This window comes from Methylobacterium terricola, assembly GCF_006151805.1.
GTDB lineage: Bacteria > Pseudomonadota > Alphaproteobacteria > Rhizobiales > Beijerinckiaceae > Methylobacterium > Methylobacterium terricola.
This window is the reverse complement of sequence record NZ_VDDA01000033.1, coordinates 3,967-49,810: the sequence shown is the minus strand read 5'-3', so window position 1 is coordinate 49,810 and position 45,844 is coordinate 3,967. Positions and strand designations below refer to the sequence as shown.

Sequence of the window (45,844 nt, the reverse complement as noted above, 5' to 3'; positions counted from 1 at the left end):
CGAGGCGGGTGTGGTGGCAGAAGCGGGGCGATCGCAGCCCAGAGATCGTCGGGGAGAAGCGGGCGAGCCATACCAGCACAACGCCCAACCGACCTAATCGTGCCGTTCTGTTAGGCGCTCTTAGTTCTCCGGGACTAGTTCTCTGGGACCCGGTCCTTGCCCCGACCCGGATTCGACGCGTTGACGAGCGGGGGCGAGGCGACCGCCGGCAGGGCCTGTGCCTGGGCCCTCGGTTCGATCCGCCTCTCGCGGCGGAAGGGTTCGAGGGTCACCGAGCCGCCGGTCTCGAGCGCCCGCACGATGCCGTCGAGCACCCGCACGTCGGCATAGCCCTCCTCGCCGTCGGGCTCGGGGTCGCGCTCCTCCAGGATGCACTCCGAAAAATATTTCAGCTCGCCGCCGAAATGGTCGGTGTTCTTGAATCGCGCATGCGATTGTTCCTCGCCCAGCACCGTGAACAGCTCGAGCGGCTTGCCGTACAGGTAGGCGGGGTCGGCGGTGACGCTGCCTGTCGTGCCGAGCACCGTGTAGGTGTCGAGGCCGTTGCCGACATAGGACACGACGAACTGCGCCAGGCGGCCGCCGGGGAAGCGCAGGGTCGCCGCCACGGTGTCGTCGAAGTCGCCGAGGCCGGAATCGGGATGGCGCGAGCCCACGGCCGACACCACCTCGGTCGGCTCCGCGCCGAAGACTGCGCGGGCGGCGTTGACCGGGTAAGGCCCCATGTCGAAGACCGGGCCGGCGGCGACGCCGTTGCGCGCCCGATGATTCTCCGGCGAGACCCGCTGCGAGAAGGTCGAGGTGAAGGCCAGGATCTCGCCGAGCTCGCCGGAGCGCACCCGGTCGAGGACGGCCAGCGTCGCCGGCTCGAAGTGCAGGCGGTAGGCCACCATCAGCCGGGCGCGGGAGGCCCGGGCGGCGTCGAGGATCGCCCGGCACTGGGCCGGAGAGACCTCCAGCGGCTTCTCGACCAGCACGTGGATCCCCGCGCGCAGGGCCGGGACCGCGAATTCGGCGTGGCGCCAGTTCGGCGTCGCGAGGTAGAGCGCATCGACCGTGCCGGAGCGCAGCATCATGCCGAACTGCTCGTAGCAATAGGTGGCGGACACGCCGTAGCGCGCGCCGAGCGCCCGCGCCTTCTCCGGGTCGCTCGTCACCAGGGCGGCGATCTCGGAATTGCCGGTATGGGCGACGCCCGGCAGCATCGCCTCCTGGGCGATGTCGCCGAGGCCCACGAAGGCGTAGCGGACCTTGCGGGACGGGGTCAGACCGAGGGCGCCGGCGATGCTCCCGGTGATGCTCATGGCGCGGTATCCTCGATCGGCAAGAAGCGGCGGGCAGGACCGGCGGGCCAGGGCCGGCCGGAGTCGGGCCGGCAAGCGGTCTCGCCCCACCAAGCGCCCGGCTGCCCGGCGGTTCCGCCGAATCGGCGCGGGTCCATTCCTTCGTGCCCGAGACGTTCATGTCCGAGACCTTCATGTCCGAGGCGATCGCGTGGGAACGCGCCCGGGCCTGGGCCGTTGCCGGTGACGCAGCGGCGCATCCGGCGTCGTCCCGAAAGGAGGACCCGGCCGATGCCGTCACCGATCCGCTTCGATCCGTCCCTGGAGGCCGTGCAGCCGGACGAGGACGAGGTGCATGCCGAGATGATCCGGGTCTTCCGAGCGATCCAGGAGACGACGCTGAAGGATTACGGCCACGCGGTGCGCGGCGTCCACGCCAAGAGCCACGGCCTGCTCACCGGCCGGCTCACCGTGCTGCCCGACCTGCCGGGGCCGCTGGCCCAGGGAATCTTCGCGACACCCGGCACCTACGACGCCGTACTGCGCCTCTCGACCAACCCGGGCGACATCCTCGACGACAGCGTGTCGACCCCGCGCGGCCTCGCCGTGAAGGTGATCGGCGTCCCGGGCGAGCGTCTGCCGGGCGCCGGCGGCGACACCCAGGACTTCGTGATGGCGAATGCCCCGTCCTTCACGGTGCCGGACGCCAAGGCGTTCCTCCGGAGCCTGACGCTGCTCGCCGCCACCACCGACACGCCGCAGGTGTTCAAGAAGGTCTTCTCCGCCGCCCTGCGCGGCCTCGAGAGCGCGGTCGAGGCGGTGGGGGGCAAGAGCCCGACGCTGATCAGCCTCGGCGGGCACCCGGAGACGCACATCCTGGGCGAGACCTTCTACAGCCAGGCACCCCTGCGCTGGGGCGACTACGTCGCGAAGGTCGCGCTCGCCCCGGTCTCGCCGGCGCTCACCGCCCTGACGAACGCTCCGCTCGCCGTCAACGGCAAGCCGAACGGCCTGCGCGATGCGGTGTCGGAGTTCTTCGCCGCCCATGAGGGCGTCTGGGAGCTGCGCGCCCAGCTGCTCACGAACCGCGAGTCGATGCCGATCGAGGATGCCGCGACGCCCTGGCCGGAGGAGGAGAGTCCCTACCTCCCGGTCGCCCGGATCACGGTCGCGCCGCAGGCGAGCTGGAGCGACGAGAAGGTCCGCACCCTCGACGACGGCCTCGCCTTCAGCCCGTGGCACGGGATCCGGGCGCACCAGCCCCTCGGCTCGGTGATGCGGGCGCGCCGCGCGGTCTATCCGCGCTCGGCCGGCTTCCGGGCCGAGCACAATGGCTGCCCGGTCCGCGAACCCACGCGACGCCTGCCGACCCACGCCTGAAGGAGCCGCCCGCCATGGTGTTCCCGTCCCTCACCGCCGCCTACGGCGCCGTTCTGGCACTGCTGTTCGCCGGCCTCTCGGGCTGGGTGATGGCCCGGCGGCTCTCCGCCAACGTGCTGCACGGCGACGGCGGCGACGCCGTGCTGCTGCACCGCGCCCGCTCCCAGGCGAACTTCGCCGAGTACGTGCCGTTCATCCTGCTCCTCGTCGGCTTGCTCGAGGCCCACGGCGCGAGCCGGATCCTGGTCCAGGGCCTGCTGATCGTGCTGCTGGTCGGCCGGATCCTGCACCCGTTCGGCATGACGGCGCCGGCCAACTCCCCCCGTCAGTTCGCCTGCCGCGGCGGCGGCATCCTGGCGACCTTCGCGGTGCTGCTCGTCGCGGCTCTGGCGCTGCTGCTGCGGCTTGCCTGATCCCGTCAGGGCGCCGGGGCGGCGAAGTCGAGCCGGGCCACCGTCCCGGCCCCGCTCGCATAGGTGAGGGTGCCGTCGAGCTGGGCCGCGAGCCCCTGCGCGATACGCATCCCCAGGCTGCGGCTCGCCGCCGGATCGAACCCGGCCGGGATGCCTCGCCCGTCATCCGCGATGGTGAGCGCCATCCGCTCCGCCCCGATCGCCTCCAGGCGAATCGTGATCGTGCCGCGGGCGCCGTCCGGGAAGGCGTGCTTGAGGGCATTGGTCACGACCTCGACCACCAGCAGCGACAGCGTCGTGAGGCGCGTCAGGTCGAACCTCACCGGCGGCACGTCGACGAGGCAGACGATGTTGCGCGCGCCCGTCGCGTCGAGGAGGTCGGCGCAGAGCTCCTGCAGGTACTGGCCGACCGGCAGGTTGATCCGGTCCGGGTCGTAGAGCCGGCGGTGGATGCGTGAGATCGTCTCGAGCCGCACCCGCGCCTCGTCGAGGGCGGCGAGGGCGGCCTGCGGGTCGTTGCCGACGCGGCGCTTCTGCAGCGTCAGGAGCGCGGCGACGAACTGCATGTTGTTCGCCACCCGGTGCTGCAATTCCTGGAACAGGGTCCGCTGCTGCTCATAGAGCCCGGCCGTCACGATGCGCTCGTGGCGCAGCCGCGCACTCGCCACGTGCATGATGTGGATCAGCGCGATGTCCACCGTGACGATGAAGACGTAGAAGGCCAGCGCCAGCCCGGATTGCCGCGAGAGGAGGAAACCCTCGCTCGGCGGCAGGAAGAAGTACCAGGCCGACAGCCCGCTCAAGGTCGCGCAGGTGATGCCGGCGCGAACGCCGCAGAAGAACGTGGTGAGGATGACCGCCGGGAAGAACGTCAGGTAGGGGAAACCCGGCGGCAGCACGTCGTCGACCGCGAGCCGCACGGCCAGCGCGATGGCCGTGGCCCCGAGCGCCACCAGGTCGCCGAGCCAGAGATGGGCACGCAGTCGCTCGGTCGCCTGGATGGCGGCCCAGAACCGGTTGCGCCGCGCCGTCGGGACGGGGGACAGGGCGGCAGACGGTTCGACACTTGACAGTGGAAAAACTCCTCGTTCCAGACGGCCAGCTTAATCCGATTCGGCCATTCCGGTCCACGAAACACCGCAGCTGGGCTTAGCAAATGAGTATTTGGCGCCTCACCGTGACCGTGCCGCCGCGGTCCCGGCGAGGAGCAGCGCCCCGGCCGCGAGGGCGAGCGGGCCGGCATCGATGCGCCGGCCCGAGACGTCGGCGCCGTGGCCGAGCCCGGGCGTGTCGACCATCGCCGGGAAGACCGAGCAGACATGGACGTGCCGGCGCAGCTCCTGGCGCAAGGCGGCGGTGAAGCCGCGCAGGCCGCACCTGCTCGCCGTGTAGGCCGCCGAGAAGGGTCACCGCCACCGTCAGGCGGTGGAGGTCGAGGGGGGCGTCCCGGTAGGGCCCGAACACGCCGGTCCCGTCACTGTCGATGCGGCTCTCCCCGTCCCGGATGGCGGGACCGAAACCGCCCCGCACCCCGAACTTCCTGCCCTTGAGGCAGTTGACCCCGGGCTTCGAGCCGGAGATCCCCGATGCCCGTCCGCCAGACCTGCGCCGTCCTGCTGCTGCTTGCCGGCGTCCTGCCGCTCACGCCCGCGCAGGCCGGGCCGGCGCAGGATTACCAGTACCAGCGCCGGCAGCTCGGCCGGGGGCAGGTCTGCCCGCCGCCGCTGAAATTCGCGGCCGGCGCCTGCGTGCGGCGCTGCCCGGCGGGCTACCAGGACAATGGCGGCTATTGCCGCCTGCGCACCATGCAGCGCTGACCCGCTACTGTCCGGCCGTCACCAGCGGGCACCCGCCCTCCTTGAGCGGCCGGAAGGCCTGGTCGCCCGGCACGGTGGCGACCAGCTTGTAGAGGTCCCACTCGCCGGTGGATTCCTTGGGGGTCTTCACCTGCATCAGGTACATGTCGTGGACCATACGGCCGTCCTCGCGGATCCGGCCGTTCGTCGCGAACATGTCGTTGACCGGTGTCTCGCGCATCTTGGCGATCACGGTCTTGGCGTCGTCGGTCCCGGCCGCCTGCACCGCCTTGAGGTAGTGCAGCACCGAGGAATAGACGCCGGCCTGGTGCATCGTCGGCATCAGCCCGGCCTTCTCCTTGAAGCGGGTGGCGAAGGCGCGGGTCTCGGGCGTGCGGTCCCAGTAGAAGGCGGTGGTGAGCAGCAGGCCCTGCGCCACCTCGATGCCGAGGCTGTGGACGTCGTCGATGTTGACCAGCAGCGCCAGCAGGGTCTGGCCGCCCTGGACGAGGCCGAATTCGTGCGCCTGCTTGATCGCGTTGACGGTGTCGCCGCCGGCATTGGCGAAGGCGATCAGCTTGGCGCCCGAGCCTTGCGCCTGGAGCAGGAACGACGAGAAATCGGCGGTGGCGAAGGGCGCCCGCACGGTGGAGAGCACCTTGCCGCCCGAGCGCTTCACCTCGGCGACGGCATCGCGCTCGAGCGCGTGGCCGAAGGCGTAGTCGGCGGTGACGAAGGCCCAGGTGTCGAGGCCGCGCTTGACCGCGGCGCTGCCGGAGACGTGCGACAGCGCGTAGGTGTCGTAGGTCCAGTGGAGGCCGGTCGGCGAGCATTGCGGCCCGGTGAGGTCCGAGGTGCCGCCGCCCGAGACGATCAGCAGCTTGCCCTTCTCCTTGGCGATCTGCTGCACGGCGAGCGCCACCGAGGAGGTCGGCACGTCGAGGATCACGTCGACGCCGTCGCGGTCATACCATTGCCGGGCGATGTTGGAGCCGACATCCGGCTTGTTCTGGTGGTCGGCGAAGACGACCTCGATCGGCTTGCCGTCGAGGGTGCCGCCAAAGTCCTTCACCGCCATCTCGGCGGCGATCACCGAGCCGCGGCCGGTGGAATCGGCGTAGACGCTCGACATGTCGTTGAGGACCGCGAGCTTGACCTTGCCGTCGCTCAAGCGCGGCTCGGCGGCGTAGGCGGGGGCGGCGTGGGCGCAGAGGGACGCGGCGGCGAGCAGCGCGGTGCGCAAGCGGCTGAGCATGGACGTTCTCCCGGGGCGCCTTCCGCTTCTGGTCGAGCGGATCGTGGCGCCGTGCGACCCATCAGAGAGGGTGCAGCGGTTGAGCGCAAGCCCGGGGGAGGCCGCTGCCATCGCGCATCGCCAAAGCCGGTCGGGCCGGCCGCATCACCCGACCTCGAGCGGGGCGCCATACCGCCGCGCCGTCGAACGGATCCGTTCGACGGCGCAAGGCAAGCCCGAACAGCAGGCGCCGGCGCCGATGCACCGGACGCCTTGGCATCGCCGTGTCGATGCCAAGGCGCGAGGGTGTCAGAGGCCGTGAGGGGCAAGGCGCTTGCGCATGACCCAGAAGTCGCGCTGCTCACCCCCCATGTCGCCTCGGACCGCCGCCGCCATGATCTCGCTCACGTGCCAGCCCCCGCGCTCGTAGAACCGCTTCGCACGCTCATTGCCGACGAGGCAGTGCAGCTCGGCTTCCGCGACGCCCTGGGCCCGCAGCCCACTTTCGGCGGCCTCGATGAGGCTTCGCGCAGAGCCGGAACCGCGGGCGTGCGCATCGAGGAAGAGCTGACCGAGCAGCGAGCCCGTCCACGCAACGAACCCGACGATCGTGCCCGCATCCTCGCAGACGACGACGTTCGGCATCAGGCTCGCCATGCGGTTCAGGAAGAAGCGCTCGTCCCGCGCGTCCCGCTCGGCCCGCGGCATGTGTGAACCGTGAGTCTCGTGCCAGACCCGATGGTAGAGCGCGGCCAGCGAGACGAGGTCCGGAGCGCCTGCTGGACGGATCACGGGCACACTCTCGTTCGAATGCGCACCATAGATGGGCGCAGAATTCGTCCCCGGCAACAATGGCGGCCGGCTGCAATCCGACCGAGATCGAAGCGATCGGGCTGAATTCTTACGTCGGCACAGGATATGGGCGTGCGGATCCCGCTCCCGCGGCGGCGCGGAAACCGTCTTGCCCATCCGCATCCCGAAGGCGAGGCCGCGGATGGGGCGATATTCCGTCCCGGATCAGGGTGACCCTCACCGCAACGCGATCGCCAGCAGCGACCCGGCGATCACCCAGAGCGCCAGGGTCGACCACACCATTCGCCTGGTCTCGATGCGGATCCGGCGCTCGACGCGGGACACCTCGCGCAGGCCCTCCTCGTCGAGGCGCACCAGCACGCGCTTGGCCCGCTGGGCGAGGTCCGGCACGTCGGCGACGACGTCGGCCAGCGTCAGCACCGCGCGCCGCGCCTGGTCGGCCCGGCCGATCGGGCCGAGGTTGCGGGCGAGCCAGGACCGCACCACCGGCTCGGCGCTCGTCCACATGTCGAGGCGCGGATCGAGCGAGCGGGCGACGCCCTCGACCACAACCATGGTCTTCTGGAGCATCACCAGCTCCGTCCGGGTGCTCATGTCGAAGAGCGCCGTGATGTCGAAGAGCAGCGTCAGCACCTTGGCCATCGAGATCTCGTCGGCCCGGCGCTGGTGGATCGGCTCGCCGATCGCCCGGATGGCCTGCGCGAAATCGTCGACGGAATGGTGCGAGGGGACGTAGCCGGCCTCGAAATGCACCTCCGCCACCCGGCGGTAGTCGCGCAGGATGAAGCCGAGGAGGATTTCCGCCAGAAAGCGGCGCTCCTTGAGGCCGAGCCGGCCCATGATGCCGAAATCGACCGCGACCAGCCGCCCGGCCGGATCGACGAACAGGTTCCCGGGATGCATGTCGGCATGGAAGAAGCCGTCCCGGATCGCGTGGCGCAGGAAGGACTGGATCACGGTCTGGCCCAGGGCCGCCACGTCGTGGCCGGCCGCCACGATCGCCTCGCGGTCGTTGAGGCGGATGCCGTCGATCCACTCGCTCGCCAGCACGTCGCGGCCGGTCAGTTCCCAGACGGGCTGGGGCACCCGGAACTCGGGATCGTCCTTGATGTTCTCGGCGAGCTCCGAGAGGGCGGCGGCCTCGAGCCGCAGGTCCATCTCCATCGCGACGGAGCGGGCCAGCGTCTCCACCACCTCCCGCGGGCGCAGGCGCTCGGCCTCGGGGCGCAGGGCCTCGACCACCCGGGCCATGAAGCGCATCGCCTGGATGTCGCGGGCGAAGCGCTCGCGCACGCCGGGCCGCATGATCTTGACCGCGACCACCCGCTCGGTGCCGTCCGGCTCGCGCAGATGCGCCTTGTGGACCTGGGCGATCGAGGCGGCGGCGATCGGCTCGCTGAACGAGGTGAACAGCGCGGAGACCGGGCGGCCGAGGGTCGATTCCAGGATCGAGACGGCCACCGCCTGCGGGAAGGGCGGCACCCGGTCCTGCAGCCGCTCCAGGTCGCGGGCCGCGGCCATTCCGACGATGTCGGGCCGTGTCGCCAGGAACTGGCCGAACTTGACGTAGGACGGCCCGAGCCGGGTCAGCGCCGCGGGCAGCCGGCCGGGGCCGAGGCCCGGCCGCTCCAGCTTGCGGCCGAGGCGCAGGACGAGGCGCAGGTGTGGCGGCAGCTCGGCGGCGTCGACGAAGGCCAGCGCGCCCTCGCGCGCCATGACCCAGCCGACATGGATGCCCCGCGCGAGGTGGGCGACGAGGCTCAGCACGGGCGGCGCCTCACGCGAGCTTCCAGCCGGAATGGATGGCGCAGATGCCGCCGGAGAGCGGCCGGTGGGTGACGTGGCCGAATCCGGCCTCCTCGATCATCCGGGCAAAGCTGCCGGGCGTCGGGAAGCGGCGGATCGACTCGACGAGGTACTGGTAGGATTCCTTGTCGCCAGCGACCATCGCGCCCAGCCGCGGGATGACGTTGAACGAGTAGGCCTCGTAGATCTTGTCGAGCCCCGGCACGTCGACGTGGGAGAATTCGAGGCACAGGAAGCGCCCGCCGACCTTGAGCACCCGGTGGGCCTCCGCCAGGGCGTGCTCGATCCGCGGCACGTTCCGGATGCCGAAGGCGATGGTGTAGGCGTCGAAGGTGTCGCCCGGCACCGGCAGCGCCTCGGCGTTGCCGGCCACGAAGTCGATGCGCGAGCCGTACCGGTGGCCGGCCCGCTCGCGGCCGACGCCGAGCATCGCCTCGTTGATGTCGAGCACCGTGACCTTGGTGTCGGGCCCGCCGGCCTCCAGCGTCCGGAACGCGATGTCGCCGGTGCCACCGGCAACGTCGAGCAGCCGGAACGGCCGGGTGCGCGAGGGCCGCAAGGTGGAGACGAAGGCGCTCTTCCAGGCCCGGTGCAGGCCGCCCGACATCAGGTCGTTCATCAGGTCGTAGCGCTTGGCCACCGAGCGGAAGACCTCGTTGACGCGCCCCTGCTTCTCCGCGAGCCGGACGCGCTCGAAGCCGAAATCGGTGCTGGTCTCGTCGCCGGCCATGCGTTCAGGTCCCCTGTCGTGGCGGCCTGCATAGCGAAGCTGGTGAGAAATCACCATCTTGGCCTGCATCGCGACGGGGTACGCTTCGTCGCGCCCATCGTGCGGGAAGGGGCGACCGGCCCGGCATCAGCCTCTCGTCCCGCCTCCCACGCGGTACAGCCCCGCCTCGTCCTGGGTGACGGTAATGGGCGTCCGGCCGGCCCTGTCCTTTGCCGACAGGCTGCGCTCGTCGAGGAGAACCTCGATGATCCGATCGGCGTCGTCGCCCTGCAGGTCCTCGGCGGCGGTGACGAGGCTGGTGAGCGACACCCCGATCTGGTCCAGTTCGAGAGCGTGCTCGATATGGCGGAACAGCAGGTCGGGCGCCTTCTGCGTCTTGAGCAGCGCGATCGTCTCGGGGGCGAGCTTGAGCCGGGCGCCGATCGCGTCGATCAGCTTCTCGTCGTCCGGATTCGCCGTCAGCTTGACCATGACCGCCCTGGTGGCGGCGGCGAATTCGGCGAACGTGTCGTAACTCGACCGCTCGAGGCCGAACAGGTCGCCCAGCTGCTCGGCCCGCCGCATCAGCAGCGTCTCGCCGGTCATGCGGTTCACGCTGAACAGCGAGTCGTTCAGCGTGGCCCGGTCCGCGGCACCGGGGCCCTGCGACACGGCCCCGAGAAGGGCCGCCGCTCCGGGATGCCGCGGGTCGATGCTCCGCGGCGTGAGGGCCGGCGTCGCCTGGGGCCGTGGCGGGGCCTCACGGGCGGCGGTCTGCCGCAGCATGAGCAGGGCGGCATCAGCAAGGGTGGGGACAATCTTCATCGCACGCTCCGCCCTCCGGCAGCCGGCCGTGGCAGGACCGGGAAACCCCGCCGCCACAGGCCAGCAACATGCCTGCAATGACCTAAGGTCATGTGAACGGAGGCGATCGGACGCAGCGAAATCTTCGCGCCGCCCCGGCAAGGCCGTCCCGGCGACCACGACGCCTCGGCGCCAGCGGCCGCCTTGGCGAAACCTCGCCGCCACCCCCATCTCTCACAGGATCAGGGCCCGCCGGCCCGCCTCCAGGATGCCATGCCCGAACTGCCCGAAGTCGAGACCGTGCGCCGCGGATTGGAGCCCGCACTGGTCGGCGCCCGCTTCACCGAGGTCGTGCTGAACCGGCCGAACCTGCGCTTTCCCTTCCCGCCGCGCTTCGCCGAGCGGGTGCGGGGCCACGAGGTCACCGCCCTGTCGCGGCGCGCCAAGTACCTCGTCGCCGCGTTGTCCTCCGGGGAGGCCCTGATCATGCATCTCGGCATGAGCGGGCGCTTCGACGTGCAACTCCCCGACGGCCGGCACGTCTCGCCCGGCGACTTCTACCTGGAGGGCGCGCAGGGGCAGGCGAAGCACGACCACGTCCGCTTCGGCCTCTCGAACGGCGCCCGGGTCGTCTACAACGACGCCCGCCGCTTCGGCTTCATGGATCTGGTGCCGTCGGCCGACCTCTCGACCTGCCGCCACTTCGCCGGGATGGGCATCGAGCCGCTCGGCAACGAGCTGTCCGGCGAGACGATCGCGCAGCTCTTCGCGGGCAAGCGCACGCCGCTCAAGGCCGCGCTCCTCGACCAGCGCCTCATCGCGGGCCTCGGCAACATCTACGTCTGCGAGGCCTTGCACCGGGCCAAGCTCCACCCGGAGGCCGCGGCCGGCACGCTCGCGGATGCCGCCGGCCGCCCGACCGCGAAGGCCAAGCGCCTCGCCACCGTGATCCGCGACGTGCTGACCGAGGCGGTGGCGGCGGGCGGCTCCACCCTGCGCGACTACGTCCACACGGATGGGAGCCAGGGCGCGTTCCAGCACGCCTTCCGGGTCTACGACCGCGAGGGGCTGGCCTGCACGGCGCGGGGCTGCCGCGGGGTGGTGCGGCGGCTGGTGCAGTCGGGCCGCTCGACCTTCTTCTGCGAGACGTGCCAGCCAGGGTGAGGGGGGGCGACGTCGGGCTCAGGCGCCCCCGGCGATCACGGCCTCCTCGCGGTCGCGGCCGGCGTCCGGATCTACTGGGAGACCTCCGGAAATCCGGGCGGCATCCCGGGCGTCCTGATCCATGGCCGGCGCGACATCAGCGGACCCGCCGTAACGGCGCGGCACCTGCACCGGCTTTGGCCGGGGAGCCGGCTCTGAATCGTGGACACGGAAGGGCATGGCGGGCCGGAGATGGCCGCGCGGATGCGGCACGCGACGGACGGGTCGCGCAGGCGGAGCGAGGGCGGCACCCACGGGGGGCCGAGACCCTGCTTGATGGGGCCCGATGCCAGCGACGCCCTCCGGGTCAGCCCGGGTTCTCGCCGGCGGCGAGCCCCGGGTTGACGGGGAGGGGTGCGGCATCGCCGTGCGCGTTCGACGTGGTGCGTCGGTCGCCCGGATCGTCGGGCGGGCCCTGCCGGACGGGCAGGGTTCCGCCCTCACCCCTCCGCCGGCTTCGCCTCGGCCTTCGGGCCGCCCTTGGCAACGCCGACGAGCGCCGGGCGCAACACGCGGTCGCCGATGACGTAGCCGGTCTGCACCACCTGGACCACGGTGCCGGAGGTCACGTCGGGGTTGGGCACCTCGAACATCGCCTGGTGCAGGTTGGGATCGAAGCGCTGGCCGTGCGGCTCGACCTTCTTCACGCCGTGGCGCTCGAGAGTCTTGAGCAGGTCGCGCTCGGTCAGCTCGATCCCGTCGATCAGCGCCTTGAGGGGGCCGTCGGTGCCGGCGCGGGCCTCGGCCGGGACGGCGTCGAGGGCGCGGCGGACGTTGTCAGCGGCGTTGAGCATGTCGCGGGCGAAGTTCGTCACGGCGTAGGTGCGGGCATCCGCCACCTCGCGCTCGGTGCGCCGGCGCAGGTTCTCCATGTCGGCCAGCGTGCGCAGCAGCTTGTCCTTGAGGTCGAGCTTCTCGGCCTCGAGGGCGGCCAGCGCGTCGCCGTGCGGCGTGGCCTCCGGCGCGGAGGCGGGAGCGCCCTCGGCAGCCGCGGGCTCGTAAGCCCGCGCGGCGTTCTCCGTGTCGTTCGGCGTCATTGTCATTCCGGAAAAGGATCGGGGAGTGACCCCGATATCAGGTGGGAGGCCGGCGAAATCAAGCTTCGCCGGCGGTCGGCGGCGCCTCGCTCCGCGCGTCCTTAAGGCCGTGCTTCGTCCTTGACAGGGTCCTTGGCCGGCCCGCGCCGGTTGCGGTCGGGGCGCGGCAGGTCGGCCTCGAACACCGCCATCACCGCCCGGCGGATGGTGGCCTGCCGGTCGGGCTGGGTCACCTTGGTGCCGGTGAGGTCGGTGACGTAGAACACGTCGACCGCCCGCTCGCCGAAGGTCGCGACATGCGCCGAGGTGATGTTGAGGTTGAGCCGGCCGAGCGCCGAGGTGAGATCGAACAGCAGGCCTGGCCGGTCGAGGCCGGAGATCTCCAGCACCGTCTCGCGGGCCGAGAGCGCGTTGTCGATCGACAGGTCGGGGGCGACCTGGAAGGTGCGCGGCCGGTCCTTGACCGGGTGCTTGTCGGCGACGAGGTCGGCGATGCGGATCTCGCCCTTCAGCGCCCGCTCGATCGCGGTGGCGATGCGGCCGGCCCGGCGCAGCTCGTCCTCGTCGCGCTCGAAGGCCCGCGACAGGGTGATGGTGTCGAGGACGAAGCCGTCGGCGGTGGTGAAGATCTGCGCGTCGACGATGTTGCCGCCCGACGCCGCGCAGGCCCCGGTGAGGATCGCGAGCAGGCGTGGGTGGTCGGGCGAGTAGACGCAGAGCTCGGTCACGCCGCGCGAGAGGTCGGTCTCGAAGGCCGTGGCGACGGTGTTGCCGGCCTCGGCCGCCGCCCGGATGAAGCGGGCGTTCTCGAGCTGGCGCCCGGCATCGACCTTGAGCCAGTAATGCGGGTAGTGCCGGGCGGCGTAGGTGTCGAACTCCTCGGCCGACCAGTCGGTCAGCTGCTCGCGCAGGCGCATCTGGATCAGCCGCACCCGGTCGGTGCGCGGGATCTCGGAGCGCCCGCCCGACAGCACCATCTCGGTCTCGTAGTAGAGGGTGCGCAGGAGCGTCGCCTTCCAGGCGGTCCAGGTGCCCGGTCCCACCGCCTTGATGTCGGCGATGGTGAGCACGAGGAGGAGCTTCAGCCGCTCCAGGCTCTGCACCACGCCCGCGAAGGTCTCGATCGTCTTCGGGTCCGAGAGGTCGCGGCTCTGCGCCGTCATCGACATCAGGAGATGATGCTCGATGAGCCAGGCGACGGTGCTGGTCTCGGCGGCATCCAGCCCGAAGCGCGGTCCGAGCTTGCGGGCGACGGCGGCGCCGGCGATCGAGTGGTCCTCCTTCCGGCCCTTGGCGATGTCGTGCAGGAACATCGCGACGTAGAGGGCGCGGCGGTTCTGGATCGTGCCGACGATGCGGTGGGCCAGCGGATGCTCGCCTTCGAGCTCGCCGGCCTCGATCTTGCCCAGGATCCCGAGCGAGCGGATCAGGTGCTCGTCCACCGTGAAGTGGTGGTACATGTTGAACTGCATCATCGCGACGATGCGGCCGAAATCCGGCACGAAGCGCCCGAGCACCCCGGTCTCGTTCATGTGCCGGAGCACCGTCTCGGGGGCGTTCTGCGAGATCAGCAATTCCAGGAACAGGCGGTTGGCCTCCGGATCGACCCGCACCATCGGGCCGATCAGGGCAAGCGAGCGGGTCGCGAGCCGGCTCGCATCGGGGTGGATCGCGAGGTCGTGGCGGTCGGAGAGCCAGAACAGCCGGATCAGGTTGATCGGATCGCGCTCGAAGGCGGCGTCGTCGCGCAGGTCGAGCCGGCCGGTATGGATGCGGAAATCGTCCGCCTCGAGGTCGGGGGCGCGGAAGTGCTGCTTGAAGCGGCGCAGCCAGCGGTCGAGCACCGGCGGGCGCTTGGCGTGGCGCGCCTCCATCTCGGCGCAGACGATCGCGGTGAGGTCGCCGACATCCTTGGCGATCAGGAAGTAGGCCTTCATGAACCGCTCGACCGCGGCGAGGCCGCCCCGGGCGCCGTAGCCCAGGCGCTCGGCGATGCGCGGCTGCAGCCCGAAGGACAGGCGCTCCTCGGACCGCCCGGTGACGAAGTGCATGTGGCAGCGCACCCGCCACAGGAACTCGTCGCAGCGCTCGAACAGCCGCAATTCGTCGGGGGTGAACAGCCCGGCCTCGACGAGGTCGGCCGCCTCCTTCACCCGGAACGTGTACTTGGCGATCCAGAACAGGGTGTTGAGGTCGCGAAGACCGCCCTTGCCGTCCTTGACGTTGGGCTCGACGAGGTAGCGCGAGGCGCCGCTCTTCTGGACCCGCGCGTCGCGCTCCTTCAGCTTGGCCTCGACGAACTCCGCCGCCGTGCCCTGCACCACCTCGCGGTCGAAGCGGGTCTCGAGTTCGGTAAACAGCGCGCGGTCGCCGAACAGGAAGCGCGATTCGAGCAGCGCGGTGCGGATCGTCATGTCGCCGCGGCCCTCGCGCAGGCAATCGGCGACCGAGCGGGTGGCGTGGCCGACCTTCAGCTTGAGGTCCCACAGCACGTAGAGCATCGCCTCGACGACGCTCTCGCTCCAGGCGGTCTGCTTGTAGGGCAGGAGGAACAGGAGATCGATGTCCGAGCCCGGGGCCAGCAGGCCGCGGCCGTAGCCGCCGGTCGCCACCACGGCGATCTGCTCGGCGGCCGTCGGGTTGTCGGCCCGGTAGAGGCGCTTGACCACCGCGTCGTAGATCGCCCGGATCACCGCATCCATCTGGGCGCAGATCAGCCCGGCGCAGGCATGGCCGTCGCGGTCGCCGAGCAGGCGCCGCTCGGCCTCGGCGCGGCCCGCCTCGATGATGCGGCGCAGCTCCGGCACCAGCCGCTCGCGCAGGCGGGTCGGGTCGCTGAGCGACTGGTCGATGCCGGCAAGCAGCGCCCGCAGGGCGGCGTCGGTGTCGGACGGGTCGATGGAAATATCGGACATGGCAGCCGGGATCGGGCCTGGAGCGTGGGGTCAAGCGCGCGGCCTGGTTCCGTCGCGTCGCCCCCTGTTTCGCATTGCGGCCAGCGGAAAGCCAACGCTTCCGCGCGGGCGCACAGGTGCCCACAGGGCCGGGCGTTCGATCCGAAAGGCTAATCCGCTTCACCGGCCGGATCGTTTGACACTCCGAACGGCCCGCCCTAGCTATGACGCCGGTCCGCCCGCCCCCAGAGCGCCGGCGGCCGTCAGGGGAGAGACGATGCGCATCCTTCGCCGCGCGCTCATCGGCGCCGCCCTCGGGGCTGTGTGCCTCGCCGCCGCCCATCCGGCGCTGGCTCAATCGGCCAAGGAGGTACGCCTCGACTGGGCGACCTACAACCCGGTCAGCCTCGTCCTGAAGGACAAGGGCCTGATCGAGAAAGCGCTCGCCCCCGAGGGGATCACCGTGCGCTGGGTCCAGTCGCTGGGCTCGAACAAGGCGCTCGAATTCCTCAATGCCGGCTCGATCGATTTCGGCTCGACCGCCGGTGCGGCTGCCCTGCTGGCGCGGATCAACGGCAACCCGATCAAGGCGGTCTACGCCTTCTCGCGGCCGGAATGGACCGCGCTCGTCACCCGGCCGAATACCGACATCGCGGCCGTCAAGGACCTGAAGGGCCGCCGCGTCGCCGTCACCCGCGGCACCGACCCGCACATCTTCCTGATCCGGGCCTTGCGCGGCGCCGGGCTGACCGAGCGCGACGTGAAGCTGGTGCTGCTCCAGCATCCCGACGGCCGCACGGCCCTCGACCGCGGCGACGTCGATGCCTGGGCCGGCCTCGACCCGATCATGGCGGCGGCCGAGATCGAGAACGGCGACGTGCTGTTCCATCGCGACCCCGCGGCCAACACCTGGGGCGTGCTCAACGTCCGCGAGGACTTCGCCAAGCAGAATCCCGACCTGACCCGCAAGGTGCTGGCGGCCTACGAGGAGGCGCGCAAGATCGCGCTCGCCGACCCGCAGGAGCTGAAGCGGATCCTCGTTGCGGCGACGAAGCTCCCCGAGCCGGTGGTGGCGCGCCAGCTCGAGCGCACCGACCTGTCGCAGCCGGTGATCGGCAAGCTCCAGGCCGAGACGATCCTGGATGCCGGCACCGCGCTCCTCGATGCCGGGGTGATCCCGGCCGGCACCGATGTCGGCGCGGTGGTCCAGGCGCTGATCGACCCGCGCTTCGGGCCCTCGGTTCCGTGAGGTCGGAGGCCGGGCCGCTTCCCCTCGCGGCCGCAGCGTCGGAGACGCCGCGGCGGACGTCCCTGCGCTTGCCCGGCGGGCGGGCGCTCGCCGGGCTCGTCCTGCCGCTGGCGCTGGCGCTTGCCTGGGAGGCGGCGGTGCGGGCGGGCCTGGCGCAGGGGCGGCTGGTGCCGCCGCCGAGCCGGGTGCTCGCCACCCTGTGGGGCCTCTTCGCCAGCGGCGAGCTCTGGACCCACGTGCTGGCGAGCCTGACCCGGGTCGCGGCCGGCTTCGGCTTCGGCGCGCTCGCCGGCATCCTGGTCGGGGCGCTCACCGGGACCCTGCCGCTCGTGCGGCGCCTCCTCGATCCGAGCCTCCAGGCCCTGCGGGCGATCCCCTCGATCGCCTGGGTGCCGCTGTTCATCCTGTGGTTCGGCATCTTCGAGGCCTCGAAGATCACGCTCATCGCGGTCGGCGTGTTCTTCCCGGTCTATCTCGGGGTGGCGGGCGCCATCGCGGGGGTCGACCGCAAGCTGGTCGAGGTCGGGCGGGTCTTCCGGCTGTCGCGCCTCGCACTGGCGCGGCGCATCCTGCTGCCGGCGGTGCTGCCCGCGACCCTGGTCGCCTTGCGCACGGGCCTCGGCCTCGGCTTCATGTTCGTGGCGGCGGCCGAGCTGCTCGGCGCCTCGGAGGGCCTCGGCTACCTCCTCCTCGACGGCCAGCAGCTCGGCAAGCCGGACCAGATCGTCGCGGCGATCCTCGCCTTCGCCGCCCTGGGCAAGCTCTGCGACGCGGTGCTCGTCGGGCTGACCGCGCCGCTGGCGCGCTGGCAGGACACCGCGCGGGATGCCCTCTAGATGCTGATTCTCGACCGGCTGTCGAAGACCTATGCCGACGGCACGCGGGCGCTGGCCGACCTCTCGCTCGAGGTCCGGGCCGGCGAGATCGTGGCGCTGATCGGCGGCTCGGGCTGCGGCAAGACCACCCTGCTGCGCCTGATCGCCGGGCTCGACCGGGCGAGCGCCGGCGGCATCAGCCTCGACGGCGAGGCCATCGCAGCGCCGCATCCGGGCGTCGGCATCGTGTTCCAGGAGCCGCGGCTGCTGCCCTGGCTCAGCGTCGCCGACAACGTGGCTTTCGGCCTCGCCGATCTGCCGCGGCCCGAGCGCCGGGCCCGGGTCGCCCACGCCCTGGAGCGGGTCGGCCTCGCCGAGCATGCCGGGCGCTGGCCCCGCGACCTGTCGGGCGGCCAGCAGCAGCGGGTGGCGATCGCCCGCGCCTTCGTCGCCGCCCCGAAGGTGCTGCTCCTCGACGAGCCGTTCTCGGCTCTCGACGCCCTGACCCGGGCCGGGCTGCATCGCCACCTGCTGGCGCTGTGGGAGGAGAGCCGGCCGACCGTGCTCCTGGTCACCCACGACGTCGCCGAGGCGGTGGCGCTCGCCGACCGGGCCGTGGTCCTGCGCCCGAAGCCCGGCCGGATCGACGACACGATCCCGCTTCCCTTGAGCCGTCCGCGCCAGCCCTCGTCGCCCGGCAGCGAGGCCGCCGCCCGCACCATCCTGGCGAGCCTCGACCGGTCCTTGCGCCCGGAAGGCGAGCGCGACCGAGCGAAGCCGGACGCTCCCGCCCTGTGGTGGTGAGCCCTTCGCCATGAGCCCTTCGCCATGAGCCCTTCGCCATGAGCCCTGGCGAGGGGACGGCGCCGGATGCTAAGCCGCTCGCCCATAAATCAAGGAGGACAACCCCATGGACGCCACCGAACTGCGCTCGCTCCAGGCCCCGATCAAGGACCGCTACCGCACCGACCCGGATGCGGCGGTCATCACCCTGAAGGCGCAGGGCTCGCTCGACGACGGCGGCATCGCCTGCAAGGTCGAGACCGGCCGCGCCCTGGCGGTGGCCGGCCTGCACCCGGCGAGCGGCGGCTCGGGCGCCGAGCTCTGCTCCGGCGACATGCTGCTCGAGGCGCTGGTCGCCTGCGCCGGCGTGACCCTGAAGGCGGTGGCGACCGCCCTGGAGATCCCGCTGCGCAAGGGGCTGGTCAAGGCCGAGGGCGACCTCGACTTCCGCGGCACGCTGGGCGTCGACAAGGGCGCGCCGGTCGGCTTCCGGGCGATCCGCCTCACCTTCGAGGTCGACAGCGACGCGCCGCAGGAGAAGCTGGACCAGCTCCTGAAGCTGACCGAGCGCTACTGCGTGGTGTTCCAGACGATCAACCAGAAGCCGCAGCTTGATGTGGTGATGGCGCGGGGGTGAGGAATCGCTGACTGGCAAGTCGCGGCGATCGAAATGTGGGTTTGCCGGATCCGGCAAACCCACGAATCAAGCCTCGGACCGTGCCTCGTCCAGGCGCTTTCTCGTGCCGACGGGCGCATTGACCAGCGTGGCGACGAGGCCGCCGACGCCGACGAACCCGGTCCCGAGCGCCACATGCTGGATTGTCTCTCCCCAGCGCAGTACCCGCATCTCCGAGGCAGGGGCCACCAAGAAAGCCGGGGCGCCCAACTCCATCGTGACGATGCGCAGCAGAGAGCGCTTGGCCGTTGGCATCGGCACAGCATCCTCCATGATCGCGTCGCCCGTCCCTGCATGGCCTCGCATGCTCAGCCGGGACCCGCCCGCGACCATACCCTCCCCGGTTCGTTGGCAGCGTCGGCCTCACTCCCCCCGCGCCAGGAACTGCCGGAACCGCTCCGACCGCGGCGCGGTGAACACCTGCTCGGACGGCCCGTCCTCCAGGATCCGTCCCTCGTGCAGGAAGACCACCCGGTGGGCGACGTCGCGGGCGAAGGCCATCTCGTGGGTGACGACCAGCATGGTGCGGCCCTCCTCGGCGAGCGCCCGCATCACCCGCAGGACCTCGGCGACGCGCTCGGGATCGAGGGCGGAGGTCGGCTCGTCGAAGAGCAGCACCCGGGGATGCATGGCGAGCGCCCGGGCGATGGCGGCGCGCTGCTGCTGGCCGCCGGAGAGATGGGCCGGGTAATGGTCGCGCTTGTCGCCGATGCCGACCTTGGCGAGCAGCGCCTCGGCCTCCGCGACGCACTCCGCCCGCTTGCGCCCGAGCACGTGGACCGGCGCCTCGATCACGTTCTCCAGAACCGTGCGGTGGGACCAGAGGTTGAAGCTCTGGAACACCATGCCGACCCGGGAGCGGATGCGGTCGACCTGGGTGCGGTCCGCCGGCACCCGGCCGCCGCGCCGGGCGCGCCACGCCACCGCCTCGTCGCCGACCACGACCTCGCCGGCCTCCGGCACCTCCAGGAGGTTGATGCAGCGCAGAAGCGTCGACTTGCCGGAGCCGGAGGAGCCGAGGATCGCCACCACCTCGCCCTCGCGGGCCGAGAGCGAGACGCCGCGCAGGACCTCGAGGTGCCCGAAATGCTTGTGCAGATCGCGGATCGCGACGGCCTCGGGACGGGAGGGCGAGGGGGCGAGCATGGGCGAATCCGGTCTCAGGCGGGGCGGACGACCGGGCGCGGGCGCCGGTCCGGCGACAGCCAGGCCTCGACGAGCCGAAGGATCCCGATGATCACGAAGGTGAGGGCGAGGTAGAACGCGCCGGCGCAGAGGAAGACCTCGAGCGCCCGGAAGCTCTGGGCGATCAGCTTCTGGGCAAGGCCGGTGATCTCCATCAGCGTGATGGTGGAGGCGAGCGAGGTCGCTTTCACCACCGAGATCACCTCGTTGCCGTAGGCCGGCAGGGCCTGGCGGGTGGCGAGCGGCAGGGTGACCCGGCGAAACAGCAGCCCCCGCGGCATGCCGCAGGCCCGCCCCGCCACCAGCGCCCCGTGCGGCACCGACAGGACCGCGCCGCGAAAGATCTCCGCCGTGTAGGCGCCGGTATTGAGGGCGAGCGCCAGCAGGGCGCACCAGTACGGCTCGCGGAAGACGCTCCACAGGCCCCAGGCCTGCAGGGTCGGCCGGAACTGGCCGAGGCCGTAATAGAGCAGGAAGATCTGGACCAGGAGCGGCGTGCCGCGGAAAACGAAGATGTAGAGACGGGCGAGCCAGTCGGCCGGGGCCACCCCCGACAGCCGGCCCCAGGCGGCGAGCGCCGCCAGAACGCCCCCCAGCGCCACCGACCCGGCGGTCAGGCTCAAGGTCAGCGGCAGGCCGCCGAGCAGAATCCGGAGCGTGCCAGCGAGGAAGTCGAGGTCGATCATCGGGCGCCCCGGCGGGCATGCGCCTCGGCCCTCGAAAAGCCCCAGGTCGAGAGCGAGGTGATGGCGAGGTAGAGGGCGGCCGCGGCGAGGTAGAAGGTGAAGGGCTGGCGGGTCGAGCCGGCGCCGACCTGGGCCTGGCGCAGGAGCTCGACGAGGCCGGTGACCGAGAGCAGGGCCGAATCCTTGAGCAGGATCTGCCAGACGTTGCCGAGACCCGGCAGGGCGTCGCGGGCGACGAGAGGCGCCACGACCCGGCGCAGGATCAGCCCGCGATGCATGCCGACCGCCCGCGCCGCCTCGATCTGTCCGCGGTCGAGGGCGAGATAGGCGCCGCGGAACACCTCGGCCTGGTAGGCGCCCGAGATGATCCCGAGCGCCGCGACGCCGACCACGAAGGCCGGCACGCCGACGAAGCCGGTGACGCCGAACAGGCCCGCGATGCCGCCCAAAGCCGCGCTGCCGCCGAAATACAGCAGGTAGATCACGAGCAGGTCCGGTACGCCGCGCAGGAGCGTGGTGTAGCCCTCGGCCAGCACCCGCAAGGGCAGGAGGCCGGAGAGCTTGGCCGCCGCCGCCAGGCCGCCGAGGACGGCCCCGAGCAGGAAGCCGCAGAGGGCCAGGGCCAGCGTGGTGCCGGCGGCGAGGAGCAGCGCGCCGCCCCAGCCGCCGGGCCCGAAGCCGAGAAGGGTGAAGGCGCTCACGCGGGCAAGTCCCTGCTTGGTCCCTTCGCGTCAGCCCTGCGGGGTCATGTCGGCCTTGAACCACTTGAGCGAGAGCTTCTTCAGGGTCCCGTCGGCGATCACCGCGTCGATCCCCTCGTCGAGCCGCGCCTTCAGCTTGGCCTCGCCCTTGCGCAGGCCCATCGCCACGCCACGGCCGAGGATGCCGCCGCGGAAGCGGGGTCCCGCCAGCATCACCGTGTCGGCGAATTCCGGCTTCTCGGCGGTCGCCCGCAGGGGGGCGTCGTTGGCGAAGATCGCGTCGATGCGGCCGGCGGCGAGGTCGAGGTCGTGCTGCTCGGTGGTCTTGTACTCGCGCACCTCGATGGTGCCCTTGAGGTACTTGTCCATGAAGGCGGCGTGGATGGTCGAGACCTGGACGCCGACGGTCTTGCCCTTGAGGAGCGGCTTGATCGTGTCGAGCGCCTTCTGGGCCTCGGCCTCGTCCGTCAGGCTGAACTTCTGGCCGCCGAGGGGCAGTTTCGCCAGCGGCCCGTTGCGGTCGACCGCGAAGCCCGAGGAATCGCCGCTATAGGGCTTGGTGAAGTCCACCACCTTCAGCCGCGCATCGGTGATGGTCATGCCCGACATGATCGCGTCGAACTTCCTGGCGTTGAGCCCCGGCACCACGCCGTCCCAGTCCTGGGCCACGAACTCGCATTTCAGCTTAGCGCGGGCGCAGATCTCGCGGCCGAGCTCGATCTCGTAGCCGTCGAGGGTGCCGTCGGGCTTGGTGAAGTTGTAGGGCGCGTAGGCGCCCTCGGTGGCGATCCTGACGGTCGCCGGCACCACGTCGTCGGCCCGGGCCGCCCCGGCGGAGCCGAGGGCGAGCGAGAGGAGGAGGGCGAGAGCAGATCGGATTCCCATTGCGGCGTTGTCCCCCTGAGCCGTTCACGGCCTTCACGCGCCTAGCTGTCCCGCAAGGCGTGCGCCGACGCAAGCCTGCATGCCGGGGCGATGCGAGCACCATGCCAGGACGGGAGATGCGGGACCGGCGCCGGTCCCGCGATGTCCGGAGGACGCGTCCGGAGCTCGTGGCACCGGCCCGCGCGGGGGAACGTCAGGTTCCACGCAGCCGAGAATGCCGATCCTCGCAGCGCGACAGCGATCGCGGAGCGATCGCCGTGCCATCGATCGGACGATCGGCGATCGATGGTTTGCGCTCACATCCAAGCGCTGCTATGGCGCCCCCGCGGGCAATCACGCCTGACGCGGGTTCGGGCCCGCCGGGAGTTTCGGTCATGGCCCCGTGGACGGCCCCGAGGGCAGAGGCGCGACGACGGATCGGCTGACCGATCCGCCCTTGATTTCCGATGCTTGCCCCGAGTGTGCCCGTGACCACGCTTCCCCTCGTCATCCGGCTCGAAACCTCGAGCGACAACGACGCCATCGAGCGCCTGCACGAGCGCGCCTTCGGCCCCGGCCGCTACGCCCGCACCGCCTTCCGGCTGCGGGAGGGCGTGCCGCATCTCGCCGACCTTTCGTTCACCGCCCTCGTCGGGACCCTGCTGGTCGGCTCGGTGCGGGTCTCGCCGGCCCGGGCCGGGACGAGCCCGCTCCTGGTGCTCGGGCCGCTCACCGTCGATCCCGCCTTCGGCAGCCGCGGCATCGGCGGCGCCTTGATGCGGGCCTCCCTCGATGCCGCCCGTGCCGGCGGCCACGGCCTCGTCATCCTGGTCGGCGACGCGCCGTATTATGCGCGCTTCGGCTTCGCGGTGCTGCCGCCGCGCAAGCTGATCCTGCCGGGCCCGGTCGATCCGGCACGTTTCCTGGGCCTGGAGCTGCGCGAGGGGGCGCTGGCGGAGGCGAGCGGCAACGTCGCCGGCGGGACCGTGCGGGCCTAACCCCCCGCTTCGAAGGATAGAGTGCGCCGAGGAATCCCCTCTCCAGGCGATGCCGGGCGTGCCCGGTACCGCTCTGCAAGGCGTGGGAGAGGGGGAGGGGCGACCGAAGATCGCGCAGGGGGCACGCGTCCGTCAGACGCATGGGCCGTCCAGCTCCGCGGCTCGACGGTTCAGGGCGAGTGCGGACCTCGAGCCACCCTCGCGCGGGCGCTTCGATCCCCAGGCCCCTCTCCCAAACGGGAGAGGGGAATCGTGCCTTATCCTCAGTCCTTCATCACCTGGCCGTCCGGCCCGACCTTCACTTCCTGCTCCTTGTCGGCCAGCGCCACCTTGATCTCGTAGGCGACCGCCGAACCCTCGCGCTCGACCTCGGCCTCGTAGGCCTTGCCGCCGCCGGCCTTCTGCTCGGCGATCGTCAGGGCGTCCTTCAGCGAAACCTTGGCGTTGTTGAAGTCGGCGACCTTCAGGCGGGTAAAGTAGCGCTCGATCGGCTGGTTCTCGCTCTTGTAGAGCGCGCCGGTATCGGCGTTGATGCCGTACTCGACCAGCTTGCCGTCCGGATAGACGACCTTGATCGCGTAGTGGGTCGGGTTCTTGCCGTCGGCCTTCTCGAAATCGGCGTCGATGGCGCGGCCCTTGTCGCCCTGCTGCTCGGCGGTGGTGAGCGCCTGGGCGAGGCTGATCTTGGCGAGCTTGGCGGCCTGGAACTCCTTCATGTCCTTCATGTCGCCCGTCGCGGCGGGGGCCGTCGCGGGCGCGGCGCCGGGGGCGGTCGGCGCGGTCGGGGCGGTGGTCTGGGCGAGCGCGAGGCCGGTGGTCAGGGCGAGGGCGCCGGCAGTGGCGAGGAAGCGCGTCAGCATCGGGATCTCCGAGGGTACCTTCAAGGACACCGGAAACGCCGTGCACCCGACTTGGTTGCCCGATGGGCAACGTGCTTCTGGCGAAGGCAACGGGTCCGGCCGGAACGGGGGTACTCCCCACCAGTTGGCCAGGCTCCATGCCCCGTCCCGGAGTCCCCCGATGACCGACTTCCCGAAGCCTCCGTTCGAGCGTCAGAAGCCGATCCCGATGCCTGGCCGCGACGCCGACATGGATCCGCGGCCCGATTACGGCGAGACCCGCTACAAGGGCTCGGGCCGGCTCGCCGACCGCAAGGCGATCATCACCGGAGGCGACAGCGGCATCGGCCGGGCGGTGGCGCTCGCCTTCGCCCGCGAGGGCGCCGACGTGCTGATCGCCTATTACGACGAGCACGACGATGCCCGCGAGACCGCCAGGCTGATCGAAGCCGCCGGCCGCAAGGCGGTGCTGGTGCCCGGCGACATCAAGGAGCCGGGCCATTGCCGTGCCATCGTCGAGAAGGCGGTGGCGGCGTTCGGACGGGTCGACGTGCTGGTCAACAACGCCGCCCATCAGGCCACCGTGCAGTCGATCGAGGAGATCAGCGACGAGGAGTGGGACGTCACGTTCCGCACCAACATCCACGCGATGTTCTACCTGACCAAGGCGGCGGTGCCGCACATGCGGCCGGGGTCGGCGATCATCAACACCACGTCGATCAACGCCGACACGCCGAGCCCGCAACTGTTGGCCTACGCCACCACCAAGGGGGCGATCCAGAACTTCACCGGCGGTCTGGCGCAATTGCTGGCCGAGAAGGAAATCCGGGTGAACTGCGTCGCCCCCGGCCCGGTCTGGACGCCGCTGATCCCCTCGACCATGCCCGAGGAGAAGGTGCGTCAGTTCGGCTCCCAGGTGCCGATGAAGCGCCCCGGCCAGCCGGTCGAGCTCAGCCCCGTCTACGTGATGCTGGCGAGCGAGGAGGCGAGCTACGTCTCGGGCGCCACGGTGGCGGTGACCGGCGGCAAGCCGATGATCTGACGGCCGGGCCGGTCTCAGCCTGACAGGGGGCGCTTGCCCAGATCAAGGCGACCGAGCCGGACTTGCGCGCTCGGCGTCGGCGGCCTGTCGATTGACGGCTTCGTCATCCGGGACGAGGCGGGACCCGGTTCGGACCTCGACATCCTGGTCGGGCCTGGCACCGACGCCCTCCATGGTCTGCGCCACTCCATACGCGCCTACGAGCGCATGGTCGCTGCCTCTTCCGGGCCTCGCCATCGGTGACGCGACGCGCGCCGGTCTCTCGCGGCACATCGGTACCCAAGACGATCGCGAGGCGGTTCGGGTCGTCTGAGCGCGATGGCGGGGCCTGTCCGGCGCGTCGTGCCGTTTATCCTGCGCAGACGCCAACGCTGCTCGACGTCATCCCGGGTTCCCCTGCCTGGCCCCGGGACGACGCCGGAGGGTGTCCACGCGGCCGGCTGCCGCGAACAGGCTTCCAGCGTCAGCGCGGCGCCCCGTCACTGCGCCGCCAGCGACACCCGGAACACCGTGCGCCCGGTCTCGTCGCGGACGTTCATCGCGAGGATCGCGCCGGCGGAGCGGGCCGGGTCGAGGGAGCAGGTCTGCAGGGCCTGGACGGCCTCGGCATGGGCGGCGCCGGCATCGTTGAGCACCACGCCGATCATGTCGCGGGCATCCCAGGTTCCGGCATCGAGATCGAAGAAGTAGCGGTGCACGGTCCATCCTCCCAGATCACCCCGGTGTCGCCGGGCCCGACGACCTGCGCCTTAACGCAGGCTAACCCCCATCAGGCAAAGATCGGGCCGCTTCGCGAGGCTCTCCCCGCGCACCGGATCGGCGCGGCTCTTGCGTCACCCTAGCCCGCTTGCCGGGAGGGTCTCAAGCCGTGCGCTACACGTTAGGGTGTCATCTCGCCTACGAGGTCGAGGCCGAGACGGTGTTCATCTTCAACCTGGAGGTGGCGCATCTGACGCGGCACCAGGACCTTGCCGAGACGTTCCGCCTGACCCCGGACCTCCCGGTCCGACGGCACGTCGCGCCGGAGACCGGCAACCGCTACGTCGCCGTCACGGTGCCGCCCGGCGGCTTCAGCCTCGACTACGAGGCGACGGTGACCCTCGACCCGCACCGGGCCGACCCGGCCGCCATCGGCGAGACGCCGGTGAGGGACCTGCCCCTCGACATCCTGCCCTACCTGCTGCCGAGCCGCTTCGTCTCCTCCGACCGGCTCACGCCGTTCGCCCAGGCCGAGTTCGGCGACGCCCCGACCGGGTTCGAGCGGGTGAGCCGGATCTGCAACTGGATCCACGACCACATCGCCTACGTTCGCGGCGCCAGCGACGAGGAGACCACCGCCGACGAGACGCTTCTCAAGCGGGCAGGGGTGTGCCGCGATTTCGCGCATCTCGGGGCCGCCTTCTGCCGGGCGCTCGGCATCCCGGCCCGCTTCGTCAGCTGCTACGCCTACGGCCTGGTGCCGTGCGACTTCCACGCGGTGTTCGAGGCCTATCTCGACGGGCGCTGGTGGCTGTTCGACGCCACCCGTCAGGCCAATCTCGACGGGCTGGTGCGGATCGGCGTCGGGCGCGACGCCGCCGAGATCGCGTTCTCGACCCCGTTCGGCGAGATGACGCCCACCGGCATGGAGATCCGCATCGACCGGGCCGACGGGGTGCCGGAGGCGGGGGACCGCACCGTTCTGGCGGTCTCGACCGCCGAGGACGGGCAGGGGGACGAGTAATGCCGCCGCGCCGTCGAACGGATCCGTTCGACGGCGCAAGGCAGGCCCGAACGGGCGCCGGCGCTGATGCGCCGGACGCCTTGGCATCGACGTGTCGAGGCCAGGGCGCGAGGGTATAAGGGGAGGGGCGAGACGCGGCGGGCGGCCTGGAATAGGATCCCGGCCCCGGGAGGATCCGCATGAGCTACCGTCACGTCGTCGGACCACGGACCTTCGTCTTCGCCGACCTTGCCGAGCTGATGGCGAAGGCGAGCCCGCCCCGCTCCGGCGACCGCCTCGCCGGTCTGGCGGCGGAGAGTGCGGAGGAGTGCGTCGCGGCGCGCTGGTGCCTCGCCGCGGTGCCGCTCGCCGAGATCCTGGCCCGGCCGCTGATCCCGTACGAATCCGACGACGTCACCCGGCTGATCCTCGACACCCACGACGCCACGGCCTTCCGGCGCATCGCCCACCTCACGGTGGGCGACTTCCGCGAGTTCCTGCTCACCGCGACGCCCGACACCCTGGCGGCGATCGCCCCCGGGGTGACACCCGAGATCGCCGCCGCGGTATCGAAGATCATGCGCAACCAGGACCTGATCCTGGTCGCCCGCAAGGCCCGGGTGGTCACGCGCCTGCGCAACACGATCGGGCTGCCCGGCACCCTGGCGGTGCGGCTCCAGCCCAACCACCCGAGCGACGACCCTGCCGGCATCACCGCGGCGATCCTCGACGGCTTGTCCTATGGCTGCGGCGACGCCTGCATCGGCATCAACCCGGTATCGGATTCGGTGCAGGGGCTCACCGGTCTGCTGCACCTGCTGGCCGAGATGATCGACCGCTTCGCGATTCCGACGCAAGCCTGCGTGCTCACCCACGTCACCACGACGCTGGAGGCGATGAATCGCGGCGTGCCGGTCGATCTCGTCTTCCAGTCGGTCGCGGGGACGCAGGCGGCCAACGCGTCGTTCGGCGTCACCCTGCCGCTTCTCCGGGAGGCGCACGAGGCGGCGCTTGCGCTCCAGCGCGGCACGGTCGGCGACAACGTGATGTATTTCGAGACCGGCCAGGGCTCGGCCCTCTCGGCCGACGCCCATCACGGCATCGACCAGCAGACCCTGGAGGCCCGGGCCTACGCGGTGGCCCACGCCTTCCGCCCGCTCCTCGTCAACACGGTGGTGGGTTTCATCGGCCCGGAATATCTCTACGACGGCAAGGAGATCATCCGGGCCGGGCTCGAAGACCATTTCTGCGGCAAGCTGATGGGCGTGCCGCTCGGGGTCGATGTCTGCTACACTAACCACGCCGAGGCCGACCAGGACGACATGGACACGCTTCTGACGCTGCTCGGCGCCGCCGGCGTGACCTACGTCATGGGCGTGCCCGGCGCCGACGACGTGATGCTGAACTACCAATCGACCTCGTTTCACGACCAGCTCTACCTGCGCGAGGCGATGGGGTTGCGCCGAGCCCCCGAATTCGCCGAGTGGCTCGCCCGGATCGGGCTCACCGATGCGAGCGGCGCGCTGCTGCCGGGCGGGGGCGCGCCGCTCCTCGCGGGTCTCGCCGCGTGAGCCGCGACGACGATTCCGCCGCGGATGATCCCGCGGCCGCGTGGCGCCGCCTCGCCGCCCTGACGCCGGCCCGCATCGCGCTGGGCCGCGCCGGGTCCGGCCTGCCGACCCGCGAGGTCCTGCGCTTCGGCCTCGCCCACGCCCAGGCCCGCGACGCGGTGCACACCCCCCTCGATGCGGCGGCGGTGCGGGCCGGGATCGCGGCTCTGGGCTTCGACACCCTGGCGGCGGCCTCGGCCGCGCCCGACCGGGCGACCTACCTGCGACGTCCGGATCTCGGCCGCCGGCTCGACGAGGCCTCGGCGGCCGCGCTGGCGGCCGCCGCCGGCGAGCCGGTCGACCTCGCCCTCGTGGTGGCGGACGGGCTCTCGGCCCGGGCGGTCCACGAGGGGGCGGTGCCGCTCTTGAGCGCGCTCAAACCGGCGCTCGCCGGATCGGGCTGGCGCCTCACGCCGGTGGTGGTGGCGACGCAAGGCAGGGTGGCGCTCGGCGACGCGGTCGGGACGCTGCTCAAGGCCCGCGCCGTCGCGGTGCTGATCGGCGAGCGGCCCGGCCTGTCCTCGCCGGACAGCCTCGGGATCTATCTCACCTTCGATCCGCGCCCGGGCCGGAACGATGCCGAGCGCAACTGCCTGTCGAACGTGCGGGCGGCAGGGCTGAAGCCGGATCTCGCGGCGTTCAAGCTGCACTGGCTGATCGGTCAGGCGCTGACCCGGCGGCTCACCGGCGTGGCGCTGAAGGACGAGAGCGACCGGTTGCTGGAGGGCCCGGAGGGGCGCGGGATGGTGCCCGACCGCCGATGACGGCCGCGCGGCTGCGGCGGATCATGTACCGACCAGGGTGCCGACCAGGCGCAGCGGCCCAGGATCGGCATCGGCGGCGCGCGTGCAGTTGCGGCCGGCGCCCTTCGCCGCGTAGAGCGCGGCGTCGGCCCGGCGGTAGAGGTCGTCCCGCAGGGTGTCGCCGGCGACGGGGCTGACGCCGAGGCCGATGCTCACGGTGACGCCGCCGGGGCCGATGCCGGCCGAGGGCAGGCCGAAGGTCGCCACCGCATCGTGGATCCGGCCGGCGATGCGCAGGCCGCCCTCGGCGTCGGTGTCGGGCAGCAGAACCGCGAATTCCTCGCCGCCGATCCGCGCCACGAGGTCGCCGGGCCGGTGGACGCTCGCCGACAGGCCGCGCGCCAGCCCCTTCAGCACCTCGTCGCCGACCGCATGCCCGTGGCGGTCGTTGCAGCTCTTGAAATGGTCGGCATCGACCACGAGCAGCGCGAGCGGCCGGCCGGCGCGCCTCGCCGTCGTCCAGGCATCCTCGAAGGCCTGCTCGAAGTGCCGCCGGTTCGGCAGGCCGGTGAGCGGGTCGGTCCGCGAGAGCCGGGCGAGCTCGGCCTCCAGCGCCGCCCGGCGGCGCAGGTCGCGCCCGTAGAGCAGCGAGAGCAGGACGGTCAGGCCGCACAGCACCAGCACGATCGTCCCGATCACCAGGGCCTTGGCGCGCCACTCGGCCTCGATCTCCCGGGTGGAGAGCGCGACGTTGATCAGGAGCGGCCACTCGCCGACCTGGGTGAAGGCGTAATGGCGCTCGATCCCGTCGCGCACCGACCGGTTGACGAAGGTGCCGGCGCGCTCGCGCACGAAGCGGTCGAAATTCTCCGTGCCGGCGATGTTCACGCCGATATCGGCCTCGTCGTAGGGGGGGCGCATCACGCGCGTGCCGTCGCGCTCGTAGAGGTTGATCGCGCCGTCGCGCCCGAGCGCGATCTGGTCGAACATGCGGCGGAAATAGCTGAGCCGGAGCGTCGCCAGGGCGATGCCGCCGAAGCTCCCGTCGGCCTTGTCGATGCGGCGGCTGAGCACGATCGTGCGGGCGCCGGTCAGGCGGGAGACCAGGGGCGCGCTGATGTGCAGGCCGAGATCGGCGCGGGCCTTGTGGACCTGGAAATAGGCGCGGTCCGCATAGTTGACCTTGCGGACCGGGACCTGCGCGGCGTCGGCGACGCCGTCGCCGTTCTCGTCAAGGACGAACATGTCGCCCATGTCCCGGGCCGTCGCCGCGCGGTCGAACAGGATGAGCCGGCGCAGGGCCGGCGTCGCCTCGGCCACCCCGGGCACCTTCAGGTTGTCGACGGCGGCGCGCAGGCCGAGATCGATGATCTCGACGTTGCGGGCGATGTCGCGCTCGATGACCTGGAGCAGGTTCCGGGAGGTCTGGTCCGCCTTGTCCCAGGCGTCGCGCCTGAGGTCGAGCAGCATCACCCCGGACAGGGCGAGCATGCCGGCGGGCGCCAGGACGCCGAGGGCGATCCAGGTGCGGGTCGAGCGCAGCCTTCGCGCGAGGCGGGGCGGCAAGGCCATCGGCGGGGTCTCTCGAGCGGATGTCTTCCTGCCCGTTTGATTGCACGCCAAAAATTGACGCGAACCCCATGCGGAGACCTAACGTCAGGCTTCTAACGGTAAGCTCCGGATGCGCCGTTCCCCCGCCCCGGCTCTCGACGACGGTTAGAAGAACGACCGGACCAGACCGCTCACCAGCAAATTCCAGCCGTCGATCAAGATGAAGAACAGTACCTTGAACGGCAGCGAGATCACCGTCGGCGGCAGCATCATCATGCCCATCGACATCACGATCGTGGAGACGATCATGTCGATGACGAGGAAGGGCAGGGCGATGAGGAACCCGATCTCGAAGCCGCGGCGCAGCTCCGAGATCATGAAGGCCGGGATCAGGATGCGCAGGTCGATCTTCTCCCCCTCTTGGGGCTTGGGGAAGTTGCGGCTGGCGAGGTCCTGGAAGGTCTGGAGATCCTTCGGGCGCACCTGGGCCGACATGAACTCGCGGAACGGGTCGGTGATGCGGGTGAAGGCCTCCTCCTCGCTGATCCGGTTCTCCTGGAGCGGCCGCACGCCCTCGCTCCAGGCCCGGTCGAAGGTCGGCGCCATGACGTAGAAGGTCATGAACAGCGACAGGCTGACGAGGAACAGGTTGGCCGGCGTGCTCTGCAGGCCCAGTCCCGAGCGCAGGAACGAGAACGCCACCGCGAAGCGGGTGAAGCTCGTCACCATCACGAGCAGGCCCGGCGCGAGCGACAGCACCGTCAGCAGCGCGACGAGCTGGAGGATGCGCCCGCTCGCCGCACCGTTGCCGGCGGGCAGCAGCGAATCGAGGGCAGGGATGCCGGTGACGGTGCCGGCAGCCCCCTGCGCCAGCGCCGCGCCGGCGGGAAGGATCAGGAGGAGGGCCGTCGCGACGACGAGCCTGGTGCGCCGGCTCACTGGACCACCAGCGCTTCGACGATGACCTCGCGCACCGCGCCCTTGGTCCGCAGGATGACGCGCTCGTTCAGGTCCTCGCGCAGGTGTTGCAGGCCGCTCGCCCCCTCGATCTGCGCCGTCGAGAGCGTGCGCAGATAGGCGATGATGTCGGTCTTGATCTCCGCCACGGTGATGTCCGGGGTCGGCAGGCTGCCGGTCTTGAACACCACCGAGGATTCGAGCCGGATCCAGGAATCCGCCGGCTCGGCGAGGTTCGTCACCACCGAGCCGACGCTGCGCAGGGTCAGGTCCCCGGCATAGTTCAGGACCTTGGCGGCCTTCTCGTGCTCCGCCGCCTCGCGCGCCTTCTCGCCCGCGGCCTTCTCGACGCTCGTCATCAGGTACATCCCGAGGGCGGCGCCGGTGCCGACCGCCACCAGGGTGCAGAGGGCGAGCGCGCCGATCCACGCCTTGCCGCCGCCCTTCTTCTTGTCGTCCTTGTCCGCCATCGCGGGTCCTTCGGGTTCTCAAGCATCGTCCGACGCAGTGGACACCGGCTCGTCGTAGACGATGCGGTACAATCAAAGACAGGAGGCATCGCCCGATGGCGGCGGCATCGGGCGATGCTGTACGGCCGTCAGAACGGCGCGACGGTCTCGAAGATCTGCTGGCCGAGGGTCGGTCCCTGCACGTCGGTCAGGCGGCCGCGGCCGCCATAGGAGACGCGGGCCTCGGCGATCTTGTCGTAGTCAATGGTGTTCTTGCGCGAGATGTCGCGCGGCCGCACGATGCCGGCGACGTTGAGCACCCGGACCTCGTTGTTGACCCGGATCTCCTGCGAGCCGCTGATCAGGAGGTTGCCGTTCGGCAGCACCTCGGTGATGACGGCGGCCACCGACAGGCTCAGGTTCTCCTTGCGGTCGATGGTGCCCTGGCCCTTGGTCTCGGTGCCGGAGCGGATGCCGGCATCGGCGGTGGCCGAATCCTTCAGCCCCGAGACGCCGTAGCCGAAATCGAAGCCGAGGCTCGACTTCTGGCTGCGCGAGCGGTCGCTGGCATTGTCGAACTGCGCCTTGTCGTTGATCAGGATGCTGACCGTCAGCACGTCGCCGATGTTGCGGGCGCGGGGATCCTGGAACAGGTCGGCGCTCGCCGGGGTCCAGGTCGAGTGGTAGCTGTGCCGGCCCTGGAGCGAGCCGAAGGTCGAGGGCAGGGCCTCGCGCGGGGCGGCGAGCCCGGTGCCGATCGGCGTCAGGGTCGGCGGGCGGCCGAACTCGTCGAGCCGGCTCTGGCAGCCGGCGAGGGACAGGCTCGACGCAGCGAGGGCGAGAAGGCAGGCGGCCGGAATCGGGCGGGTCATCACGATCTCTCGTTGTCCTTGCGGCGGCCGGCCTCGGCCATCCGGCGGGCGAGGGCGGCGGCGCGGGAGGCCTCCATCTCGGCGAGCACCGCGCTCGCCGTCCGGGAATTGAGCTTCACCAGGATCGCCGCGGCGTTGTCCTCGGGCATGTTGGAGAGCTGGAGCGCCGCGGCGTCGGCCCGCATCTTGGCGTAGACCGCCACCACGCTCTCGTCGGCCTTGGCCAGGAACTCCTTGCGGCGCTGGACCACCGCCTCGTACTCGGCGCGCTTCTCCTCGAGGCGGCGGATGCGCTCCTCGACCTGCTTCTCGAGCGCGGCGAGCTGCTCCTTCTGCCAGGCGAAGCGGGCATCGGCCGCCGCATCCGCGATGGTGGCGCAATAGCCGCTCTTGGCCGCCTCCTTGGCGTCCCGGGCGACGAAGTCCTGGGCGGTCGGCTCCTTGGGGGCGTCGCGGGCCGCGATGGCGCGCATCGCCGCGTCCTTGGCGGGGTCGCTCGCCGGAGCGCCGTGGCCGTCGCCGGCGGCCCGCGCCGGGCCGGAAAAGGCCAGGGCAGGCGCCAGCAGGAGGGCGGCGAGGAGGATCCGGGTCATTGCACGACGAGCTCCGCCTGGAGGGCGCCGGCGGTCTTCACCGCCTGGAGGATCGCGATGATGTCGGTGGGCTTGAGGCCGACCTGGTTGAGGCCGCGGACCAGCGTCTGCAGGTCCGAGCCGCCGATCACCGCGAGCCGGCCGGTCTCCTCGCGCGCCGTGACCTCGGTGCGCGGCACCACGGTGGTCTGGCCGTTGGAGAAGGGCGCGGGCTGCGACACCTCCGGCGTCTCGGTGACCCGCACCGTGAGGTTGCCGTGGGTGACCGCCACCGTGGAGATCTGCACGTTGCGGCCGATCACCACCGTGCCGGTGCGCTGGTCGACGACGACCCGGGCCGGCACGTCGGGCTGGATCGTCAGGTCGCCGATCTCGGCGACGAGCCGCGGCAGGACCATGTCGCGGGGGCGCTGGAGCACCACCGAGCGCTGGTCACGCGGGCTGGCGATGCGGCGGCGGAAGCGGCCGATCGCGTAGGCGTTGATGGCGTCGGCCACCAACGTCGCCGTCTTGAAGTCGGGGTTCTTCAGCTCGAAGATCAGCTCGGGCAGATCGCGGAACGCGCCCGGCACCTCGCGCTCGATCAGCGCGCCGTTGGGGATGCGGCCGGCGGTCGGCACGCCCTGCGTCAGCTGCTCGGCCTGGCCCTGGGCCGAGAACCCCGAGACCGCGAGCGGTCCCTGGGCGGCCGCATAGACGTTGCCGTCGCCGCCGGACAGGGGCGTCATCAGCAGGGTGCCGCCGCGCAGCGAGGTCGCGTCGCCGAGCGACGTGACGGTCACGTCGATGCGCGAGCCGGCGCCGACATAGGGCGGCAGGTCCGCCGTCACCATCACGGCGGCGACGTTGCGGGTGCGCAGGCGCGCATCGCGCACGTTGATGCCCATCCGGTCGAGCATCGATTGCAGCGACTGCTCGGTGAACTGGGCGTTGCGCAGGGTGTCGCCGGTGCCTTGCAGGCCGGTGACGAGGCCGTAGCCGACGATCTGGTTGTCGCGCACGCCCTTGAGGCTGGCGACGTCCTTGATCCGGGCGAAGCCGCCGGTGGCGATCACCGGCGCGGCGGCGTGCGCGGGCAGGACCGGCGCGCCGTCGAGGGCCAGCGCGAGGACCAGCGCCAGGACGAGACCCGCCTGAAGGACGCGGAGGGCGGCCCGCATCAGAACCCGCCGATCTTGATGCGCCCGTCGGGCATGACGGTGCCCAGCACGATGCGGTTGGTGTCGGTGTTGCGCACCCGGATGGTCTCGCCGAGGCCGCCATTCTGCAGCGGCGACCCGACCGCCGTGATGACGAGGCCGTTCTCCTCGAAGATCATCTGGGTCGGCGTGCCGCGGGTGACGAGGCGCGGATCGTCGACGGCGTTGACCGGCACCGGCTCGCCCGGCAGCAGCATCCGGCGGGCGGTGCGCCCGACGATGGCGAGCGGCGCGTCGATCACCGCGGCGCGGGCCCGGAAGGTCGTCGGGTAGGCCTGCAGCCGCAGCATCGATTCCTTGATCGTATCGCCCGGATAGATCGTCACGGTCGGCACCGGCAGCATCATCTCGTCGGCTGCGAGGGCGGCGGACGAGGAGGTCGGAGCGGCCACGCCGAGGGCGGCCGGAAGGCAGAGGCCGGCGAGCGCCAGCAGGAGACGGGAGTGCCGGAGGAAGTGGCGCCGGGGAGAGGAACGCATGGGGGTGTCGCGCCGGGAGGGAGGGCGCCGCCGGAAGCGGCGGCGAGGCAGTCTCACCGAACCCGGGCTCGTCGAAGTCAGGCTCGGGGATGGCGGGGTGCGGGCGTCCGGGCGGGCCGGAAGCCCCTCACCGGATGCCCTTGGAGATCGTGCCCGCCATCTCGTCGACGGCCTGGATCACCTTGGAGTTCATCTCGAACGAGCGCTGGGCGGTGATCAGGCTGGTGATCTCCTTCACCGGATCCACGTTCGAGCCCTCGAGGTAGCCCTGCTGCAGCTTGCCGTAGCTGGCGTCGCCCGGATTGCCGATCACCGCCGCGCCCGAGGCCGGGGTCTCGCGGTAGAGGCCGTTGCCGAGGGGCTCGAGGCCCGATTCGTTGGCGAAGTTGGCGATGGTGATCTGGCCGATATTCTGCTGCGCCACCTGGCCCTCGATCTTGGCGAAGACCTGGCCCGACTGGTTGATGGTGATCTCGGTCGCGGTCGGCGGGATCAGGATCGCCGGATCGACGGTGTAGCCTTCGAGCGTGACGAGCTGGCCGGTGGCGTTCTTGTTGAAGGCGCCGGCGCGGGTGTAGTTGATCTCGCCGCTCGGGCTGGTGATCTGGAAGTAGCCGCGGCCGTTGATGGCCAGGTCGAGCTGGTTTGCCGTATTGGTGAGCTGGCCCTGGCGGTGCAGGTTGCGGATCGCCGCGGCGCGCACGCCGAGGCCGAGCATCGCGCCCTCGGGGATCGCCTCCTGGCCGGACTGGTTGGGCACGCCCTGCTGCCGCTCGGCCTGGTAGAGCAGGTCGGTGAACTCGGCGCGCGCCCCCTTGAACCCGGTGGTGTTCAGGTTGGCGATGTTGTTGGCGATGACCTCGAGGTTGAGCTGCTGGGCGGACATGCCCGTGGCGGCGACGGCGAGCGCTCTCATCTGCGTGAAATCCTCAGATCGCCATGCGGCTCAGTTCGAGGTAGGCGGACACGACCTTGTCGCGGATGGCGACCGCGGTCTGCAGGCTCTGCTCGGCGGACATCACCGCCTCGACGACCTGCTGGGTCGAGACCTTGCCCTGGATCCCGGCGATCGAGGCGGCCTCGCCGGTGCGCAGGTCGTTGCGTACGCCCGTGGCGAAGCTCGCCATGATCTGCCCGAAATCGGTCGGCGCGGCGGCCTCGACGCCGGGCAGGCCGGCGCCGGTCACCGGAGGCAGCATGGCGCGCTGCAGGGGAGCGGCCTCGGGCCGGCCGGAGGCGGCGGCCCGGTCGAAGGCCGAGAGGGTGAGGGCCTCGATCATCGGATGCTCATGTCCTCAGGAGGTCGATCACGCTGGCCACCATCGCGCGGGCCTGCTTGATCACCTGCAGATTGGCTTCGTAGGAGCGGTTGGCCTCGCGCATGTCGGCCATCTCGATCAGGGCGTTCACGTTCGGCAGCTTGACGTTGCCGCTCTGGTCCGCCGCCGGGTTGCTCGGGTCGTACTCGACGCGGAACGGGGTCCTGTCGGTGTCGATGTCGCGCACCCGCACCGAGGCGGCGCCGACCGCGCGGTCGAGCTCGGCCTTGAAGGTCACGGTCTTGCGCGCATAGGGGTCGGCCCCCGGCGCGTCGCCGGTCGACTGGGCGTTGGCGAGGTTCTCCGACACCACCCGGATGCGCAGGGACTGGGCTTCGAGGCCCGCGCTCGCGAGGCGGGAGGCGGCGAGCAGGGGGTCGATCACGATCCGCTCCTCACGGCCAGCTTCAGCATGCGGTCGAAGCTGCGCACGATGCCGACATCGAGGTTGTGCTGGCGCGACACCTCGGCGGCCTTCAGCATCTCCTGCTCCAGGCTGACGCTGCTCGAGGTCTCGATCACGTCCCAGCCGGTCTTGTCCGTGCGGACCGGCACGCCGAGGCCCGGGGCGGCGAGATGCGCCTGCGCCGTCTGCGCCATGTCGGTACCGGTCCGGGCCAGCACCTGGGCGAACGGCGCGACATCCCGGGCCTGGTAGCCCTGGGTGTTGGCGTTCGCCACGTTGCCGGCGATCGCAGCCTGGCGCACCGACAGGTAGCTGCCGTGCCGCGAGGCGAGATCGAACAGGTAGACGCCCGTCACGCGACCCTCTCCATGCCCGCCACTCCTTGCCTGTCCCGAAACGACCCGATAGCCGGGCCTGCCGCGTAACCGACGATTTAGGATCGCTACCTTGCCCGAGGCTGGCGAAGCTGGCGGCGCAGCTGCCGTCCCGGGCGCGGGAGGCGCCGCCGTCCCACGCGGGCGCGGAGCCGTGCCCGGGGCCGAACCGCTGCCGGTCCGCGGCCGGCGGCGATCCGCCCGGGACTGCCGCTTTCGCCGCCTTGACAGGGGCGGCCCGTCCCCGGCACTGCCGCGGGGTACCCGTCCACACGGTCTTCCCTGCGCGCGATGCTTCCGGCCCTGCCGTTCCCCGAGCCGGTCCTGCTTCCGGTCCAGGCCCGCTACGCGGGCGGGGCGGGCCCTGGCGCGCGCGAGGGTGAGCACGCGATCACCGCCAACAACCGCTGGTCGCGGGTGCTCCTGACCTTCGCCGACCTGCCGGCGGGGACCCGGTGCTGCCTCGAAGGGCGCCTCGCCTGGGCCCCCGACGAGGAGGGGGGCCAGGCCCTCGACTTCGCCCTCGCCGGCTTCGACTTCCTCGCCGCCGACGGGTCGAGCCTCGACGTCGAGCAGGTTCCCGGCCTCGCCCGCACCCTGCTCGATCCCCACAGCGCCTGGATCGCCGGGCCGGCCTGCCAGCCCGCCGGCAGCGAGTTCCTGCGGACGGCGCCGTTGCGGGTGGCGTTCGGGGTGCCGCCCCAGGCCCACGGCCTCGCGCTGACGCTCCGCTCCTGGCGCAACACCGCGGGGTTCACCGTCGCCGACCTGCGCCTGCGGCCCGGGGCGATGCTGGACGAAAGGGAGTTCCGGCGCCGCCGCCTCGGCCCGGTGCCCGATCTCCTGCGCCACGCCCTGGTGCCGGATCTCGGCCTCGTCGTGCGCGGGCAGATCCATGCCGGCCGGCCGAGGGAGCACGCGGCGCGGGTGAGCCTCGTCTACCGCGACCGCGACGGGGCGGAGATTCCGCCGCCCTATCCGGGCACCGTCTCGGTGCCGGGCTCCGACGACAGGCCGGGCCTCGGCGCGACGATCAACCTGCCGGCCCAGCCGCAGGCGCGCCGCTTCACCCTCGACCTGGAGCCGCCGCCCGGCGCCGCCAGCCTCGATCTCGGCTTCTGCACCTGGGAGGAGGAGGGCGAGCGGCTGCCCGTCGTCGAGCTGCTCGGGCCGCCGGAAGTGGCACTGGAGGACCGGTTCCGGCTCGAGAGCCTGTGCGGCGACGACCTCCTCGACGCGCCGGGCTTCCTCGCCCGCCTCTCGGCCCGGCTCGGGCGCGATCCCGGCGCCGAGGCCGCCTGGATCCCTGACCCCGGCGAGGCCGGCGCCGCCGCGCTGCCGCTCGCCCGCGCCCGGGCCCTGCGGGGCGAGGAGCGCCCGGTCGCGCTGCGCCCCGATGGCGGCCTCGTCCTGCGCCTCGCCGGAGGCCCGGACTGGCCGCTGCCGGAGGATCCCGGCTTCCGCGATGACCCGTTCCGCGCCACCCCGTCGGTCTCGATTCCCTGGCGCCTCGCCTACCAGTCCCTGTCCTGGCTCCCGGCCCTCGCCGAGGCGGCGCCGGCCCGGGCGCTCGGCCTCGCGCAGGCCTGGTCGCGGGCCAATCCGTGGGGCCAGCCGGCGGATCCCCTGAGCCTGCATCCCGGGGCGCTGCCGGCCCGGGCGGAGGTGTGGATCGGGCTCCTCGCCCTGCCGGGGGCCGGGGCGGCGGCGCCGCTCCTGACCGGGGAGGCGGTGCGGCACGGCTTCGCCCTGGCGGAGATCGTCGGCCAGAACACCTTCGGGCGCAGCCTGCACCAGCTCCAAGCCGCCGCCGCGCTCCTGGCCATCGCCCGCGCCCTGCCGCGCCTGCCGCTCGCCGGCCACTGGGATGGGCTCGCCCGCGAGAGCCTGCGCGACGGCCTGCCGGCGCTGCTGCCGGCGGACGGGCGCCTTTCGGAATCCTCGCTGCACCGCCGCCTCGACCTCGTCACCCTCGGGCGGGCGCTCAAGGACCTCCTCGGCGAGGCGGCGCCCGGCCCTCTGGTGGCCGCCCGCACCGAGGCGGCCCTCGCCGACCTTGCCGGTCTCCTCGATCCGGGCGGGCGGCTGCCGCCCTTCGGCGAGGTGTTTCCGGGGATCGACGATGCCGGCTGGATCGCCCGCCTGCGCGGCGGCACCGGGCTGGTGGCGCAGCGCCCGGCGCTCCAGGCCGCGGCCGCCGCCGCCTCGTCGAGCGTGAGTCCCGACGGCCTGTCGGCCCGCCACGAGACCGCCGGCCGCGGCTGGGCGCACTTCGCCTGCACCTTCGCCGAGACCGCGCCGCAGGGCCACGCCGACTGCACCTCCTACGTCTACGCGGCCAATTCCACCCGATGGATCGTCGAGGCCGGCGGCTCGGAGCAGGCCGAGACCGGGGCGGTGCGCCATTACCTGCTCTCGGCCCGCGCCCACAACGTCGCGGTGCCGGACGGGCGCGAGCCGATGGCCGGGCGCGGCCGCCACCGCGGCAGCCTGGCGCTGCCGGGCGGGATCGCCCACGCGGTCGAGACCGACGTGCACGGGCCGGGCCTGCGCCACCGCCGGGTCTTCGTGCTGCCGAACGACCTCTCGGGCCTCGCCGTCATCGACCGCTTCACCACCGCCGATGGCGGCGCCCTGGCCTTCCGGGCCTTCGCCCACCTGGCACCCGAGAGCCTGGTGGCGATCGAGGGGCCGCGCCGGGCCCAGGCCCGCCAGGCCGGCCGGCGCCTCGGCCTCGTGCCCTTCGCCATCGCCGGCCGGGTGGCGGGGCTCGACGCGGTGATCGCCCGCAGCGAGCGCCCCGGCACGATGCAGGGCTTCGTCGTCGCCCGCCCCGGGGCGCTGGAACCCGCCTGCACCCTGCGCTACGCGGTCTCGGGCCGCGGCACGGTCTGCGGCGGGCTGCTGATGGCGATCGACGGCCCGGCCGAGGATTCCCTGGCGCGGATCCTGGCGCGGGACGAGCTGACGCCGTTCGTGATGGGGGAGTGAGCGACCCCCTCGCCCGAGACCGAGCACAAGACTTCGCGCAGTCCCCGCCGGATCGCGACGCTGCCCGTACAGACCCGCTGCGCGGCGAGCCTGACGGCTGGGTCCGGATCTCCGTCCGCCGACGCTCCGGCCGCCCGGGAAAGGGGAGGCATACGAGGGGCCGGCAAGCCGTGTCACGGTTTCCGCGTGACGTTAATCCTCGCAGAAATTTCCCCGTCGCATCGGGAACACCGGCGAAGCCCATCCATTCGTCCGGCATGTCGCTGGGTCACGAGCCGACGCGAGGGGAGGGCGTGCGACCGGTCGGCGCCTTTCTCGCGCGGCCGGCGAGATCCGGCTTCCCCCTCCCGCCCGAGCCCCTCACCCGATGCACGACCCGGACGCGCGGCCCTACCAGCCCATCGAGGCCTACGGCCTCCTCAGCAACTGCCACGGCTGCGCCCTCGTCGCCCGCGACGGCTCGATCGACTGGGCCTGCCTCGAACGGTTCGATGCGCCGCCGGTCTTCTCGCGCCTGCTCGACCGCCGCCGCGGCGGCTTCTTCGCCCTGGCGCCCGAGGGGCCGTTCGAGAGCGCCCGGCTCTACCTGCCGGGCACCAACATCCTCGAGACCACCTTCACCTGCGCCACCGGGGTGGCGACCGTCCACGACTTCATGCTGGCGCCCGAGCCCGGCCGGACGCTGCCCTGCCTCGTGCGGCTGGTCACCGGCGTCTCCGGCGCGGTGCCGATGCGGGCGGTCTATCGGCCGCTCGCGGGGTTCTCGGAGCATCGTCCGGTCCTCGTCCCGGTTCCGGGCGGCGCCGGGGCGGAGGGCCTGCCGGACCTGATCGCCGACTTGGCCCTGGTGGTCGAGGGCGGCGAGGCTCTGGCCCGCTTCACCGTCGCGCACGGGGACGAGCAATCCTTCGCGCTCTTCTCCGGTGGTGTCGGGGACATCGCCTCCTTGCGACCGCGCGACCTGATGGAGGCGGCGCGCCGGGCCTGGACCGGCTGGTCGGCCGGCGCCGCCTATGACGGTCCCCACGCCGACGCGCTCCTGCGCAGCGCCCTCACCCTCAAGGCGCTGACCTACGCGCCGTCGGGGGCCATCGTGGCCGCGGCCACCACCTCGCTGCCCGAGGAGATCGGCGGCATCCGCAACTGGGATTACCGGTTCTGCTGGATCCGCGACGCCTGCCTGTCGTTCTACGTGCTGAAGAAGTTCGGCATGGTGGCGGAGGCGGAGGCGTTCTTCCGCTTCATCGGTGGGCTCGCCGAGCGCGACGACGGGGGCCTGAAGCCCCTCTACGCCATCGCCGGCGAGGCCGACCTCACCGAGCACGAGGCGGCGCATTTCGAGGGCTGGCGCGGCAGCGCCCCGGTCCGCTACGGCAACGAGGCGGCCGAGCAGCACCAGAGCGACGCCTACGGCCAGGTGCTCGATCTCCTCCATCTGTATCGCAGCCTCGGCGGCACGCTCCCCGACGCGATGGAGCGCCAGGCTGTCCGGCTCGCCGATTTCGCCGCCGCCCATTGGCACGAGACGGATGCCGGCCTGTGGGAGCCGCGCAAGCCCGAACAGCACTACCTGCACGCCGCGATCATGAACTGGGTCGCGGTCGACCGGGCGATCCGGTTGTTCGGCGAGCGGCCGCATTGGTGCGCGGCGCGCGATGCCATCGTCGCCCGGGTCAACGGGGAGGGGGTGCACCGCGACGGCTACTACCCTCAGTTCATCGGCAGCGACGATCCCGACGCCGCCCTGCTGATCGCCCCGATGGTCGGATTCCCGGTCGACGAGGCGGTGTTCGCCCTCACGGTCGAGGTGGTGATCGAACGCCTCGGCCACGGCCCGCTGGTCTACCGCTACCGCAACGACGACGGGCTGCCGGGCCACGAGGGCACGTTCCTGATCTGCGCCTTCTGGCTCGTCGACGCGCTGGCCTGGCTCGGCCGCACCGAGGAGGCGCAGACCCGCTTCGACGCCCTGCGGGCGCTCCAGAACGACGTCGGCCTCTACGCCGAGGAAGTGGCGGAGGACCGGACCTTCCTCGGCAACTTCCCCCAGGCCTTCAGCCATCTCGCCTTCATCCACAGCGCCCTCGTCCTCGACCTCGCGGCCCAGGGCGGACGGGCGGCAGTGGCCGGCACCTATGCCGACCGCACCCTGCGCGAGACGCGCTGGCGCCGGGTGCCGTGGATCGTGGCACCGGATTCCGGGCCGGACGCCTGAGCTGCCGCCGGCCCGGCGCATTGCCGGTCACCGAACGGCGCGGCATGACCACCGCGTCGGGGTTTCGATGATCCTCGCGGCAATTAACTCGGTCTTGAAGGTCGGGCGGCATCCACTGTGCGTTGACGTACGGTCTCGCAGGACAGGTCATGAAGAACGGACTTGGTCGTGCGGGCCTGGCCGCCGCGCTCGCCCTGGCTCTCGCGCCGGCCGCCCTGAGGCCGGCAGGGGCGGACGAGACGCGGCTCACCTGGCCGATCTTCGACGCGCCGCCCTTCACGATCGTCGAGGGCGAGAACCGCGGCACCGGCATCTTCGACCGGATTCGCCAGCTCCTCGCCGCAAGGCTGACCGGCTACGCCGTCGCGAGCGTGACGGTGCCGTTCCCGCGCATCGTCGCGTCGCTCAAGGCCGGCGAGGAATGGTGCTTCGTCGGCGGCGTGCGGACGCCCGAGCGCGAGCGTTTCGCGGCGTTCTCCCGTCCGGTGGCGATGTTCTATCCCTTGCGCGTCGTCGTGCCCGCGTCGAAACGGGCCCGCTTCGAGGCGCTCGCGCCCCTGTCCCTTCGCGGCCTGCTCGCCGACCACCGCGCGTTGCGCACCAGCATGCTGCGCGACCGCGCCATCGCCCCGGGCATCGACGCCCTGTTCCGGCAATACCCGCCGGGGCAGACCTATGCCCGGTTCGAGGAGGCGTACCGCATGCTGCTGAACGATCGCCTCGACTACCTCGTCGATTTCTCCAGCATCACGGCCTACAACGCCCGCCTTCTCGGGGCGCCGACCGCCTTCGTGGGCCTGGCCTTCGCGGAGAGCCCTGAGCCGGTCTTCGCCCGGGTGATGTGCGCGGGCACGCCCTGGGGGCGGGAGGTGGTGGCGCGCATCGACGCGGTGCTGGCGGCCGAGCGGGCGAGCCCGGCCTACCGCGAGATCGTCGAGGCCTGGTCAGCGGAGGCGGACCTGCCGCGCATCCGCGCCGCCTACGACGCCTTCCTGGCCAGCGACTGAGCCGGAGGGTGCCCGCACTGCCCTGGGGCCGACGGAGTATCAACAATCTAAAATTGCAATCTTGTGGAGCCTCATCATATGGGCTGCTTCGCCTGGATCACGATCACACGTCTTTTGATTTGATTTTGAAGGCAAGGCCTGTCTTGGCCGGCGCCTGGTCGGGGGATCCACAGGAGGCGTCATGGTGAAACGGTGCGGTCTTGCCGGTCTGGTCGTCACGCTTGCCCTGACCGGGCCGGCACGGGCCGAGACGCGGCAGATCACCTGGTCGGTCTTCGATGCACCGCCCTACACGATCGTCGAGGGCGCGAATCGCGACAACGGCATCTCCGACCGGATCCGCCGTCTCCTCACCGCCCGGCTGACCGAGTACAGCCATTCCACCCTGACGGTGCCGTTCCCGCGCATCCTCACCTCGCTCAAGCAGGGCGCCGAATGGTGCTTCGTCGGCGGCGTGCGGACCCCGGAACGCGAGGGCTTCGCGGCGTTCTCGCGGCCCGTGGCGATGTTCTATCCCCTGCGCATCGTCGTGCGTGCCGAGAACCGCGCCCGCTTCGAGGCGCTCGGGCCGCTCTCCCTGCGCAACCTGCTGACCGAGCATCGCGCGTTGCGCACCAGCATGCTGCGCAACCGCGCCATCGCCCCGGCCGCCGACGCGCTGTTCCGGCAATACCCGCCGGGGCAGACCTATTCCGAATTCGGCGAGGCGTTCCGCATGCTGCTGAACGACCGGCTCGACTACCTCGTCGAGTTCTCCAGCATCGCGGCCTACCACGCCCGCCTTCTCGGGGCGCCGGACGCGTTCGTGGGCTTCCCCTTCGCGGAGGAGAACCAGGAACCGGTGTTCCCCCGGGTGATGTGCGCGGGCACGCCCTGGGGGCGGGAGGTGGTGGCGCGCATCGATGCGGTGCTGGCGGCCGAGCGGGCGAGCCCGGCCTACCGCGAGATCGTCGAGGCCTGGGCGGCGGAGGCGGACCTGCCGCGCATCCGCGCCGTCTACGACACGTTCCTGGCGAGCGATTGATCCGGCAGGGGATCGGTGCGCGAGCGATGGAAGCACCGCCCGATCGCGGTGCCATCGGAGGCTGCTCCCGATCTCTGAGCGGGCCGCGTCGTCGTCGACTGGGCGGTGCCCACGTCTCCGGACCCTCCGCTTGGCCGGACGGCGACCGCGGCGCGCTCGCCATCGCGAATTGCGAGGTTTTCCAGGCTTGCCGCGCGAAGGCGCCGCGCCCGGATCACGACGACGCGTCGCTTAACGTGATGTTGAAGCTGAGACCTGCATGGATTGGTGACGGGTCGAGGACGTCACGGGAAGCGTCATGGTGAAACGGTGCGGTCTCGCCGGTCTGGTCGTCGCGCTCGCCCTGGCGGGGCCGGCGCGGGCCGAAGGCGAGCAGATCACGTGGACGGTCTACGAGGCGCCGCCCTTCATGATGGCCGAGGGCGAGGAGCGCAATACCGGCATCTTCGACCGGATCCGCCGTCTCCTCACCGCCCGGCTGACCGAGTACAGCCAGTCCACCCTGACGGTGCCGTTCCCGCGCATCCTCACCTCGCTCAAGCAGGGCGCCGAATGGTGCTTCGTCGGCGGCGTGAGGACCCCGGAACGCGAGGGCTTCGCGGTGTTCTCGCGGCCCGTGGCGATGTTCTATCCCCTGCGCATCGTCGTGCGTGCCGAGAACCGCGCCCGCTTCGAGGCGCTCGGGCCGCTCTCCCTGCGCAACCTGCTGACCGAGCATCGCGCGTTGCGCACCAGCATGCTGCGCAACCGCGCCATCGCCCCGGGCATCGACGCGCTGTTCCGGCAATACCCGCCGGGGCAGACCCATTCCGAATTCGGCGAGGCGTTCCGCATGCTGCTGAACGACCGGCTCGACTACCTCGTCGAGTTCTCCAGCAGCGCGGCCTACCACGCCCGCCTTCTCGGGGCGCCGGACGCGTTCGTGGGCTTCCCCTTCGCGGAGGAGAACCCGGAGCCGGTCTTCGCCCGGGTGATGTGCGCGGGCACGCCCTGGGGGCGGGAGGTGGTGGCGCGCATCGATGCGGTGCTGGCGGCCGAGCGGGCGAGCCCGGCCTACCGCGAGATCGTCGAGGCCTGGGCGGCGGAGGCGGACCTGCCGCGCATCCGCGCCGTCTACGACACGTTCCTGGCGAGCGATTGACG

45 protein-coding genes and 1 pseudogene are annotated in these 45,844 nt (G+C 71.6%); 18 read left to right on the top strand and 28 right to left on the bottom strand.

Going from position 1 to position 45,844, the window contains the following annotated elements; all coding sequences use genetic code 11:
- Positions 1-134: 134 nt before the first annotated feature.
- Positions 135-1,304: a Gfo/Idh/MocA family protein gene (locus FF100_RS32090; protein ID WP_139040094.1), complete on the bottom strand. Its 1,170-nt coding sequence runs from the start codon at positions 1,302-1,304 to the stop codon at positions 135-137.
- 270 nt (positions 1,305-1,574) lie between these two features.
- On the opposite strand from FF100_RS32090, the gene FF100_RS32085 reads away from it, so the two are divergent.
- Both FF100_RS32085 and FF100_RS32080 read left to right on the top strand, forming a co-directional pair.
- A complete protein-coding gene (locus tag FF100_RS32085; protein WP_139040093.1) occupies positions 1,575-2,663 on the top strand; it encodes a catalase family protein in 1,089 nt (362 codons plus the stop codon).
- A 14-nt stretch (positions 2,664-2,677) separates the two neighbouring features.
- On the top strand, positions 2,678-3,076 hold the full coding sequence (locus FF100_RS32080; protein ID WP_139040092.1) for an MAPEG family protein: 399 nt from the start codon (positions 2,678-2,680) through the stop codon (positions 3,074-3,076).
- A gap of 5 nt (positions 3,077-3,081) precedes the next feature.
- On the opposite strand, the gene FF100_RS32075 is transcribed toward FF100_RS32080, so the two are convergent.
- On the bottom strand, positions 3,082-4,029 hold the full coding sequence (locus tag FF100_RS32075; RefSeq protein WP_425463374.1) for a sensor histidine kinase: 948 nt from the start codon (positions 4,027-4,029) through the stop codon (positions 3,082-3,084).
- A 267-nt stretch (positions 4,030-4,296) separates the two neighbouring features.
- Positions 4,297-4,561 (bottom strand): annotated as a pseudogene (locus FF100_RS32070) (SDR family NAD(P)-dependent oxidoreductase); the annotation flags it as partial.
- 101 nt (positions 4,562-4,662) lie between these two features.
- Between FF100_RS32070 and FF100_RS32065 the strand changes: the two are divergent.
- On the top strand, positions 4,663-4,893 hold the full coding sequence (locus FF100_RS32065; RefSeq protein ID WP_139040090.1) for a hypothetical protein: 231 nt from the start codon (positions 4,663-4,665) through the stop codon (positions 4,891-4,893).
- Positions 4,894-4,897: 4 nt separating this feature from the next.
- Here FF100_RS32065 and FF100_RS32060 read toward each other — a convergent pair whose 3' ends face one another.
- From FF100_RS32060 to FF100_RS32040, 5 genes are all read right to left on the bottom strand, one after another.
- The gene (locus FF100_RS32060; protein WP_139040089.1) at positions 4,898-6,127 is read right to left on the bottom strand and encodes an ABC transporter substrate-binding protein; all 1,230 of its coding nucleotides are present in this window, start codon (positions 6,125-6,127) and stop codon (positions 4,898-4,900) included.
- 288 nt (positions 6,128-6,415) lie between these two features.
- The gene (locus tag FF100_RS32055) at positions 6,416-6,898 is read right to left on the bottom strand and encodes a GNAT family N-acetyltransferase (RefSeq protein WP_171070415.1); all 483 of its coding nucleotides are present in this window, start codon (positions 6,896-6,898) and stop codon (positions 6,416-6,418) included.
- 237 nt (positions 6,899-7,135) lie between these two features.
- Positions 7,136-8,686: a 2-polyprenylphenol 6-hydroxylase gene (ubiB, locus tag FF100_RS32050; RefSeq protein ID WP_139040087.1), complete on the bottom strand. Its 1,551-nt coding sequence runs from the start codon at positions 8,684-8,686 to the stop codon at positions 7,136-7,138.
- 10 nt (positions 8,687-8,696) lie between these two features.
- Positions 8,697-9,455: a bifunctional demethylmenaquinone methyltransferase/2-methoxy-6-polyprenyl-1,4-benzoquinol methylase UbiE gene (ubiE, locus tag FF100_RS32045; RefSeq protein WP_139040086.1), complete on the bottom strand. Its 759-nt coding sequence runs from the start codon at positions 9,453-9,455 to the stop codon at positions 8,697-8,699.
- 126 nt (positions 9,456-9,581) lie between these two features.
- The gene (locus FF100_RS32040) at positions 9,582-10,259 is read right to left on the bottom strand and encodes a hypothetical protein (protein ID WP_139040085.1); all 678 of its coding nucleotides are present in this window, start codon (positions 10,257-10,259) and stop codon (positions 9,582-9,584) included.
- Between the two features lie 252 nt (positions 10,260-10,511).
- On the opposite strand from FF100_RS32040, the gene mutM reads away from it, so the two are divergent.
- Positions 10,512-11,402 (top strand): bifunctional DNA-formamidopyrimidine glycosylase/DNA-(apurinic or apyrimidinic site) lyase, encoded by an 891-nt coding sequence (mutM, locus tag FF100_RS32035; protein WP_139040084.1) that lies wholly within the window; start codon positions 10,512-10,514, stop codon positions 11,400-11,402.
- A gap of 479 nt (positions 11,403-11,881) precedes the next feature.
- On the opposite strand, the gene grpE is transcribed toward mutM, so the two are convergent.
- A complete protein-coding gene (gene grpE, locus FF100_RS32025; RefSeq protein ID WP_139040083.1) occupies positions 11,882-12,478 on the bottom strand; it encodes a nucleotide exchange factor GrpE in 597 nt (198 codons plus the stop codon).
- 101 nt (positions 12,479-12,579) lie between these two features.
- Positions 12,580-15,393: a [protein-PII] uridylyltransferase gene (locus FF100_RS32020; protein ID WP_139040082.1), complete on the bottom strand. Its 2,814-nt coding sequence runs from the start codon at positions 15,391-15,393 to the stop codon at positions 12,580-12,582.
- A gap of 256 nt (positions 15,394-15,649) precedes the next feature.
- Between FF100_RS32020 and FF100_RS32015 the strand changes: the two genes are divergently transcribed.
- From FF100_RS32015 to FF100_RS32000, 4 genes are all read left to right on the top strand, one after another.
- Positions 15,650-16,621 (top strand): aliphatic sulfonate ABC transporter substrate-binding protein, encoded by a 972-nt coding sequence (locus tag FF100_RS32015; protein WP_139040081.1) that lies wholly within the window; start codon positions 15,650-15,652, stop codon positions 16,619-16,621.
- 62 nt (positions 16,622-16,683) lie between these two features.
- Positions 16,684-17,457: an ABC transporter permease gene (locus FF100_RS32010; protein ID WP_139040096.1), complete on the top strand. Its 774-nt coding sequence runs from the start codon at positions 16,684-16,686 to the stop codon at positions 17,455-17,457.
- Positions 17,458-18,240 (top strand): ABC transporter ATP-binding protein, encoded by a 783-nt coding sequence (locus FF100_RS32005; RefSeq protein WP_139040080.1) that lies wholly within the window; start codon positions 17,458-17,460, stop codon positions 18,238-18,240.
- Between the two features lie 106 nt (positions 18,241-18,346).
- Positions 18,347-18,856: an OsmC family protein gene (locus FF100_RS32000; RefSeq protein ID WP_139040079.1), complete on the top strand. Its 510-nt coding sequence runs from the start codon at positions 18,347-18,349 to the stop codon at positions 18,854-18,856.
- Between the two features lie 66 nt (positions 18,857-18,922).
- Here the strand turns inward: FF100_RS32000 and FF100_RS31995 are convergent, their stop codons facing one another.
- The 5 genes from FF100_RS31995 to FF100_RS31975 form a co-directional block, all read right to left on the bottom strand.
- On the bottom strand, positions 18,923-19,150 hold the full coding sequence (locus FF100_RS31995; RefSeq protein WP_139040078.1) for a hypothetical protein: 228 nt from the start codon (positions 19,148-19,150) through the stop codon (positions 18,923-18,925).
- A 108-nt stretch (positions 19,151-19,258) separates the two neighbouring features.
- A complete protein-coding gene (locus FF100_RS31990; RefSeq protein WP_139040077.1) occupies positions 19,259-20,041 on the bottom strand; it encodes an ABC transporter ATP-binding protein in 783 nt (260 codons plus the stop codon).
- A gap of 14 nt (positions 20,042-20,055) precedes the next feature.
- On the bottom strand, positions 20,056-20,766 hold the full coding sequence (locus FF100_RS31985; RefSeq protein ID WP_139040076.1) for an ABC transporter permease: 711 nt from the start codon (positions 20,764-20,766) through the stop codon (positions 20,056-20,058).
- Entirely contained in the window at positions 20,763-21,467 is a 705-nt protein-coding gene (locus FF100_RS31980; RefSeq protein ID WP_139040075.1) for an ABC transporter permease, read from the bottom strand. Before FF100_RS31980 ends, FF100_RS31985 begins: the two co-directional genes overlap by 4 nt.
- Positions 21,468-21,497: 30 nt before the next feature.
- Positions 21,498-22,352, bottom strand: a complete 855-nt coding sequence (locus FF100_RS31975) for a transporter substrate-binding domain-containing protein (RefSeq protein ID WP_139040074.1) — start codon at positions 22,350-22,352, stop codon at positions 21,498-21,500.
- A 467-nt stretch (positions 22,353-22,819) separates the two neighbouring features.
- On the opposite strand from FF100_RS31975, the gene FF100_RS31970 reads away from it, so the two are divergent.
- Positions 22,820-23,329 carry a GNAT family N-acetyltransferase gene (locus tag FF100_RS31970; RefSeq protein ID WP_139040073.1) on the top strand — a complete coding sequence of 170 codons (510 nt, stop codon included), beginning with the start codon at positions 22,820-22,822 and terminating at the stop codon, positions 23,327-23,329.
- 263 nt (positions 23,330-23,592) lie between these two features.
- Here the strand turns inward: FF100_RS31970 and FF100_RS31965 are convergent, their stop codons facing one another.
- Positions 23,593-24,189 (bottom strand): PepSY domain-containing protein, encoded by a 597-nt coding sequence (locus FF100_RS31965; RefSeq protein WP_139040072.1) that lies wholly within the window; start codon positions 24,187-24,189, stop codon positions 23,593-23,595.
- Positions 24,190-24,349: 160 nt separating this feature from the next.
- Between FF100_RS31965 and FF100_RS31960 the strand changes: the two genes are divergently transcribed.
- Positions 24,350-25,210, top strand: a complete 861-nt coding sequence (locus tag FF100_RS31960) for an SDR family oxidoreductase (protein ID WP_139040071.1) — start codon at positions 24,350-24,352, stop codon at positions 25,208-25,210.
- A 479-nt stretch (positions 25,211-25,689) separates the two neighbouring features.
- On the opposite strand, the gene FF100_RS31955 is transcribed toward FF100_RS31960, so the two are convergent.
- Positions 25,690-25,908, bottom strand: a complete 219-nt coding sequence (locus FF100_RS31955) for a DUF6894 family protein (RefSeq protein ID WP_139040070.1) — start codon at positions 25,906-25,908, stop codon at positions 25,690-25,692.
- Between the two features lie 170 nt (positions 25,909-26,078).
- Between FF100_RS31955 and FF100_RS31950 the strand changes: the two genes are divergently transcribed.
- The 3 genes from FF100_RS31950 to eutC all read left to right on the top strand — a co-directional run bounded on the left by FF100_RS31950 (position 26,079) and on the right by eutC (position 29,286).
- Entirely contained in the window at positions 26,079-26,933 is an 855-nt protein-coding gene (locus tag FF100_RS31950) for a transglutaminase-like domain-containing protein (protein ID WP_139040069.1), read from the top strand.
- 179 nt (positions 26,934-27,112) lie between these two features.
- Positions 27,113-28,483: an ethanolamine ammonia-lyase subunit EutB gene (locus tag FF100_RS31945; protein ID WP_139040068.1), complete on the top strand. Its 1,371-nt coding sequence runs from the start codon at positions 27,113-27,115 to the stop codon at positions 28,481-28,483.
- Positions 28,480-29,286: an ethanolamine ammonia-lyase subunit EutC gene (eutC, locus tag FF100_RS31940; protein WP_139040067.1), complete on the top strand. Its 807-nt coding sequence runs from the start codon at positions 28,480-28,482 to the stop codon at positions 29,284-29,286. Before FF100_RS31945 ends, eutC begins: the two co-directional genes overlap by 4 nt.
- Before the next feature lie 21 nt (positions 29,287-29,307).
- On the opposite strand, the gene FF100_RS31935 is transcribed toward eutC, so the two are convergent.
- The 11 genes from FF100_RS31935 to FF100_RS31885 all read right to left on the bottom strand — a co-directional run bounded on the left by FF100_RS31935 (position 29,308) and on the right by FF100_RS31885 (position 37,446).
- Positions 29,308-30,837, bottom strand: a complete 1,530-nt coding sequence (locus FF100_RS31935; protein ID WP_139040066.1) for a sensor domain-containing diguanylate cyclase — start codon at positions 30,835-30,837, stop codon at positions 29,308-29,310.
- Between the two features lie 144 nt (positions 30,838-30,981).
- Complete coding sequence (gene fliP, locus FF100_RS31930) at positions 30,982-31,755, bottom strand: flagellar type III secretion system pore protein FliP (RefSeq protein WP_171070413.1); 774 nt, start codon at positions 31,753-31,755, stop codon at positions 30,982-30,984.
- On the bottom strand, positions 31,752-32,243 hold the full coding sequence (locus tag FF100_RS31925) for a flagellar basal body-associated FliL family protein (protein WP_139040065.1): 492 nt from the start codon (positions 32,241-32,243) through the stop codon (positions 31,752-31,754). Before FF100_RS31925 ends, fliP begins: the two co-directional genes overlap by 4 nt.
- Positions 32,244-32,371: 128 nt before the next feature.
- Positions 32,372-33,094 carry a flagellar basal body L-ring protein FlgH gene (flgH, locus tag FF100_RS31920; protein WP_139040064.1) on the bottom strand — a complete coding sequence of 241 codons (723 nt, stop codon included), beginning with the start codon at positions 33,092-33,094 and terminating at the stop codon, positions 32,372-32,374.
- Entirely contained in the window at positions 33,094-33,687 is a 594-nt protein-coding gene (locus FF100_RS31915; RefSeq protein ID WP_139040063.1) for a MotE family protein, read from the bottom strand. The genes flgH and FF100_RS31915 overlap by 1 nt, the downstream gene beginning before the upstream one ends.
- Positions 33,684-34,847 (bottom strand): flagellar basal body P-ring protein FlgI, encoded by a 1,164-nt coding sequence (gene flgI / locus FF100_RS31910; RefSeq protein ID WP_139040062.1) that lies wholly within the window; start codon positions 34,845-34,847, stop codon positions 33,684-33,686. The genes FF100_RS31915 and flgI overlap by 4 nt, the downstream gene beginning before the upstream one ends.
- Entirely contained in the window at positions 34,847-35,365 is a 519-nt protein-coding gene (gene flgA / locus FF100_RS31905) for a flagellar basal body P-ring formation chaperone FlgA (protein ID WP_139040061.1), read from the bottom strand. The genes flgI and flgA overlap by 1 nt, the downstream gene beginning before the upstream one ends.
- Positions 35,366-35,492: 127 nt before the next feature.
- Positions 35,493-36,281 carry a flagellar basal-body rod protein FlgG gene (flgG, locus tag FF100_RS31900; RefSeq protein ID WP_139040060.1) on the bottom strand — a complete coding sequence of 263 codons (789 nt, stop codon included), beginning with the start codon at positions 36,279-36,281 and terminating at the stop codon, positions 35,493-35,495.
- A gap of 13 nt (positions 36,282-36,294) precedes the next feature.
- Complete coding sequence (gene fliE / locus FF100_RS31895; RefSeq protein WP_139040059.1) at positions 36,295-36,645, bottom strand: flagellar hook-basal body complex protein FliE; 351 nt, start codon at positions 36,643-36,645, stop codon at positions 36,295-36,297.
- A gap of 7 nt (positions 36,646-36,652) precedes the next feature.
- Entirely contained in the window at positions 36,653-37,069 is a 417-nt protein-coding gene (flgC, locus tag FF100_RS31890; protein WP_139040058.1) for a flagellar basal body rod protein FlgC, read from the bottom strand.
- Positions 37,066-37,446, bottom strand: a complete 381-nt coding sequence (locus tag FF100_RS31885; RefSeq protein WP_139040057.1) for a flagellar basal body protein — start codon at positions 37,444-37,446, stop codon at positions 37,066-37,068. The genes flgC and FF100_RS31885 overlap by 4 nt, the downstream gene beginning before the upstream one ends.
- A gap of 309 nt (positions 37,447-37,755) precedes the next feature.
- Here FF100_RS31885 and FF100_RS38460 point away from each other — a divergent pair, with 309 nt between their 5' ends.
- The 5 genes from FF100_RS38460 (at position 37,756) to FF100_RS31860 (ending at position 45,842) form a co-directional block, all read left to right on the top strand.
- On the top strand, positions 37,756-40,455 hold the full coding sequence (locus tag FF100_RS38460; protein WP_139040056.1) for a heparinase II/III domain-containing protein: 2,700 nt from the start codon (positions 37,756-37,758) through the stop codon (positions 40,453-40,455).
- Positions 40,456-40,822: 367 nt separating this feature from the next.
- Positions 40,823-42,670: a glycoside hydrolase family 15 protein gene (locus tag FF100_RS31875; protein WP_139040055.1), complete on the top strand. Its 1,848-nt coding sequence runs from the start codon at positions 40,823-40,825 to the stop codon at positions 42,668-42,670.
- A 149-nt stretch (positions 42,671-42,819) separates the two neighbouring features.
- Entirely contained in the window at positions 42,820-43,677 is an 858-nt protein-coding gene (locus tag FF100_RS31870) for a transporter substrate-binding domain-containing protein (protein WP_139040054.1), read from the top strand.
- Positions 43,678-43,858: 181 nt separating this feature from the next.
- Positions 43,859-44,701: a transporter substrate-binding domain-containing protein gene (locus FF100_RS31865; protein ID WP_139040053.1), complete on the top strand. Its 843-nt coding sequence runs from the start codon at positions 43,859-43,861 to the stop codon at positions 44,699-44,701.
- A 298-nt stretch (positions 44,702-44,999) separates the two neighbouring features.
- Positions 45,000-45,842 carry a TIGR02285 family protein gene (locus FF100_RS31860; RefSeq protein WP_139040052.1) on the top strand — a complete coding sequence of 281 codons (843 nt, stop codon included), beginning with the start codon at positions 45,000-45,002 and terminating at the stop codon, positions 45,840-45,842.
- Positions 45,843-45,844 lie beyond the last annotated feature (2 nt).

Coding starts and splice junctions, on each gene's coding strand:
- FF100_RS31975 (WP_139040074.1), bottom strand. CDS start 22,352: ATGGGAATCCGATCTGCTCTCGCCCTCCTCCTCTCGCTCGCCCTCGGC.
- FF100_RS38460 (WP_139040056.1), top strand. CDS start 37,756: ATGCTTCCGGCCCTGCCGTTCCCCGAGCCGGTCCTGCTTCCGGTCCAG.
- FF100_RS32090 (WP_139040094.1), bottom strand. CDS start 1,304: ATGAGCATCACCGGGAGCATCGCCGGCGCCCTCGGTCTGACCCCGTCC.
- FF100_RS31870 (WP_139040054.1), top strand. CDS start 42,820: ATGAAGAACGGACTTGGTCGTGCGGGCCTGGCCGCCGCGCTCGCCCTG.
- fliE (WP_139040059.1), bottom strand. CDS start 36,645: ATGATCGAGGCCCTCACCCTCTCGGCCTTCGACCGGGCCGCCGCCTCC.
- mutM (WP_139040084.1), top strand. CDS start 10,512: ATGCCCGAACTGCCCGAAGTCGAGACCGTGCGCCGCGGATTGGAGCCC.
- FF100_RS32015 (WP_139040081.1), top strand. CDS start 15,650: ATGCGCATCCTTCGCCGCGCGCTCATCGGCGCCGCCCTCGGGGCTGTG.
- FF100_RS32000 (WP_139040079.1), top strand. CDS start 18,347: ATGGACGCCACCGAACTGCGCTCGCTCCAGGCCCCGATCAAGGACCGC.
- FF100_RS31990 (WP_139040077.1), bottom strand. CDS start 20,041: ATGCTCGCCCCCTCGCCCTCCCGTCCCGAGGCCGTCGCGATCCGCGAT.
- FF100_RS31860 (WP_139040052.1), top strand. CDS start 45,000: ATGGTGAAACGGTGCGGTCTCGCCGGTCTGGTCGTCGCGCTCGCCCTG.
- FF100_RS31875 (WP_139040055.1), top strand. CDS start 40,823: ATGCACGACCCGGACGCGCGGCCCTACCAGCCCATCGAGGCCTACGGC.
- FF100_RS32085 (WP_139040093.1), top strand. CDS start 1,575: ATGCCGTCACCGATCCGCTTCGATCCGTCCCTGGAGGCCGTGCAGCCG.
- FF100_RS31915 (WP_139040063.1), bottom strand. CDS start 33,687: ATGACCCGGATCCTCCTCGCCGCCCTCCTGCTGGCGCCTGCCCTGGCC.
- FF100_RS31965 (WP_139040072.1), bottom strand. CDS start 24,189: ATGCTGACGCGCTTCCTCGCCACTGCCGGCGCCCTCGCCCTGACCACC.
- flgA (WP_139040061.1), bottom strand. CDS start 35,365: ATGCGTTCCTCTCCCCGGCGCCACTTCCTCCGGCACTCCCGTCTCCTG.
- FF100_RS32080 (WP_139040092.1), top strand. CDS start 2,678: ATGGTGTTCCCGTCCCTCACCGCCGCCTACGGCGCCGTTCTGGCACTG.
- flgI (WP_139040062.1), bottom strand. CDS start 34,847: ATGCGGGCCGCCCTCCGCGTCCTTCAGGCGGGTCTCGTCCTGGCGCTG.
- FF100_RS32005 (WP_139040080.1), top strand. CDS start 17,458: ATGCTGATTCTCGACCGGCTGTCGAAGACCTATGCCGACGGCACGCGG.
- FF100_RS31925 (WP_139040065.1), bottom strand. CDS start 32,243: ATGGCGGACAAGGACGACAAGAAGAAGGGCGGCGGCAAGGCGTGGATC.
- FF100_RS32065 (WP_139040090.1), top strand. CDS start 4,663: ATGCCCGTCCGCCAGACCTGCGCCGTCCTGCTGCTGCTTGCCGGCGTC.
- FF100_RS31960 (WP_139040071.1), top strand. CDS start 24,350: ATGACCGACTTCCCGAAGCCTCCGTTCGAGCGTCAGAAGCCGATCCCG.
- FF100_RS32040 (WP_139040085.1), bottom strand. CDS start 10,259: ATGAAGATTGTCCCCACCCTTGCTGATGCCGCCCTGCTCATGCTGCGG.
- FF100_RS32060 (WP_139040089.1), bottom strand. CDS start 6,127: ATGCTCAGCCGCTTGCGCACCGCGCTGCTCGCCGCCGCGTCCCTCTGC.
- FF100_RS32020 (WP_139040082.1), bottom strand. CDS start 15,393: ATGTCCGATATTTCCATCGACCCGTCCGACACCGACGCCGCCCTGCGG.
- flgG (WP_139040060.1), bottom strand. CDS start 36,281: ATGAGAGCGCTCGCCGTCGCCGCCACGGGCATGTCCGCCCAGCAGCTC.
- FF100_RS31865 (WP_139040053.1), top strand. CDS start 43,859: ATGGTGAAACGGTGCGGTCTTGCCGGTCTGGTCGTCACGCTTGCCCTG.
- grpE (WP_139040083.1), bottom strand. CDS start 12,478: ATGACGCCGAACGACACGGAGAACGCCGCGCGGGCTTACGAGCCCGCG.
- FF100_RS31985 (WP_139040076.1), bottom strand. CDS start 20,766: ATGATCGACCTCGACTTCCTCGCTGGCACGCTCCGGATTCTGCTCGGC.
- ubiE (WP_139040086.1), bottom strand. CDS start 9,455: ATGGCCGGCGACGAGACCAGCACCGATTTCGGCTTCGAGCGCGTCCGG.
- flgH (WP_139040064.1), bottom strand. CDS start 33,094: ATGACCCGCCCGATTCCGGCCGCCTGCCTTCTCGCCCTCGCTGCGTCG.
- FF100_RS31945 (WP_139040068.1), top strand. CDS start 27,113: ATGAGCTACCGTCACGTCGTCGGACCACGGACCTTCGTCTTCGCCGAC.
- FF100_RS31995 (WP_139040078.1), bottom strand. CDS start 19,150: ATGCCAACGGCCAAGCGCTCTCTGCTGCGCATCGTCACGATGGAGTTG.
- FF100_RS31935 (WP_139040066.1), bottom strand. CDS start 30,837: ATGGCCTTGCCGCCCCGCCTCGCGCGAAGGCTGCGCTCGACCCGCACC.